General features: G+C 73.2%; 53 protein-coding genes and 1 pseudogene (1 of these 54 running past the window's edge). 27 read left to right on the top strand and 27 right to left on the bottom strand.

Annotation, left to right across the window (positions count from 1 at the left end):
* Positions 1 to 2619 carry the 5' portion of an ATP-dependent helicase gene (locus UK12_RS01620; RefSeq protein WP_197084459.1) on the bottom strand. It extends 867 nt beyond the left edge of the window, so only the first 2619 of its 3486 coding nucleotides appear in the window; it begins with the start codon at positions 2617 to 2619; its stop codon lies beyond the left edge, outside the window.
* Positions 2620 to 2883: 264 nt separating this feature from the next.
* Positions 2884 to 3210, bottom strand: coding sequence for an MGMT family protein (locus UK12_RS01615; RefSeq protein WP_045298622.1), 327 nt, complete (start codon positions 3208 to 3210; stop codon positions 2884 to 2886).
* 143 nt (positions 3211 to 3353) lie between these two features.
* On the opposite strand from UK12_RS01615, the gene UK12_RS01610 reads away from it, so the two are divergent.
* Positions 3354 to 5990: a lysylphosphatidylglycerol synthase transmembrane domain-containing protein gene (locus UK12_RS01610; protein WP_082119222.1), complete on the top strand. Its 2637-nt coding sequence runs from the start codon at positions 3354 to 3356 to the stop codon at positions 5988 to 5990.
* 113 nt (positions 5991 to 6103) lie between these two features.
* Here the strand turns inward: UK12_RS01610 and moeZ are convergent, their stop codons facing one another.
* The 5 genes from moeZ to UK12_RS01585 form a co-directional block, all read right to left on the bottom strand.
* A complete protein-coding gene (moeZ, locus tag UK12_RS01605) occupies positions 6104 to 7282 on the bottom strand; it encodes an adenylyltransferase/sulfurtransferase MoeZ (protein ID WP_045298621.1) in 1179 nt (392 codons plus the stop codon).
* A gap of 219 nt (positions 7283 to 7501) precedes the next feature.
* Positions 7502 to 8464: an NAD-dependent epimerase/dehydratase family protein gene (locus UK12_RS01600; protein WP_045298619.1), complete on the bottom strand. Its 963-nt coding sequence runs from the start codon at positions 8462 to 8464 to the stop codon at positions 7502 to 7504.
* 142 nt (positions 8465 to 8606) lie between these two features.
* A complete protein-coding gene (locus UK12_RS01595; RefSeq protein ID WP_156178484.1) occupies positions 8607 to 9791 on the bottom strand; it encodes a hypothetical protein in 1185 nt (394 codons plus the stop codon).
* Positions 9791 to 11545 carry a DUF3492 domain-containing protein gene (locus UK12_RS01590; RefSeq protein WP_052681344.1) on the bottom strand — a complete coding sequence of 585 codons (1755 nt, stop codon included), beginning with the start codon at positions 11543 to 11545 and terminating at the stop codon, positions 9791 to 9793. Before UK12_RS01590 ends, UK12_RS01595 begins: the two co-directional genes overlap by 1 nt.
* 348 nt (positions 11546 to 11893) lie before the next feature.
* The gene (locus UK12_RS01585) at positions 11894 to 12835 is read right to left on the bottom strand and encodes an alpha/beta hydrolase (protein ID WP_082119221.1); all 942 of its coding nucleotides are present in this window, start codon (positions 12833 to 12835) and stop codon (positions 11894 to 11896) included.
* Positions 12836 to 13089: 254 nt separating this feature from the next.
* On the opposite strand from UK12_RS01585, the gene UK12_RS01580 reads away from it, so the two are divergent.
* From UK12_RS01580 to UK12_RS01570, 3 genes are all read left to right on the top strand, one after another.
* Positions 13090 to 13746: a TetR/AcrR family transcriptional regulator gene (locus UK12_RS01580; protein WP_045298616.1), complete on the top strand. Its 657-nt coding sequence runs from the start codon at positions 13090 to 13092 to the stop codon at positions 13744 to 13746.
* Positions 13747 to 13852: 106 nt separating this feature from the next.
* Positions 13853 to 14113 carry a DUF3107 domain-containing protein gene (locus UK12_RS01575; protein ID WP_082119220.1) on the top strand — a complete coding sequence of 87 codons (261 nt, stop codon included), beginning with the start codon at positions 13853 to 13855 and terminating at the stop codon, positions 14111 to 14113.
* A 171-nt stretch (positions 14114 to 14284) separates the two neighbouring features.
* Positions 14285 to 14560 (top strand): hypothetical protein, encoded by a 276-nt coding sequence (locus UK12_RS01570; protein WP_045298614.1) that lies wholly within the window; start codon positions 14285 to 14287, stop codon positions 14558 to 14560.
* 65 nt (positions 14561 to 14625) lie between these two features.
* Here UK12_RS01570 and UK12_RS01565 read toward each other — a convergent pair whose 3' ends face one another.
* Entirely contained in the window at positions 14626 to 15354 is a 729-nt protein-coding gene (locus UK12_RS01565; RefSeq protein ID WP_045298612.1) for a ferritin-like fold-containing protein, read from the bottom strand.
* A 760-nt stretch (positions 15355 to 16114) separates the two neighbouring features.
* Here UK12_RS01565 and UK12_RS01560 point away from each other — a divergent pair.
* The 5 genes from UK12_RS01560 (at position 16115) to UK12_RS01545 (ending at position 21246) form a co-directional block, all read left to right on the top strand.
* Positions 16115 to 17788 (top strand): DEAD/DEAH box helicase, encoded by a 1674-nt coding sequence (locus tag UK12_RS01560; RefSeq protein ID WP_045298610.1) that lies wholly within the window; start codon positions 16115 to 16117, stop codon positions 17786 to 17788.
* A 221-nt stretch (positions 17789 to 18009) separates the two neighbouring features.
* Entirely contained in the window at positions 18010 to 18879 is an 870-nt protein-coding gene (locus tag UK12_RS01555; protein ID WP_045298608.1) for an alpha/beta fold hydrolase, read from the top strand.
* Between the two features lie 334 nt (positions 18880 to 19213).
* Complete coding sequence (locus UK12_RS40820) at positions 19214 to 19360, top strand: hypothetical protein (protein WP_197084458.1); 147 nt, start codon at positions 19214 to 19216, stop codon at positions 19358 to 19360.
* A gap of 279 nt (positions 19361 to 19639) precedes the next feature.
* Positions 19640 to 20278 carry a DUF6758 family protein gene (locus tag UK12_RS01550; RefSeq protein ID WP_045298607.1) on the top strand — a complete coding sequence of 213 codons (639 nt, stop codon included), beginning with the start codon at positions 19640 to 19642 and terminating at the stop codon, positions 20276 to 20278.
* 119 nt (positions 20279 to 20397) lie between these two features.
* Positions 20398 to 21246 carry a PHP domain-containing protein gene (locus UK12_RS01545; protein WP_045298605.1) on the top strand — a complete coding sequence of 283 codons (849 nt, stop codon included), beginning with the start codon at positions 20398 to 20400 and terminating at the stop codon, positions 21244 to 21246.
* 41 nt (positions 21247 to 21287) lie between these two features.
* On the opposite strand, the gene UK12_RS01540 is transcribed toward UK12_RS01545, so the two are convergent.
* Positions 21288 to 21938 (bottom strand): suppressor of fused domain protein, encoded by a 651-nt coding sequence (locus UK12_RS01540; protein WP_082119218.1) that lies wholly within the window; start codon positions 21936 to 21938, stop codon positions 21288 to 21290.
* Positions 21939 to 22344: 406 nt separating this feature from the next.
* Here UK12_RS01540 and corA point away from each other — a divergent pair, with 406 nt between their 5' ends.
* A complete protein-coding gene (corA, locus tag UK12_RS01535) occupies positions 22345 to 23469 on the top strand; it encodes a magnesium/cobalt transporter CorA (protein WP_045298603.1) in 1125 nt (374 codons plus the stop codon).
* Positions 23470 to 23504: 35 nt separating this feature from the next.
* Here the strand turns inward: corA and UK12_RS01530 are convergent, their stop codons facing one another.
* On the bottom strand, positions 23505 to 24446 hold the full coding sequence (locus tag UK12_RS01530) for a DMT family transporter (protein WP_156178483.1): 942 nt from the start codon (positions 24444 to 24446) through the stop codon (positions 23505 to 23507).
* Between the two features lie 123 nt (positions 24447 to 24569).
* Here UK12_RS01530 and UK12_RS01525 point away from each other — a divergent pair, with 123 nt between their 5' ends.
* From UK12_RS01525 to UK12_RS01510, 4 genes are all read left to right on the top strand, one after another.
* Positions 24570 to 25106, top strand: coding sequence for a hypothetical protein (locus UK12_RS01525; RefSeq protein ID WP_045298601.1), 537 nt, complete (start codon positions 24570 to 24572; stop codon positions 25104 to 25106).
* 245 nt (positions 25107 to 25351) lie between these two features.
* Positions 25352 to 26650, top strand: coding sequence for a magnesium transporter MgtE N-terminal domain-containing protein (locus UK12_RS01520; RefSeq protein WP_045298599.1), 1299 nt, complete (start codon positions 25352 to 25354; stop codon positions 26648 to 26650).
* 76 nt (positions 26651 to 26726) lie between these two features.
* Complete coding sequence (locus UK12_RS01515; protein WP_052681385.1) at positions 26727 to 27275, top strand: DUF1003 domain-containing protein; 549 nt, start codon at positions 26727 to 26729, stop codon at positions 27273 to 27275.
* 56 nt (positions 27276 to 27331) lie between these two features.
* On the top strand, positions 27332 to 28492 hold the full coding sequence (locus UK12_RS01510; protein ID WP_045298595.1) for an Mrp/NBP35 family ATP-binding protein: 1161 nt from the start codon (positions 27332 to 27334) through the stop codon (positions 28490 to 28492).
* Between the two features lie 91 nt (positions 28493 to 28583).
* Here the strand turns inward: UK12_RS01510 and UK12_RS01505 are convergent, their stop codons facing one another.
* From UK12_RS01505 to sigE, 4 genes are all read right to left on the bottom strand, one after another.
* On the bottom strand, positions 28584 to 29258 hold the full coding sequence (locus UK12_RS01505) for a hypothetical protein (RefSeq protein ID WP_045298594.1): 675 nt from the start codon (positions 29256 to 29258) through the stop codon (positions 28584 to 28586).
* A gap of 192 nt (positions 29259 to 29450) precedes the next feature.
* Entirely contained in the window at positions 29451 to 29870 is a 420-nt protein-coding gene (locus UK12_RS01500; protein ID WP_045298860.1) for a sec-independent translocase, read from the bottom strand.
* Between the two features lie 188 nt (positions 29871 to 30058).
* Complete coding sequence (locus UK12_RS01495) at positions 30059 to 31030, bottom strand: zf-HC2 domain-containing protein (RefSeq protein ID WP_052681343.1); 972 nt, start codon at positions 31028 to 31030, stop codon at positions 30059 to 30061.
* On the bottom strand, positions 31027 to 31743 hold the full coding sequence (gene sigE / locus UK12_RS01490) for an RNA polymerase sigma factor SigE (protein WP_052681377.1): 717 nt from the start codon (positions 31741 to 31743) through the stop codon (positions 31027 to 31029). Before sigE ends, UK12_RS01495 begins: the two co-directional genes overlap by 4 nt.
* 361 nt (positions 31744 to 32104) lie before the next feature.
* Between sigE and UK12_RS01485 the strand changes: the two genes are divergently transcribed.
* Positions 32105 to 32677, top strand: a complete 573-nt coding sequence (locus tag UK12_RS01485; RefSeq protein WP_269431982.1) for an O-methyltransferase — start codon at positions 32105 to 32107, stop codon at positions 32675 to 32677.
* 117 nt (positions 32678 to 32794) lie between these two features.
* Here UK12_RS01485 and UK12_RS37415 read toward each other — a convergent pair whose 3' ends face one another.
* Positions 32795 to 32962, bottom strand: coding sequence for a DUF3117 domain-containing protein (locus UK12_RS37415; protein WP_014137929.1), 168 nt, complete (start codon positions 32960 to 32962; stop codon positions 32795 to 32797).
* 292 nt (positions 32963 to 33254) lie between these two features.
* On the opposite strand from UK12_RS37415, the gene UK12_RS01480 reads away from it, so the two are divergent.
* Positions 33255 to 34055 (top strand): enoyl-CoA hydratase-related protein, encoded by an 801-nt coding sequence (locus UK12_RS01480; protein WP_045298590.1) that lies wholly within the window; start codon positions 33255 to 33257, stop codon positions 34053 to 34055.
* Positions 34056 to 34083: 28 nt separating this feature from the next.
* Here UK12_RS01480 and UK12_RS01475 read toward each other — a convergent pair whose 3' ends face one another.
* Both UK12_RS01475 and UK12_RS37215 read right to left on the bottom strand, forming a co-directional pair.
* The gene (locus UK12_RS01475; RefSeq protein ID WP_045298588.1) at positions 34084 to 34659 is read right to left on the bottom strand and encodes a DNA-3-methyladenine glycosylase I; all 576 of its coding nucleotides are present in this window, start codon (positions 34657 to 34659) and stop codon (positions 34084 to 34086) included.
* Entirely contained in the window at positions 34656 to 35156 is a 501-nt protein-coding gene (locus UK12_RS37215) for a DivIVA domain-containing protein (protein WP_063838194.1), read from the bottom strand. Before UK12_RS37215 ends, UK12_RS01475 begins: the two co-directional genes overlap by 4 nt.
* 158 nt (positions 35157 to 35314) lie before the next feature.
* On the opposite strand from UK12_RS37215, the gene folP reads away from it, so the two are divergent.
* Complete coding sequence (gene folP / locus UK12_RS01465; protein WP_045298855.1) at positions 35315 to 36127, top strand: dihydropteroate synthase; 813 nt, start codon at positions 35315 to 35317, stop codon at positions 36125 to 36127.
* Between the two features lie 45 nt (positions 36128 to 36172).
* Here folP and UK12_RS01460 read toward each other — a convergent pair whose 3' ends face one another.
* Positions 36173 to 36982, bottom strand: coding sequence for a TIGR00730 family Rossman fold protein (locus UK12_RS01460; RefSeq protein ID WP_045298587.1), 810 nt, complete (start codon positions 36980 to 36982; stop codon positions 36173 to 36175).
* A 91-nt stretch (positions 36983 to 37073) separates the two neighbouring features.
* Positions 37074 to 38144: a succinyl-diaminopimelate desuccinylase gene (dapE, locus tag UK12_RS01455; RefSeq protein WP_045298585.1), complete on the bottom strand. Its 1071-nt coding sequence runs from the start codon at positions 38142 to 38144 to the stop codon at positions 37074 to 37076.
* 199 nt (positions 38145 to 38343) lie between these two features.
* Here dapE and UK12_RS44275 point away from each other — a divergent pair, with 199 nt between their 5' ends.
* Entirely contained in the window at positions 38344 to 39318 is a 975-nt protein-coding gene (locus UK12_RS44275; RefSeq protein WP_082119215.1) for a hypothetical protein, read from the top strand.
* Between the two features lie 310 nt (positions 39319 to 39628).
* Entirely contained in the window at positions 39629 to 40372 is a 744-nt protein-coding gene (locus UK12_RS40815; protein WP_063838193.1) for a hypothetical protein, read from the top strand.
* 96 nt (positions 40373 to 40468) lie between these two features.
* Here UK12_RS40815 and dapC read toward each other — a convergent pair whose 3' ends face one another.
* Together dapC and fdxA are read right to left on the bottom strand one after the other, a co-directional pair.
* Positions 40469 to 41545: a succinyldiaminopimelate transaminase gene (dapC, locus tag UK12_RS01440; protein ID WP_197084480.1), complete on the bottom strand. Its 1077-nt coding sequence runs from the start codon at positions 41543 to 41545 to the stop codon at positions 40469 to 40471.
* An 80-nt stretch (positions 41546 to 41625) separates the two neighbouring features.
* On the bottom strand, positions 41626 to 41949 hold the full coding sequence (fdxA, locus tag UK12_RS01435; protein WP_045298581.1) for a ferredoxin: 324 nt from the start codon (positions 41947 to 41949) through the stop codon (positions 41626 to 41628).
* 211 nt (positions 41950 to 42160) lie between these two features.
* Here fdxA and UK12_RS01430 point away from each other — a divergent pair, with 211 nt between their 5' ends.
* Together UK12_RS01430 and UK12_RS01425 are read left to right on the top strand one after the other, a co-directional pair.
* Positions 42161 to 43096, top strand: a complete 936-nt coding sequence (locus UK12_RS01430) for a GNAT family N-acetyltransferase (RefSeq protein WP_197084457.1) — start codon at positions 42161 to 42163, stop codon at positions 43094 to 43096.
* A gap of 47 nt (positions 43097 to 43143) precedes the next feature.
* Positions 43144 to 44004 (top strand): transglutaminase-like domain-containing protein, encoded by an 861-nt coding sequence (locus tag UK12_RS01425; RefSeq protein ID WP_045298578.1) that lies wholly within the window; start codon positions 43144 to 43146, stop codon positions 44002 to 44004.
* Positions 44005 to 44155: 151 nt separating this feature from the next.
* On the opposite strand, the gene UK12_RS01420 is transcribed toward UK12_RS01425, so the two are convergent.
* From UK12_RS01420 to UK12_RS01400, 5 genes are all read right to left on the bottom strand, one after another.
* Positions 44156 to 44761, bottom strand: coding sequence for a response regulator transcription factor (locus tag UK12_RS01420; RefSeq protein ID WP_045298576.1), 606 nt, complete (start codon positions 44759 to 44761; stop codon positions 44156 to 44158).
* A complete protein-coding gene (locus UK12_RS01415; RefSeq protein WP_082119231.1) occupies positions 44758 to 46011 on the bottom strand; it encodes a sensor histidine kinase in 1254 nt (417 codons plus the stop codon). The genes UK12_RS01420 and UK12_RS01415 overlap by 4 nt, the downstream gene beginning before the upstream one ends.
* 8 nt (positions 46012 to 46019) lie before the next feature.
* Positions 46020 to 46742 carry an ABC transporter permease gene (locus UK12_RS01410; protein WP_045298574.1) on the bottom strand — a complete coding sequence of 241 codons (723 nt, stop codon included), beginning with the start codon at positions 46740 to 46742 and terminating at the stop codon, positions 46020 to 46022.
* Entirely contained in the window at positions 46739 to 47719 is a 981-nt protein-coding gene (locus UK12_RS01405) for an ABC transporter ATP-binding protein (RefSeq protein ID WP_045298572.1), read from the bottom strand. Before UK12_RS01405 ends, UK12_RS01410 begins: the two co-directional genes overlap by 4 nt.
* A gap of 204 nt (positions 47720 to 47923) precedes the next feature.
* Entirely contained in the window at positions 47924 to 50053 is a 2130-nt protein-coding gene (locus UK12_RS01400) for a S9 family peptidase (protein ID WP_045298570.1), read from the bottom strand.
* A gap of 314 nt (positions 50054 to 50367) precedes the next feature.
* Here UK12_RS01400 and UK12_RS01395 point away from each other — a divergent pair, with 314 nt between their 5' ends.
* The 3 genes from UK12_RS01395 (at position 50368) to UK12_RS01385 (ending at position 52104) form a co-directional block, all read left to right on the top strand.
* Positions 50368 to 50562 (top strand): hypothetical protein, encoded by a 195-nt coding sequence (locus UK12_RS01395; protein ID WP_045298568.1) that lies wholly within the window; start codon positions 50368 to 50370, stop codon positions 50560 to 50562.
* A gap of 142 nt (positions 50563 to 50704) precedes the next feature.
* The gene (gene mshB / locus UK12_RS01390; RefSeq protein ID WP_197084478.1) at positions 50705 to 51628 is read left to right on the top strand and encodes an N-acetyl-1-D-myo-inositol-2-amino-2-deoxy-alpha-D-glucopyranoside deacetylase; all 924 of its coding nucleotides are present in this window, start codon (positions 50705 to 50707) and stop codon (positions 51626 to 51628) included.
* Entirely contained in the window at positions 51625 to 52104 is a 480-nt protein-coding gene (locus UK12_RS01385; protein ID WP_197084456.1) for a DUF6113 family protein, read from the top strand. Before mshB ends, UK12_RS01385 begins: the two co-directional genes overlap by 4 nt.
* Positions 52105 to 52603: 499 nt before the next feature.
* On the opposite strand, the gene UK12_RS01380 is transcribed toward UK12_RS01385, so the two are convergent.
* Complete coding sequence (locus UK12_RS01380; RefSeq protein ID WP_156178481.1) at positions 52604 to 52888, bottom strand: hypothetical protein; 285 nt, start codon at positions 52886 to 52888, stop codon at positions 52604 to 52606.
* Here UK12_RS01380 and UK12_RS36260 point away from each other — a divergent pair.
* The 3 genes and pseudogenes from UK12_RS36260 to UK12_RS01365 all read left to right on the top strand — a co-directional run.
* Complete coding sequence (locus UK12_RS36260) at positions 52875 to 55127, top strand: peptidoglycan binding domain-containing protein (RefSeq protein ID WP_156178480.1); 2253 nt, start codon at positions 52875 to 52877, stop codon at positions 55125 to 55127. The two genes, UK12_RS01380 and UK12_RS36260, sit on opposite strands and share 14 nt — an antisense overlap.
* 559 nt (positions 55128 to 55686) lie before the next feature.
* Complete coding sequence (locus tag UK12_RS01370; RefSeq protein ID WP_045298563.1) at positions 55687 to 56664, top strand: ABC transporter permease; 978 nt, start codon at positions 55687 to 55689, stop codon at positions 56662 to 56664.
* 49 nt (positions 56665 to 56713) lie between these two features.
* Positions 56714 to 56936, top strand: a pseudogene (locus UK12_RS01365) (hypothetical protein); the annotation flags it as partial.

The following is a 56936-nucleotide window of genomic DNA, read 5'->3' as shown; positions in this document are numbered from 1 at the left end:
GGCGGGCACCAGCGGCATCCCGTCCTCGTCCGCGGCGGCGGCCAGCACGGCCAGCCGCTCGGCGGCGGCCCGGCGCAGCCCGGGCTCCTGGGCCGGGTCGACGGTGACCGCCCGCAGCTCGGCGACCAGCGCGGGCACCGACAGCGGACGGCGCGGGCGGTGGGTGACGTCCTCGACGGTGACCTGCGGGGTACGGCTGCGCACCCGCCCGGTCCTGGGGTCGATCTCCTCGCGGTACAGCTCGCGCAGGAAGCGGGAGGGCTCGTCGCCGTCCTCGGCGGGCGCCTTGACCGCGGTGACGATCAGCCGCTGCTTCGCCCGGGTCGCGGCGACGTAGAAGAGCCGGCGCTCCTCGCCGAGCAGGGCGGCCGGGGAGAGCGGTTCGGCGAGGCCGTCCCGGCCGATCCGGTCGGCCTCCAGCAGGGAGCCTCGGCGGCGCAGGTCGGGCCAGAGACCGTCCTGGACCCCGGCGACCACGACCAGGCGCCACTCCAGGCCCTTGGAGCGGTGCGCGGTCATCAGCCGGACGGCGTCGGGGCGCACGGTCCGGACCGTGAGGGTGTCGGCGGCGATGTCCTGGGCCTCCAGCTCGGCCAGGAAGTCCAGCGCGCCCCGGTGCCCGGTGACCTGCTCCTCGGCGCGGGCGGCGCTCTCGAACAGGGCGCAGAGGGCGTCCAGGTCCCGATCGGCGTTGCGGCCCGCCGCGCCGCCCCGCAGTGCGGCGCGCTCCAGCCGCTCGCGCCAGCGGCGGGCGCCGTCCCACAGCTCCCAGAGCGCCTCCTCGGCGCTGCCGCCTCCGGCCAGCAGCTCGCGCACCTTGCGCAGCAGCATCCCCAGGTCGCGGGCCCGCCGCGCGTAGGCGGGATCCATCGCGACCAGCCGCTCCGGCTCGGCGAGCGCCTCCCGGATCAGCTCCTCGGCGGACCGTACGGCTGCGGACCGCACTGCTGTGGACCGCCCGGCACCGGGGAGCGCCGCCCCTTCGGCCTCGTCCGCCACGGCCGTCTCACCGGCACCCGGTTCGTCCGGGTCCGAGTGCTGGGCCGGAGCGTCAGGGGCGCCCGGGCCCGGACCGGCGGCCCGCAGCGCCTGCCGCTCCTCCTCCCGCAGCGCGCGCCCGAGGCGGCGCAGGTCGGAGCCGTCCAGGCCGCCGAGCGGGCCGGTGAGCAGGGTGTGGGCGGTCTCGGCGGTGCACTCCTCCGCCGGGCGGGCGCAGACCCGCAGGGCCAGCAGCAGCGGTGCCACGGCCGGTTCGTCGCGCAGCGGCAGGTCGTCGCCGTCGATCTCCAGCGGCACCCCGGCCGCGCCGAGCGCCCGCCGCACGCCGGGTATGGAGCGTGCCCCGGCGCGGACCAGTACCGCCATCTCGCCCCACGGGACGCCGTCCTCCAGATGGGCGCGGCGGAGCAGGTCGGCGATGCTGTCCAGTTCCGTCCCGGGGGTCGGGTAGGTGTAGACCTCGACCCGGCCGCCCTCCTGGGAGGGCAGCAGTGCGCGGTGCTGGGCGAGCTTGCCGGCGGGCAGGCGGCCCATCGGCATCCGCCGGGCCAGCTCGCGGGTGGCGGCGAGCAGCACCGCGCCCGAGCGGCGGGAGACCCGCAGGACCCGGACCTCCGCGGGTCGGCCGTCGGCCCGTGGGAAGGACTCCGGGAAGTCGAGGATGCCGTTGATGTCGGCGCCCCGGAAGGCGTAGATCGACTGGTCCGGGTCACCGACCGCGACCAGGTCGCGCCCGTCGCCCGCCAGCTGCCGCAGCAGCCGGACCTGCGAGGGGTCGGTGTCCTGGTACTCGTCCACGAAGACGACCTCGTACTGCTCGCGCAGTGCCGCCCGTACCTCGGGCCGCTCGGCGAGCAGGACCGCGCGGTGCACCAGCTCGGCGTAGTCGAGGACGCCGCGCAGGTCGAGGACGTCCAGGTAGTCGGCGAGGAAGTGCGCGGCGGCGGCCCAGTCAGGGCGCTGGACACCGTCCGCGAAGCGGCTCAACTCGTCCTCGCCAAGGCCGAGTTCGCGGCTGCGGGCGAGCACCGCTCGGACCTCGTCGGCGAAGCCTCGGGTGGTGAGGCAGGCCCGCAGGTCGAGCGGCCAGCGGATCCGGCCGACCCCGAGCCTGGCGTCCTCGGCGTCACCGGCGAGCAGTTCGCGGACCATCACGTCCTGCTCGGGTCCGGAGAGCAGCCGCAGCGGCTCGGCGTACGCCTCCGGGTTCTGGTGGGAGCGGAGCAGGGCGTAGCAGAAGGAGTGGAACGTGGTTGCCTGCGGCGACCGAAGCCCAGTTGCCTGCGGCGACCGAAGCCCAGTCGCCTGCGGCGACCGAAGCCCGGCCCCGGCCGCCTGCGGTACGGGGCCGCCGCTGCCGAGCCTGGCGGTCATCCGGTCGCGCAGCTCCATCGCGGCCTTGCGGCTGAAGGTGAGGACCAGGATCCTCTCAGGGTCGGTGCCGCGCTCGATCCGCCGGGCCACCGCCTCGACCAGGGTGGTGGTCTTGCCCGTTCCGGGGCCGGCCAGCACCAGCAGCGGACCGCCCGCGTGCTCGGCCACCGCCTGCTGGTACTCGTCCAGCACGGGCGGGGCGGGCAGGGCCAACGGGCTGCGCACCAAGCGGAAGGGGGAGGTCACGGACATCCTGGGCAGTTCGGGGATCGGGCGGGCCGCGCCGGACCCGTACCCACCGAGCCTACGGTCCCGCAGCCGACCGCCGTGCAACGGCCCGAAGGCCCGCACCCGCCGAGCGCCCGCGCACCGCACCGCACCCGGGGGACATGGGAAAGCCCCGGAGCGCACCTTGGCAGCCGGTCGCTCATGCGGCTCCGCACGCCCCCTGGGGCTTCCCCGCCCGGAGGGGCACACCTGCGAAGTGGGGCGCCCCTGCGGAGAGGTCCGCTACTGCCCGTCCCAGCGGGCGCGCCGCAGGTCGACCCGGGGTTCGTCGCCGACGCTGCGCAGCGGGGTGCCCTCCTCGCGGTAGTGGCCCAGCGCGCGGTGCTCGTGGCCGGGGAGCGGCCGCCCGTCGGCGCGGATCACCCGCCACCAGGGCACCGCCCCGCCGTACAGCGCCATCACCCGGCCGACCTGGCGCGGACCGCCCTGGCCGAGGTACTCGGCGACGTCGCCGTAGGTCATCACCCGGCCGGCCGGGATGCGCTCGGTGAGATCGAGGACCGACTCGGCGAAGGGCGGCAGGGCGCCGGTGTTCGTACTCTCCGTCATCAGGGTGATTCTTCCCCATCCGGTGTATCAAGGGACTGCGCGCGGGGGATTCGCCGCGCCCGATACCGCCCCTGTCCAGCAGTACCCCTTCGGGCATGCCACCATCTTCGGGGCGGTGAGTGGTGATACGAGGACAAGACCAGATGACCGGGACGGCAGGCGTGGATGTGGACGAGGGCTCGGAGGAGCCCACCACCGACCGCTCCGCAGATTCGGGGAAGGTCCCGTCGCGTCGGCCTGCACCGCACCGACGAGTGTCGTTGATCAAGGGGGAGAAGAACGTGCGGGAGGGCGGGCCGGAAGGCGGCGGCGTGCTCGCCGTGGACGAGCCGCTGCTCGCGGCCCGCGCGCACCGGCCGTCCGACCTGATCCGGTTCCTGGCCGGGCTCGCCGGCATCGTGGCGCTCTTCCTGGTGGCGCGGTTCGCCATCTCGACCACCACGGGCCTGGAGAACGACATCTCCGTCAACGCCCACCGGGTCCCGAGCGTCATGAGTACGATCGCCGCCCTGGTCTCCAGCGTGGCGGTGCTGGCCGTACCGCTCGCCTTCGCGGTGGAACGGCTGATCAAACGCGACGGCCTGCGGGTCGCCGACGGCGTGCTCGCCTCGGTGCTGGCGTACGGGGCCTCCCTCGGCGTGGACTGGTGGGTCGCGGCCGGTGCCCCGACCGCGATCCGGGACGCCCTCACCCAGCTGCCGCCGGGCGGCGGCCAGACCCTGACCGACCCGGTGCACGGCTATCTGGCCCCGGTGATCGCCTATATGACGGCGGTCGGCATGTCGAGCCGCCCGCGCTGGCGGGTGGCGCTCTGGGTGGTGGTGATCCTCAGCGGCCTGACCGAGCTGGTCAGCGGCTACACCACGCTGCTCTCGCTGATCCTGACCGTGCTGATCGGCTGGTCGGTGGCGTACGGCACGCTGTACGCGATCGGCTCGCCGAACATCCGCCCGACCGGCCAGCACCTGCTGATCGGCCTGCGGAAGGTGGGCTTCGCCCCGGCGGGCGCGGTCCGCGCACCGGACGCCCCCGGCGGCACCCGCCGCTACTACGTCGAGCAGCAGGACGGCCCGGAGCTGGACGTCCACATCATCGACCGGGAGCAGCAGGCCTCCGGCTTCTTCTACCGCGCATGGCGGCGGCTGCGGCTGCGCTCGGTGGCCGTCCGGCGCAGCCCGCAGTCGCTGCGCCAGGCACTGGAGCAGGAGGCCCTGATCGCGTACGCGGCGGCCGCCTCCGGGGCCGTCGCGCCGCAGCTGGTGGCCACCTCCGAGCTCGGTCCGGACGCCGCGATCCTGGTGTACGAGAAGGTGTCGGGACCGACCCTGGACGAGCTGGCGGACGAGGAGATCACCGACCAGGTGATGGGCTCGCTCTGGCAGTCGGTCGGCGCGCTGCACGAGCGGCGGATCGCCCACCGCAGGCTCACCGGCGAGTCGATGCTGGTGATGGACGAGAAGACCGGCTGCCTGGTCAACCTCTCCGGCGGGGACATCGCCGCCAGCGACCTGACGCTGCGGATCGACGTCGCCCAGCTGGTCACCACCTTCGCGCTGCGGGTCGGCCCGGAGCGCGCGGTGGCCGTCGCCAACCGGGTGCTCGGTGCCGAGCGGGTCGCGGCCGCGCTGCCGCTGCTCCAGCCGGTCGGGATGAGCCGCTCCACCAGGATCGACCTGGCCCAGCTCAACAAGGAGCGCAAGGCCGCCGCCCAGGCGTTGGCCCTGACCCAGGTCGCGGCGGGCGAGCGGACCCAGCAGCAGGCCGAGGAGGACATCGCGGCGGCGAGCGAGGACCTGCTGAGCCGGATCCGCGGCCAGATCCTGCAGATCGCCCCCGAAGCCCCGATGGCCCCGGCGAAGCTGGAGCGGCTCAAGCCGAAGACCCTGATCATGGTCATCGCGCTGACCTTCGCCGCGTACCTGGCGCTGACCACCATCCAGCCCGCGCAGCTGAAGCTCTCCCACATGAACTGGGCCTGGGCGGCGGTGGCCCTGGCCGCCGCCGCCGTCAGTTACGGCGCCGCGGCGATGAGCCTGACCGGCTTCGTACCCGAGCGGCTGCCGTTCCGGCGGACCGTGGCCGCCCAGCTCGCCGGGTCGTTCGTCAAGCTGGTGGCGCCCGCCGCGATCGGCGGCATCGCGCTGAACACCCGCTACCTGCAGAAGGCGGGCATCCGCTCGGGGCAGGCCGTGGCCAGCGTCGGCGCCTCCCAGCTGGCCGGGCTCGGCGGGCACCTGCTGCTGCTGTTCAGCTTCGGCCTGATCACCGGCACCCAGACCAACGGGGACCTCGGCGCCTCCCGGGCGGTGATCATCGGGGTGCTGACGGCCGCCGTGCTGGCGCTGGTGGTCGCGGCGGTGGGTCCGCTGCGGCGGTTCGTGGTGACCCGGGTCCGCTCGCTGTTCTTCGGCGTGGTGCCCCGGATGCTCGACCTGATGCAGACGCCCAGCAAGCTGGTCACCGGCTTCGGCGGCATCCTGCTGCTCACGCTGAGCTTCACCGCCTGCCTGGACGCCTCGATCCAGGCCTTCGGCGGGACGCTGAGCTTCTCGGCGGTGGCCGTGGTCTTCCTGACCGCCAACGCGGCCGGGTCCGCGATCCCGACCCCGGGCGGCATCGGCCCGGTCGAGATCGCGCTGATCGGCGCCCTGACGGTGGCCGGCGTGCCGCCGACCGTCGCCACCCCGGCCGTCTTCCTCTACCGCCTGCTGACCTTCTGGCTGCCCGTCCTGCCCGGCTGGATCTCGTACAACGTCCTCCAGCGCAAGGGCGCGCTCTAGGCCGCTCGCCGGCGGCAGCGCGAAGGGGCGCGGGGAGCCCCGCGGACAACCGTGCACCCGTGTGGAGGGCGGTCGTCCGCGCGGTTCCCCGCGCCCCTGACGGCTTGCGCGGCCTAGTAGGTCGGCTTGTGCGGCTCGATCTGGTTGACCCAGCCGATCACGCCGCCGCCCAGGTGGACGGCGTCGGAGAAGCCCGCCGCCTTCAGCACGGCCAGCACCTCGGCCGAGCGGACGCCGGTCTTGCAGTGCAGCACGATCTTCTTGTCCTGCGGCAGCGTCTCCAGAGCGGTACCCATCAGGAACTCGCCCTTCGGGATCAGCTTGGCGCCCGGGATGCTGACGATCTCGTACTCGTTGATCTCGCGGACGTCGATGATCTCGATGTTCTCGCCGCCGTCGATCCACTCCTTGAGCTGCTTGGGAGTGATCGTCGAGCCGAGCGTGGCCTCCTGGGCCTCCTCCGAGACGACACCGCAGAACGACTCGTAGTCGATCAGCTCGGTGACGGTGGGGTTCTCGCCGCACAGCGCGCAGTTCGGGTCCTTGCGGACCTTGACCTGGCGGTAGGTCATCTCCAGGGCGTCGTAGATCATCAGACGGCCGACCAGCGGGTCGCCGACACCGGCGAGCAGCTTGATCGCCTCGGTGACCTGGATCGAGCCGATGGACGCGCAGAGCACGCCCAGCACGCCGCCCTCGGCGCAGGACGGGACCATGCCCGGCGGCGGGGCCTCCGGGTAGAGGCAGCGGTAGCAGGGGCCGTGGTCGGCCCAGAAGACGCTGGCCTGGCCGTCGAAGCGGTAGATCGAACCCCACACGTACGGCTTGCCGAGCAGCACCGCCGCGTCGTTCACCAGGTAGCGGGTGGCGAAGTTGTCGGTGCCGTCCACGATCAGGTCGTAGCCGGAGAAGATCTCCATGACGTTGTCGTTGTCGAGACGCGTGTCGTGGAGGATCACGTTGACGTACGGGTTGATCTCCTTGACCGAGTCCCGCGCGGACTCGCCCTTGGAGCGGCCGATGTCGGACTGGCCGTGGATGATCTGGCGCTGGAGGTTGGACTCGTCGACGGTGTCGAACTCGACGATGCCGAGCGTGCCGACACCCGCTGCGGCCAGGTACATCAGAGCCGGCGAGCCGAGACCACCGGCGCCGACGCACAGCACCTTGGCGTTCTTCAGCCGCTTCTGCCCCGCCATCCCCACATCCGGAATGATCAGGTGGCGGGAGTACCGGCGGACCTCGTCTACGGTGAGCTCGGCGGCCGGCTCGACCAGGGGTGGCAGCGACACGTGGACTCCGATGGTCGTCAGTTCGGTTACGGCGTTCGGATACGGCTTTCGATATCCAGCTACGCCAACAGTGTCATGCCGGGTACCTATTCCGAGACAGCATGTCCGACTGGCGAGACAGGTGCTGCCGGATGGTGGGACCGGCCGCCGGAGGCCGTCCGGCGCCACCGGCCGTACCCAGCACGGCTGCTAGTACGGGCCGGTCCCGGTCGGCCCCGGTCAGACCCGGCAGGCGGTCTCCAGCCAGATGTCGCCCAGGGACTCCTCCAGCGGCACCAGTGCCCGCCATCCGAGACGGTCCCTGGCGGTCCGGACGTCGGCCTGCCGCCACTGCACCGACTCCAGTACCGGACGGGCCTCCGGGACCCGGTACGCCTCCGCTCCCCGGTGTCCGTGGTCGGCCGTGCTCTGGCTGGGCACCAGCACCTGACGGGCGTCCTCGCTGATGGAGCCCTCGAACCCGGCCGTCCGGACCAGCAGTTGGGCCGCGTCCCGAGCCCGGACGGCGTGGCCGCTGCCGATGTTGATCACCCCGGTGGCGGCCGAGACCGCCGCCGCCTGGATCGCCCTGGCGACGTCCCTGACATCGACGAAATCTCGGAATCCGGACAGGTCCGGCATCCGCACCTGCCGCTCGTCCTGCTCCAGCGCCCGGCGCAGCCCCTCGGCGAGCCGCCCGAACAGCGAGGCCGTCGGCGAACCCGGGCCGACCACGTCGAAGACCCGCAGCACCGCCGCATCCAGGCCGGAGGAGGTCACCAGCTCCGTCCCCGCCAGCTTCGACACCCCGTACGGGCCGACCGGCCTCGGCTCGGCGCTCTCCGGGATCGGCGCGCCCGAGGGCACCGGACCGTACTCGGCCGCCGAACCGACGTGCACCAGCCTGGCCGGCTCCCGGCTGCGCCGGATCGCCTCGCACACGGTGGCCACCGCGAGGGTGTTCGACCTGATCAGGGTCCGCGACGAACCGTAGGTCGCACCGGCGCAGTTGATCACGACCTGCGGGGCCACCGCGTCCAGGAACCTGGCCAGCGCTCCGGGGCTGCCCGCCGTCAGATCGAAGCGGATGTCGGCCGAGTCACGGCGGCCGAGCACGGTCACCTGGAGTTCGTCGTCGGTCATCAGACGGTCCGCGACGCGACGGCCGATGAAACCGTCGGCTCCCAGCAGCAGCACCCTCATCGGGGGTGTCCTTCCACGACGCCGTCCCTTGCGGGCACGGCAGGTTACGGGTGTTCGAATGGGCGAGTTCGGGTGGATCGGCACAACTTGGCACGGTTTGATACGAGTTGATGCGGGCCGGAGCGGATACGGGTGGATGGGTTCAGGCCGGCGGCCCATCCGGCAGGTAGGCAGCAGGACGGCCGAGAACGGTCCAGGCGTACGGCAGCAGCAGCGCGGCCGCCGTGCCGCAGCAGAGCAGTTGAGCGGTCTCCGGCGCCCGGACCGCCGTGAACACGGCGGAGCCCAGTCCGGCCGTCGGCACGGCGACGGCCGCCGTCCGCGACCGGCCGGTGCGCAGCAGGGCGGCGGCGGGCACCAGCAGCAGTCCCAGCGCCGCCTGGGCCGCCCACTGCAGCCCCGACGCCCGGTGCGCCGCACCGGCCAACAGCCCGGCACCCGCCTCGGATCCGAGGTCGAGTGCGGTCAGCACGGCGAGCGCGGCGAAGGAGAACAGCGCCAGCAGCGCCAGGTGCAGGCCGAGCGCGACCGGCAGCACGGGCCGCATCCGGGCGCGGAAGGCGGACAGCGTCCCCGCCGAGCCGAGACCCAGGCCGGCGGCGTGCCGCAGCCAGTCGGCCGACCACTCCACCGACCCCATGCCCAGCGCGGCCGCCAGGCCGAGCGCGGCCCCGACCGGTCCTGCGGTCAGCACCGGAACGCCCAGCAGGACCCCGGCCCCGAGGCCGTACCAGAGCCGGGCGGCCACCGAACTCCCGCCGCTCCCACCGCTCGCGACGCGTGCGTCGGGTGCGCCGGCTCCGGGGCGGGAGTCCGACCACCGCCGCAGCGCAGCGCCGACCGGACGGGCTCCCAGGGCCGCCAGTGCCAGCGCCAGCAGGGGCAGGCCCACCACCGGAGCCGCCGCCCGCAGCGCGACGGGGACGGCGGACGGCAGCCCGTACCGGACGGCACTGCCCAGCGCCCGCCCCGTACGGCTCCGCCAGGACGAGCCCGGTGGCGCGGGTACGGCGACGACGGGTCGGCGCGGCACCCTGGCGTACAGCTCGTCGGCGAGCTCGAAGACGTCCGCCTGCCGGTACCGCCGTGCCTCGATCCGGCCGAGCCCGGCCTCCTCCAGGCCGACCGCGATGTCCAGCGGGTCGACCGCCTGCTCGCAGAGCGCCCGGTAGCGCTCCATCAACTCCCGTACCGGGTCTCCCGACGGCACCGGGACGGACGGGTACTCCCACTCCTGGCCGCCGGGCGGCGCGGGCACCTCGGCCCGCGCCCGCGCCCATGCTGGTGCCTGTGCCGTCGGCGGTAACGACTCCTCGGGACGGCTCATCAGACCGCCTCCGCCAGCGCTCCCGGCTCCGCCGGACCCGCCGGTGTGCGGCCGCCACCCGCCCGGGTCTCCCCGAACAGCCGACCCGCGCCGGCAGCCCGCTCCCCGCCGTCCGCGCGGCCCCCGCCGAGCCCCGGCGGTCCGCCGTCCCCGGCCCGCTCCGTACCCTCCACCGGCCCGACGGCCTCGGGCGAGTCGTCCGGTACGTCCTCCGCCGCGCCCACGGCCTCCGTACCGCCCGCGACCCAGTACTCGGCGGGCCGGGCGAAGGGCTGGGCCCGGTGCGGCCGGCCCCGGGTGCCGGAGGCGGCGGCCGGGAACGCGGGCCGACCGGACACCAGCTCCAGGTAGATCTCCCGGAAGGCCGTCGTCACCGGCTCGACCGCGAACCGCTCCTGCGCCCGCCGCCGCCCGGCCCGGCCCAGCCTGACCCGCCGCTCGGAGTCGCCGAGCAGCGCGAGGCAGGCCCCGGCCAGCGCCTGCGGACTGCGCGGGGGCACCAGCAGCCCGGCCGGCCCGACCACCTCTCTGGCCACCCCGACCTCGGTGGTGACCACCGCCCGCCCGCTCAGCATCGCGTCCACCAGCATTCGGGGGCTGCTCTGCGTGCGTGCCGACAGGACCAGCACACCGCCCGTCTCCCAGGCCGGCCCGCCCCGACCGTCCTCGAAGGAGACCGCGTCGTCGAGCCCGAGCCGGTCGGCGACCACCCGGCAGTGCGCCGCCCGGCCGGGCCCGCCCTCCTCGCCGTACATCCGCAGCCGGGCCGTGGGCAGGTCAGCCCGGACCCGGGCGAAGGCGTGCAGCATCAGTTCGGGGTCGTGCCCCGGCTCCAGGGCACCCGCCCACAGGAGCGTCGGCAGCTCGGGTTCGGGCCCGGCGGGCGCCCGGTCGACCGCCGCCGCGCCCTCGTACACCACCCGGATCCGCTCGGGCGCGGCGCCGCAGCGCTGCTGCCACTGCCGGCCGTACTCGCTGTCCGGGGTGAGGACGGCGGCCTGCCGGTACGTTTCCTCAGCCAGCAGACGGGAGAAGCCGAGCAGCAGCGCCCGGACCGGCCACCGGTACTGCGCGTACCGGTCGCTGCGGTACTGCTCCCGCAGCTGCGGGCCGTGCTCGGTGACCACGAACGGCACACCGTGCAGCGCTCCGGCCACCAGCGCGGGCAGCGCGGCCGGGCCGCCGCCGACGACATGGCAGAGGTCGGCCCCGCCGAGTTCGCCCGCCCCCGTGCCGTACCAGGGCGCGGAGAGCGGTCGCAGGCACTGTTCCAGCAGGTCGCCGGCGACCAGCAGATCGCCGACCTGCGGCTGTCCGGCCGCGGTGTCCGCGCCGGGCGACCGCCAGACCGCCTCCAGGGTGCGCTGGGCGGCTCCGGAGGCGAGGAACGCGGGCAGTGCGCCGTCCTCGCGGGCCAGTTCGGCGAGCCGGTACAGGCCGGGCCCGAACGAGCGGCGCTCGGCGGGCAGGACCAGGGCCCGCACCAAGTCCCGGTACGCACGGACGTACTGGCGCCGCCGGTGCAGCGCGGGGCCGTGCCCCGGCGGGCGGCGGCCCCCCATCGGAAACTCGTGCACCGCCGCCGGGCGGCCGGGTCTGGTCCCGACCGCGCACCCCGGCGGGGCCAGCAGGTAGAGCCGGAACTCGTGCTCGGCCAGTCCGTCCATCAGCCGGTCGCACCAGCCGTCCCCGGAACGCCGCGTGTCCGGCCCGGCGCTCTCGGTAGCGCCCTCGGTGAGCAGAGCAACGCGCATGACAACCTCCAGAGCTGGGCGATCGGGGCAGGGCGGTCCGGTACGGCTACCAACGGCGGACCGGACCGGGGCCCGGTCGAGCCCGGCGCGCCGTGAGACCCGGAACTCGGCGGCCCGACACTCGGCGGAACCGCGACGCCCGGGGAAGGGCAGCACCCGCTACGGGCCCGGCGAGATCGCCCGGCGGCCCGGGCAGCCGCCCCGCGGGGCACCGACGGCTGCTACTCCCCCCACACCTGTTCGGTCCGACACCACGAAGGTAGAACGAAACCCGGCCCCTCCTCGGTCACCCGCCCGGTTGCCACCTGAACGAGTGAACGCGCGTGACCTCCACCGGTGCGCCACGTTTCAGCACCCCCGGAACGCGCCGGGGGAGCGCGGTCGGACCTCCGCGAGCAGCTCCCGGACGGCCCGCGCCACCTGCGCGGGGTGCTCCATCATCGCGACGTGCCCGGACTCCGGCAGCACCAGCAGCCGCGCGTCCGCGAAGGCGGCGCAGGCCCGCCGCGCCGACCGGTACGAGACCAGCTTGTCCTTCAGCCCGTACACCAGCAGCACGGGCACCTTCACCTGTGCGGCCTGCCGCCACAGCGCCTGGTCGCCGCGCTCGGTGTAGGCGGAGACGATCCCACGCGCCGAGCCGACCATCGCCCGCATCGCGTGCGGGACGCCGAGCCGCCGCCGGTACTCGCGCACCGCCCGCTCCCGGCGCTCGGCCGGGACGGCGGCCAGGTCGCCGTAGACCAGGTCCAGGAAGCCCTCGGTGGCCTCCTCGGGGCTGCGGCGGCCGACCGGACCGCGCCGGAGCAGCGCGGGCACACCCGGGACGGCGAGCAGGCCGGTCGGCCAGGCGGAGGGCTGCGGCGGCAGCTCGGGCAGGGCGGGCGAGATCAGGGTGAGGGTGCGCACCAGGTCGGGGCGGAGGGCGGCGAGCCGGACGGCCACCGCGCCCCCGAGCGAGTTGCCGAACAGGTGCACAGGACCGCGCCCGGCGGCCTCCAGGTAGCCGATCACCGCCCGGACGTGGCCGGAGACGGACAGGTTGCCGTCCAGCGGTGGTGCCGAGTGGCCGAAGCCCGGCAGGTCCAGGGCCTCACCGCAGACCCGGTCGGCGAGGGCCGCCATCAGTTCGGTCCAGTTGTCGCCGGAGCCGCCGAGGCCGTGGACGAAGAGCGCGGGCGGCAGCCCGGCGCTGTCGGGTACGGGGCCGCTCACCGCGAGGACCGCCCCGGGCACGGCGACGGTGCGGACCGGCGCGATCTCGGACCCGACCTGCTGCTCAGCGCTCATGGAGGACGATGGTAGGGGGACCGATTCCGCGGCCCCCGGCCCCCCGCCTCGCCGAACTGTTCGATCTCGCCCCCTGGACAGTGCGGCCCCGCGCCGTATTGTGGGCTCCCGACAAGGCGTTCCTGCGCTTTTCTCGTCTGCACCAGGCGCAGATCCCATTACTCAAAAGTAGAATCAGTGACCTTGCCAGCTATACCCGGCAGGCCGTCCATCCCGTGGGCGCACTGCCGCAGACCGTCAAGTGAGGAGCGCCCGTGACGGCCATCCAGGAGGCGCAGGAGCGCCCACGCGGTGCCCGCCTGCCGCGAAGCGCCCGACGCGAACAACTGCTCGGTGCCGCACAGGAGGTGTTCGTCGCCCAGGGCTACCACGCCGCGGCCATGGACGACATCGCCGACCGCGCCGGCGTCAGCAAGCCGGTGCTGTACCAGCACTTTCCGGGGAAGCTGGAGCTCTACCTCGCGCTGCTCGACAAGCACTGCGAGGCCCTGGTGGACGCCACCCGCAACGCGCTCTCCGCGACCACCGACAACAAGCAGCGGGTGGCCGCGACCATGGAGGCGTACTTCAACTACGTCTCCAGCGAGTCCGGCGCGTTCCGGCTGGTCTTCGAGTCCGACCTGACGAACGAGCCGGCCGTGCGCGAGCGGGTCGAGCGGGCCTCGGACGCCAGCGCGACGCTGGTCAGCAAGGTCATCGCGGAGGACACCGACCTGCCGGAGGCGGAGTCCAAGCTGCTCGCCGCCGGGGTCTGCGGCCTGGCCCAGATCACCGCCCGCTACTGGCTCTCGCAGGGGCTGGAGATCCCCCGCGACGAGGCCGTCCGCCTGGTCGCCAGCCTGGCCTGGCGCGGTCTGAAGGGCTTCCCGATGCACCCGGCCGAGCCGGGTCAGGGCCCTGCCGCGGACTGAGCATCACCGGAGCGATCACCGGACCTTCTCCTTGCGCCGGTGCCCGTGCTCTAAGGTGAAGCCGTACGGCGCGATCACCGCGAACACGCGTTCGAGGAGCCCGCGCATGGATGGCTGCAACCCCGGAGGGAAGGAAGCCGTGGAGGTCAAGATCGGCGTGCAGAACGCACCCCGCGAGATCGTTCTCGAGATCTCGCAGTCGGCCGATGAGGTCGAGAACGCGGTCGCCAAGGCACTGGAGGGCACCTCGAAGCTCCTCTCGCTGACCGACGAGCACGGCCGCCGCATCATCGTCCCGGCCGAGCGCCTGGCCTACGTCGAGATCGGCGAGCCGGCCGCGCGCAAGGTGGGCTTCGGCACCGTCTGAGGCGCCATCAGCGTCATGGGCTCTACGGCGTTGCCCCGCTCCTCCTCGGGAGGGACGGGGCAACGCCGTTTTCGTCGGGCACGCGTACCACCGGCGGCAGCCGGGTATGGCCGAACCGGAACCCGTGCGGACCGTTCGGCCGCACACCCGATCGGCCCCGGGAGGCAGCCCGTGCTCGTCGAGTCGTTCGCCTTCGTGCTCATCGGACTGGCCGTCGGGGCCGGCGCGGTGGTCCTGCTGCCCGAGTACTTCCCGGCAGCACGCATCCTGACCGTCGGCACCGCGGTGGTGGCGGCCCTGCTCGCCGGGTGGATCTCCCGCTACACACTCGCCGCCCAGCTGACCGGCGTCTCGCTGGCGATCTCGGCGGTCGGCTCCGCGCTGCTGGTCTCGGTCCTCGCCCGTCCCGAGCACGCCGCCCGGCACGGCCGGCACCGGCACGCCTGAGGGCCGGGGAGCGGCGGCCTCCGCGGCAGCCGCCCGCGCCGTTCACCGGTGCGTCCCCGGCAGGGTCAGGAGGCCAGGCCCAGGGCGGCCATCCGCCGGGTGTGCGCCTCGGTGATCCGGTTGAACATCTTGCCGACCTCGACCAGGTCGAAGCCCTGCACCTGGGCGCCGCCGACCAGCAGGTTGGAGAGCGCGTCCCGCTCGGCGACCACGCGCTGCGCCTGGCTGAGCGCCTCGCCCATCAGCCGCCGGCCCCAGAGCGCCAGGCGTCCGCCGACCCGGCTCTCCGCCTCGATCGCCTGCCGCACCCGGTCCACGGCGAACTGCGCGTACCCGGTGTCCGCCATCACCCGGAGCACCAGGTCACGGGTGTCGTCGTCGAGCCGGACCGCCACCTCACGGTAGAAGTCGGTGGCGATCGAGTCGCCGACGTACGCCTTGACCAGGCCCTCCAGCCAGTCCGAGGGCGCCGTCATCCGGTGGAAGGACTCCAGCGGCTCGACGAAGGGGCCCATCACCTCGGTCGGGTCCGCGCCGACCTCCACCAGCCGGTCGTGCAGCAGCTGGTAGTGCTGGAACTCGGCGGAGGCCATCCTGGCCAGGTCGGCCTTGTCGGCCAGGCCGGGGGCGAACTTGGCGTCCTCGGCGAGCCGCTCGAAGGCGCTCAGCTCGCCGTACGCGAGCGCGCCGAGCAGGTCGAGCACGGCCGCCCGGTAGCCCGGGTCCGCCGCGCAGGTCGTCCAGTCCCCGATCGAGCCGATCGGGCGCTCGCCGCCGGATTCCTGAGTCTCCATCAGTCCTCGCTTTTCGATGCCCCGTTGTACAGTTGGGACTCTGCCACAGCGCGGCGGTCCGGGCTGGACCGCCATGAGCCTGCGTCCGCAGGCGAGCGGGAAGCACCCGGCCCTCCCGGGGGCGGAGTCACGGCTCGCCACCCTAGACCGGCCGGGCCCCGAGGTCGGACACCGTCGGCCTCCGAGGCTCCCGCGTTAGCCGCGTCACGTGTTCGAGTCGTCGCCGGACTGTATGGTTGGTGGCGAGGCTTGGTGTATTCGCGCGGCCGGCCACCCCACGGCGGGCCGCGCATACGTGCTCCGTACGGACACCGGGCGCTCACGTACGCGGATGCCCGGTCGGAGAGCCGATCGGCTCCGACCTTGGCTTGGACTTCAAGCCTTGGCACCGCATCAGTGGCCGAGCGAGGGCCGTTGCGGACCGCGCCGAACGGCGAAGGTCCCGCGCCTGGCCCCTCACGGGAACCCTCCCCCGCGCCGCCGGACGACGCGCCCGCCCTACGGGCCGCTCAAGTCGGCAGGCCGCAGGGGCAGGCGCGGTTGTGCGTCCCGCAGCTGTGGCAGGGCCTGGCAGGCCCGCGAGCAGCCGTGTGACTGCCCGCCCCGCCTCTCGCTCTCGGCCCCACCACATGGAAGAGGCAGCACCCTGTCCACCACCGTTGAACCCGACAAGACCACGTTCCGGGACCTGGGGATCCTCCCGGAGACCGCCGAGGCCCTGGAGGCCGTCGGCATCGTCCACCCCTTCCCCATCCAGGAGATGACCCTGCCGGTCGCGCTGACCGGCCACGACGTCATCGGCCAGGCCAAGACCGGCACCGGCAAGACCCTCGGTTTCGGCCTCCCGCTGATCGAGCGCGCCATCGTCCGCGCCGACGTGGACGCCGGCCGCGCCACCGAGGAGCAGCTCTCCGAGAGCCCGCAGGCGCTGATCATCGTTCCGACCCGCGAGCTCTGCACCCAGGTCACCAACGACCTGCAGACGGCCGGCAAGGTCCGCAACGTCCGCGTCCTCGCGGTCTACGGCGGCCGGGCCTACGAGCCGCAGGTGGAGGCGCTCAGGAAGGGCGTCGACATCGTGGTCGGCACCCCGGGCCGCCTGCTCGACCTGGCTGGCCAGCGCAAGCTGGACCTGTCGAAGGTCCGCTCGCTGGTCCTCGACGAGGCAGACGAGATGCTCGACCTGGGCTTCCTGCCGGACGTCGAGAAGATCATCACCATGCTGCCCGCCAAGCGGCAGACCCTGCTCTTCTCGGCCACCATGCCGGGCCAGGTGATCAGCCTCGCCCGCCGCTACATGAGCCAGCCGACCCACATCCGGGCCGCCGCACCGGACGACACCGGCACCACCGTGGCCAACATCGAGCAGCACATCTTCCGTGCCCACTCGCTCGACAAGGTCGAGATGGTCTCGCGCATCCTGCAGGCCGACGGCCGCGGCCTGGCGATGATCTTCTGCCGCACCAAGCGGACCGCCGCCGACGTCTCCGAGCAGCTGACCAAGCGCGGCTTCGCGGCCGGCGCGGTCCACGGCGACCTCGGCCAGGGCGCGCGCGAGCAGGCCCTGCGGGCCTTCCGCAACGGCAAGGTCGACGTCCTGGTCTGCACCGACGTCGCGGCCCGCGGCATCGACGTCGAGGGCGTCACCCACGTCATCAACTACCAGTGCCCCGAGGACGAGAAGACCTACCTGCACCGGATCGGCCGCACCGGCCGCGCCGGGGCTTCGGGCACCGCCGTCACGCTGGTCGACTGGGACGACATCCCGCGCTGGCAGCTGATCAACAAGGCGCTGGACCTGCCGTTCAACGAGCCGGAGGAGACCTACTCCACCTCCGCCCACCTGTACGAGCTGCTGAAGATCACCCCCGGGACGACCGGTGTGCTGCCGCGCGCCGAGCGGACCAGGGCCGGTCTCGGCGCCGAAGAGGTCGAGGACCTCGGCGAGACCGGCGGACGCGGTTCGCGCTCCGGCCGTGCACGGGGCGGACGCGCTGGCGCTGCCGCCGCGCCCGCCGCCGAGGCCATCGCCGAGACCGCCGAGACCGAGCGCCCGGCGCGTACGCCTCGGCAGCGCCGCCGTACCCGTGGCGGCGTAGGCGCGGAGGTTGCCGTCGAGACCTCGGCCGACACCGGTGCCGCGGCTGCGGCCGCCGCTCCGGCCGTGGTCGCCACGGTCGTCTCGGACGCTGCTGCGGGCGAGGGCTCGGTCGAGGCCGAGGCTCCGCGCCGGCGCCGTCGCCGTCCGCGCAGCACCGCGAACGGTGAGGCCGGCACCGAGACCGTGACGGCTCCCGCCGAGACTGCCGCCGCGAGCGCTGCGGCGCCGAAGGGCGAGGGCGGCGAGGCGGAGGCCGGTGAGGCGCGTCGCAGCCGGACCCGTACCCGCACCCGCCGCTCCACCGCAGCCCCCGAGGCCACTCCGGAGAGCTGAGCCACCCCGAACGGGCGGGCCGATCGTCGTCGATCGGCCCGCCCGTCGGCATTCCCCCGCCAGAACGTCGCACGGCTGCCGGACGACCGAGAACCCGCTCGCGCGGTCCCACGCACCCCTGTCGGACCTCCCACCGCGCCGTGGGTGCTTTCCCGCGCCCGTCCGGGGCCCCTGGGTGGCTAAGCTCGGGGAAGAGTTCTGGCTACCGAGGAGTAGAGCCGATGAGCACGCCGCCGTTTCTGACACTTCCCGGCTGTGCGCGGGCGCTGCGGGTGGAGACCGCTCGGGGCGGGTTCGCCGCGCTGGAGGCGGTGCCCGAGGGTGGGGTGGTGCGCGGGACGGCGCTGCTGGTGCCGGGGTTCACCGGCAGCAAGGAGGACTTCATCGCGCTGCTGGAGCCGCTCGCCGCAGCCGGCTACCGGGTCCTCGCGGTGGACCAGCACGGACAGTACGAGAGCGGTGGCCCGGCCGATCCGGCCGCCTACGCGATCGGCGAGCTGGCCCGCGACGTCCTCGCACTCTCCGCGGAGCTCGCCGACGGCGGGCCGCTGCACCTGCTCGGGCACTCCTTCGGCGGCCAGGTGGTCCGCCAGGCCGTACTCGCCGCGGCGGCCGAAGGCCCGGCGCTGCCGTGGCACTCGCTCACGCTGCTCTCCACCGGCCCCGGCGCCATCACGCCGGGCGAGGCGGACCGGACCAAGCTGCTGGTCGACGCCCTGGCAACGATGGACCTGGAGTCGATCTGGCAGGTCATGCGCCAGCTGGACGAGAGCAAGGGCGTGCCGGCCCCGCGTGCCGAGATCGCGGACTTCCTGCACCGTCGCTGGCTGGCGAACGTCCCGCAGGCGCTGATCGCCGTGGGCAGCCATCTGGTCACCGCCCCGGACCGGGTCGCGGAGCTGGCCGCCGTCGCTCTGCCCAAGCTGGTGCTCTCGGGGGAACAGGACTACGCCTGGCCGGTCGAGGAGCAGTCCCGGATGGCGGAGCAGCTGGCCGCCCGCCGGATGGTGGTGCCCGGCGCCGGACACTCCCCCAACGCCGAGCAGCCGGGCAGGACGGCCGCCGCACTCACCGAGTTCTGGGCGGGCTGAACCCCGCAGCCGCACCGCCCGCGCCCGCTCCCGTCGTCCGCCCGAACACTCCGCACGCCCCGACCTGACATCGTCCGCCCGAGCTCGCTGGGGCTGGGAAACCCGCGCGACAATTTTCGTTAGCTCGGGTAATATTTGATTCTGTCCGGGAATCATCGCGCCCTGCCGACCCGTTGACCTCGATGGCGACAGTTCGCCGAAACCAGGACTTTACGGACGGGCAACCGTCCGGAAGCAGTGCCACGACACCGTGGACCACATGCCGGAAACGGCACACGCACGACGACCGAGCCGAATCGCCCCCAAGCCAGCGGGGCAGGGAAGGGAGAGGCCCATGCGTTTCGAGATCCTCCGACTGGACGACGCCCAGGGCGCCGTCACCGACCGCCTGATCGCCGACGCGGACACCGTCCGCGAGTTTGTCGAGGCAGCCGCCCGCACCGGGGAGCGCCTCTACATCCGTCCGTGCAAGGCGGCCTGACCTACGCCGGACCGAGCGAGGCCCAAGCCGAGGCCGCGTCCGACGTTCCTAGACCGAACTGACGCCCCGTCACCCTCCGACCCGAGACCGGGTCGTTGGCGGGGCGTCAGTGCGTTCCGATCCCGTCCGTTCCCCGGGCGGACGTTTGCCGCCGCCCGCCACCGGACATCCACCCCGGGGGCAGCTGCCTGCACGGTCACCCCGGGGGAGCAACGTGGCGCACTCCGTACGGGTGATCGTCCTTGACGCGGCGCTCCGGAGGGAGGAGCGTTGTCCGCTATGAGGGGCGAGCCAAGCTGCCCGAGGTGCGCCGGTCGGGTCCGCGCCCCCGGCCTCTTCTCCGACACCTGGCAGTGCGACCAGCACGGCGCCGTACATCCGATGCAGCCGGTGCTGCCCCCGAGTGTGGAAGCGCTGAGCGTGGCGGTGGCCCGCTCGCAGGTCCCGGTCTGGCTGCCCTGGCCGCTCCCGGTCGGCTGGCTGTTCACCGGCATCGCCCACGCCGGGGACGACGTCTCGGGCGCCCGGGCCACCGCGGTGGCCTGCTCGGGGCCGGCGCCGCTGGGCGGTTTCGGCGAGCTGGTCCTGGTGGCCGAGGAGCTGGGAGTCGGCCTCGGCGCCAGGTACGCGGGCCTGCCGGGGCCGGACCCGGGCGACTCGGTGTCGCTCTACAAGCCCGCCGACGCCAAGCTGCTCGCCGCCGGCCGCCCGACCCCGATGTTCCACGTACCGGACGCCCCCGCCGACCGGGCCGTCTTCGTCGGCGAGGCGCGCGGGCTGTGGCTCTGGGCGATCGTCTGGCCCGAGACGTCGGCGCTGATGATGTACGACGAGCTGGTGCTCACCGATCTGCGGGACGCGGGCGCGGAGCTCGAACTGCTGCCCTGCGGGGCACTCTCCCCGCGCCTGCTCGGCTGAGCGGGCGGACGGGAAGGCATCCGGGCACGGCCAGGCCGTCCGGAACGCCGTCGGCCGTCAACGGCTGCTGACTATCCTGGGGCGCACCTGCCCGCCCGCTTCCTGGAGTGCCGAAGACCGTGCTCATCGACCTGCACGCCCACAGCAACGCCTCCGACGGCACCGACTCCCCCGCCGAGCTGATCGCCGCAGCAGTGGCCGCCGGGCTCGACGTGGTCGCGCTGACCGACCACGACACGGTGGCCGGGCACGCCGAGGCGGCGGCCGCCGTCCGGGGCACCGGGCTGACCCTGGTCCCGGGCGCCGAACTGTCCTGCCAGGTGGACGGCATCAGCATGCATCTGCTCGCGTACCTCTTCGACCCGGCCGAGCCGGAGTTCGCCGCCGAGCGCGAGCTGGTCCGCACCGACCGGTTCCGGCGCGGGCGGGCGATCGTGGAGCGCTGCCGGGAGCTGGGCGCGCCGATCAGCTGGGAGCAGGTGGAGCGGATCGCGGGCACGGGGTCGGTGGGCCGTCCGCACATCGCCAGCGCGCTGGTCGAGGCGGGCGTCGTGGCGACCGTGTCGGACGCCTTCACCCAGGAGTGGCTGGCCAACGGCGGCCGGGCGGACGTCCGCAAGCACGAGACGGACCCGGTGACGGCCGTCCGGCTGGTCAGGGCGGCCGGCGGGGTGCCGGTGTTCGCGCACCCCGGGGCGGTCAAGCGCGGCCGCACGGTCTCCGACCAGGTGATCGCCGATCTGGCGGCGGCCGGGCTGGCCGCGCTGGAGGTGGACCACCTGGACCACGACGAGGAGACCCGCGAGCACCTGCGCGGCCTGGCCGCCGAGCTCGGCCTGCTGACCACCGGCTCCAGCGACTACCACGGCGGTCGCAAGACCGTCCGCCTCGGCGAGTACACCACCGACCCCGGCGTGTACGAGGCGCTGGTGGCCCAGGCGACCGGGGCCCGCCCGATCACCGGCTGACGCCCCTCCGGCCCTACGCGCCCCCGCCGGCTGACGGCGGCTCAGTCGAGCGGTACGCCCCGGCGCTGGGGATCGCGCAGGTCGGTGCCGTGCCGCAGCCAGTGCTCCTGGAGTGCTTCGGCGCCCTGGACGCGCTTGAACGCGGCCTCGTTGGGCGTCATCGGCAGCAGCGGCAGGAAGCGCACGGGCTCGGCCGGGTCGGCGAGTTCGAGGTCCGGGACCAGGCCACCGGACTCGGCGGCGAGGACGGAGGTGAAGGGGGCGCCCTCCCAGAGCGGGGAGCCGAGGTCCAGCGAGCCGCCCGGGGCCAGCACCAGGCCCTCGACCTGCGGCGTGGCGGCGAAGGTGGCCAGCGTGCGGAGCACGTCGTCGCGCCCCCCGCGGACGGTGAGCACCAACTCGACCCGGGGCCCGCGCACCGGATCGGCGACCACCGAGGTCGGGTCGGCCATCGGCGCAGCTGACATACCGAGCGTGACGTACCTCACCAGTCCGTCCGCGTCGGGGCCGAAACGCAGGACCTCGATCCGGTCCGCACCGAGGAAGGTGACGGCCGCCCGGCCACTGGATTCGCCGAAAGTTGCCAGTAGACGGGCCTCGACGGCCGCCAGTACCGCCTCGCGGGAGAGCTCGTCGGAGCCGTTGCCCGAAGGGTCGGTGGGGTCGCCGAAGAGCGGGAAGTCGTGCGCCATGGCCAGACCTTAACCCTCGGCCGCGGGGCCTGGCGCCGACCCCCCGGCGTTGGCCGGCCGTCAACTGTTAGTGTGGGCAGCTGGCCACTGGGGATCCTCTCTCCGGGGCAGCGGCATGAAGGAGGTGGTTGCGGTGGATACCAGCCGACCATGCAGTACCGGCAGCTCTGCCCGGCCGCCGCGTCGCCTTCACCGTACGTGCCGTTGATCCTTTCCCGATCCGGCAGTTGAGGCGCCGTCACCTTCGGCCCGGCGAGCACCTTCCCCGGAGCCCGCGCAGTCCTCACCGTGCCCCAGCAAGGCAGCTGGACCGGTCGCAGGCCCGGAATCACCTGGTGTTTCTTCCGCCGTCCCACCCAGCGCCCCACCGCCTGCCGTGCGACGGTTCCTGCCCGAGGAGCCTGCCATGTCGATGATCAACAACCTGCGCGCCGCCGTCCGCCCGCACCGACGCCGCGTCGACGCCGACGCCGACGGGTTCGACGCTCTGCACGTCGGGGACGTCGTCTCGGCCGTGGTGGACTGCGCGGTCTACCGGGACGGCAAGCGGCACGGCGGGAGCTGCAGCCCGCGCGAGGCCGTGCAGCGGGTCAGGCAGGCCCGGGAGACGGATGCAGGATCGTTCAGCTGGATCGGGCTGCACGAGCCCACCGAGGCCGAGTTCGAGGGCATCGCGCAGCGCTTCGGGCTGCACCCGCTGGCCGTCGAGGACGCGGTGCACGCCCACCAGCGGCCCAAGGTCGAGCGCTACGACGACGTGCTGTTCGCCGTCTTCAAGACCATCCGCTACGTCGAGCACGACCAGCTGACGCCGACCAGCGAGGTGGTCGAGACCGGTGAGCTGATGGTCTTCGTCGGCCCGGACTTCGTGATCACCGTCCGGCACGGCGGGCACAGCTCGCTGACCGACCTGCGCCACCGGCTGGAGGCCGACCAGGACGGCGCGGGCCTGCTCGGGCGGGGGCCGTCCGCCGTGCTGCACGCGATCGCCGACCAGGTGGTGGACAACTACCTGCTGGTCGCCGACCGGTTGCAGAACGACGTCGACGAGATCGAGTACGAGGTCTTCGCCAACAAGGGCGGCCGGGGCGGCGACGTCGGCCGGGTGTACCAGCTCAAGCGCGAGGTGCTGGAGTTCAAGCGCGCGGTGACGCCGCTGCTGCGGCCGATGCAGCAGCTCTCCGAGCCGGTGCAGCGGCTGGTGGACCCGAACATCCAGAAGTACTTCCGGGACGTCGCCGACCACCTGGCCCGGGTCACCGAGCAGGTGCACGGCTTCGACGAGCTGCTCAACTCGCTGCTCCAGGCCAACCTGGCGCAGGTCTCGGTGGCGCAGAACGAGGACATGCGCAAGATCACCGCCTGGGCGGCGATCTTCGCCGTGCCCACCATGATCACCGGCGTCTACGGGATGAACTTCGACTACATGCCCGAGCTGAAGAGCCCGTACGGATACCCGGTGGTGCTCGGCGGCATCGTGCTCATCTGCATCGGCATGTACCGGGGCTTCCGCCGCAACGGCTGGCTGTAGCGCCCGTCCCGGGCGCGGCTGTCTAAGGTCACGGCTCACCCGGGGGTGCCGCGGCCGCCGCGGACCACCAGGACCAGGCCGAGCAGGATCAGGGCCACGGCCGGGTACGCGGCCACCGGCGGCCACTGCCCCAGCCACAGGGCCGCGATCAGGGCCGCACCCGGGGTCTCCAGCAGGATCGCCGTCGAGGTGACCGACGGGCCCAGGGAGCGGACCACCCGGTTGCTCAGCGAGTGGCCGAGCAGCTGTGCGGCCACCATCAGCAGGGCGATCTGCCACCACACCCCGGCCGGCCAGCCGGCCAGCGGGACACCGGCCGCCAGGCAGACGCCGAGCAGGACGACCGAGGTGGTCGCGTAGCAGACCAGCGTGTACGCCGTGGTGCTGACGGTCCGCCGGACCTCGGCGCCCAGCAGGACGTACCCCGCGGCGGCCAGCCCGGCGCCGAGCGCCAGCGCGTCGCCGAGCAGGGCCCGCGGCGAGAGCGACAGGTCCACGCCGGTCAGCACCAGCACCCCGGCGAACGCCACCGCCATGCCGAGCCAGACCAGCCTCGGCGCCCGGCGGCCGGCCAGCCGCAGCAGCAGGATCGTCCAGAGCGGGGTGGTGGTGACCAGCGCGGTCGACGAGGCCACCGAGGTCATCCGCAGGCTGGGCATCCAGAGCGCGAAGTGCGCCGCGAGCAGCACACCCGCCGCCATCGCCAGCAGCAGCGGCCGCCGGCCGATCCCGCGCAGCTCGGCGCGGTGCCGCAGCAGCGCGTACGGGCCGAGCACGCCGACCGACATGGCGTTGCGCCAGAGGGCGATCGCCAGCGCGGGGGCGGCGGTGGCGCTGATCAGCGGGGCGGAGAGCGAGATCCCGCCGATGGAGACCGCGAGCAGGACCAGGTCCAGCTTCGGCAGCGGGTGCGGAGCAGCGGCGCCGGGGCTCGGGGCGGCGGTGGACACGGCGGTGTCGGGCCTGGCGGCGGGCACAGCTCTCCTCGGCGAACGAAGGCGGACGAATCGGTCCCACGGTAAGGCCTCTACCCGGCTGACGTAACTGTCGTTCTGGCCGGTGAGACACCCCACGGACACCCAGGTCGTACGCTGTGCGGCATGGAGCCTACGACCACCGCCGACGCCTTCCTCGACCGTGCGCTGCTGGAGGAGGCCGCGAAGAAGTCCGGCCTGCTCTGGGTACAGGCCGAGGGGCAGCAGCACAGCCGGGCGCTCTGGCACGCCTGGTACGACGGTGCGGTGGTGGTGGTCGGCGACGGCGCCGAACAGCCGCTGCACGGCCTCACCGACGGGTCCACCGCCGCCGTGACGGTGCGCAGCAAGGACAAGTGGGGGCGGCTGGTCGGCTGGACCGCCCGGGTCGGCGAGCTGGCGCCGGGGGGCGAGGCCTGGACGGGCGCGGTCGAGGAGCTCAAGGGCAAGCGACTGAACGCGCCCGACACCGACGCGATCGGCGAGCGCTGGGCCCGCGAATGCCGGGTGCTCCGGCTGGAGCCGTCCGGGCCGCTCACCGAGCAGCCGGGATCGATGCCGGAGGGCTCGCAGGCCGCGGCCCCGATGCCGTCGCCCGCGACCACCCGCAAGCCGATCCCCGCCGGGCTGCCGAAGCTGCTGCTCAAGCGCCGCAAGGGCTGAGCCGCTCGGGCGCACCGGGACGGCCCGGGCGGCCCGGTGCGGGGAGGTGCCGGCCGATCGGGTAGCTCGTACACGACACAGGTACCGGGTTCCGCTCGCGGTTCGCCGTGCCCCCGAACGGCCCCGCGGGCGGCCGCCAGGGGCCCATGCCGGTCGGCGGGCCACCGGGTGGCGGCACCGGTAGCCTATGCGCGGAGCAGCGCGCCACGTGCGCCGCTCCGCGCAGCCGAAGAGAGAGGGAGTCCATGGCAGGGCCAGGCAGCCGGGTCTTCATCTCGCACCTTTCCGGGATCGCGGTCTTCGACCCGAACGGTGACCAGGTCGGCCGGGTCCGCGACGTGGTGGTGTCGCTGCGGATCGGCGGCCGTCCGCCCCGGGTGCTGGGGCTGGTGGTCGAGGTGATCGGCCGGCGCCGGATCTTCCTGCCGATGACCAGGGTGACCAGCCTGGAGTCCGGCCAGGTGCTGACCACCGGAGTGATCAACATGCGGCGGTTCGAGCAGCGCCCGTCCGAGACCCTGGTCCTCGCCGAACTGCTGGACCGTACGGTGACCCGGACCAAGACCCATGAGCCGGTCACCGTGCTCGACGTCGCGATGGTGCAGACCCGGGTGCGCGAGTGGGAGATCAGCAAGGTCTTCGTGCAGACCGGCAAGATGACCCGGCTGCGCAAGGCCAAGGGCGAGACGCTCACCCTGGACTGGTCGGCGGTGACCGGCTTCTCGCTCACCGAGGAGGGGCAGGGCGCGGCCAACCTGCTGGCCACCTTCGAGCAGCTGCGTCCGGCCGACCTGGCCAACGTGATGCACCACCTCTCCGCCAAGCGCCGCGCCGAGGTGGCCGCCGCGCTGGACGACGACCGGCTGGCCGACGTCCTGGAGGAGCTGCCCGAGGACGACCAGGTCGAGATCATCGGCAAGCTCAAGGAGGAGCGCGCCGCCGACGTCCTGGAGGCGATGGACCCGGACGACGCGGCCGACCTGCTCTCCGACCTCCCCGAGGAGGACGCCGAGCGGCTGCTGCGCCTGATGGAGCCGGAGGACGCCGCCTCGGTGCGCCGGCTGCTCTCCTACGAGGAGGACACCGCCGGCGGTCTGATGACCACCGAGCCGATCGTGCTGGAGCCGGACGCCACGGTGGCCGAGGCACTGGCCCGGGTCCGGATCTCGGACAACAAGCCCGCGCTGGCCGCCCAGGTGTACGTCTGCCGCCCGCCGACCGAGACCCCGACCGGCAAGTACCTGGGGACGGTGCACTTCCAGCGGCTGCTGCGCGAGCCCCCGTACATCCTGGTCGGCTCGATCGTGGACGACGACCTCGACCCGCTGCCGCCGGACACCCCGCTGCCGCTGATCACCAGTTACCTCGCCGCCTACAACCTGGTGGCCGCTCCGGTGGTCGACGAGGCCGACCACCTGCTGGGTGCGGTCACCGTCGACGACGTGCTGGACCACCTGCTGCCGGACGACTGGCGCGAGGCGGCCCTGCACGGCGGCGAGGCTGTGGACCACGAGCACGAGAGCGAGGCCGCCGGTGGACGCTGACCGCAAGGGCAGGCGGGACGAGGGCCCCAGCCAGCGCCTCCAGGGCGAGTTGCGGGAACTGCGCCAGCTGCGCGAACTGCGCGCCAGGGAGGGCAGCCAGCGCTCCTCCAGGCCCGAGAGCACGGGCGGCGGCGCCGCCCGTACCCGGCTCGACCAGCCGCGCACCGGCCGTCCCGGTCTGATCACGCTGCCCAGCTACGACCCGGAGGCCTTCGGCAAGCTCTCCGAGCGGATCGCGCGGTTCCTGGGCACCGGGCGGTTCATCGTCTGGATGACGGTGGTGATCATCGCCTGGGTCGTCTGGAACACCATGCTGCCGCCGAACGTCCGCTTCGACGAGTACCCGTTCATCTTCCTGACCCTGGTGCTCTCGCTCCAGGCCTCGTACGCGGCGCCGCTGATCCTGCTGGCGCAGAACCGCCAGGACGACCGCGACCGGGTCAACATGGAGCAGGACCGGGCCCGCAGCGACCGGAACATCGCCGACACCGAGTACCTGACCCGTGAGGTCGCCGCGCTCCGGCAGGGTCTCGGCGAGGTCGCCACCCGCGACTTCATCCGCTCCGAACTCCAGTCGCTGCTCAAGGAACTGGACGGTCAGCGGGAGTCCTCCGAGGTGCTGTGATCGGCAGCACGCTACTGGGGCGTCAACTACTTCGACGTTCGCCGTACCATCAAGGCATGGCCAACGAGACAGAGGTTGCCCCCGGCGTGACGGAGGAGTCCGTACGCAAGGCCCTGGCGACCGTCCACGACCCGGAGATCAACCGCCCGATCACCGAGATCGGCATGGTGAAATCGGTCGAGATCGCCGAGGGCGGCGCCGTCCGGGTCGCGGTCTACCTGACCGTCTCCGGCTGCCCGATGCGCGAGACCATCGTCAACCGGGTGACCGACGCGGTCACCAGGGTGCCGGGTGTGTCCGGTGTCGAGGTCGAGCTCGACGTGATGAGCGACGAGCAGCGCAAGGAGCTCTCCCACCTGCTGCGCGGCGGTGCCCCCGAGCGGGAGATCCCGTTCGCCAAGCCGGGCACGCTGACCCGGGTGTACGCGGTCGCCTCCGGCAAGGGCGGCGTCGGCAAGTCCTCGGTCACCGTCAACCTGGCCGCCGCGATGGCCGCCGACGGGCTCAAGGTCGCCGTGGTGGACGCCGACATCTACGGCCACAGCGTGCCCCGGATGCTGGGCGTCGAGGGCCGCCCGACCCAGGTCCAGGACATGATCATGCCGCCGTCGGCGAACGGCGTGAAGGTCATCTCGATCGGCATGTTCACCCCGGGCAACGCCCCGGTGGTCTGGCGCGGCCCGATGCTGCACCGCGCGCTCCAGCAGTTCCTCGCCGACGTGTACTGGGGCGACCTGGACGTGCTGCTGCTCGACCTGCCGCCCGGCACCGGCGACATCGCCATCTCGGTCGCCCAGCTGGTCCCGAACGCCGAGATCCTGATCGTCACCACCCCGCAGATGGCCGCCGCCGAGGTGGCCGAGCGGGCCGGGACGATCGCGCTGCAGACCCACCAGAAGATCGTCGGCGTGATCGAGAACATGTCGGGCATGCCCTGCCCGCACTGCGACGAGATGATCGACGTCTTCGGCACGGGCGGCGGTCAGACCGTCGCCGACGCGCTCACCCGCTCGGTCGGCGCGACCGTCCCGGTGCTCGGCTCGATCCCGATCGACGTCCGGCTGCGCGAGGGCGGCGACGACGGCCGCCCGGTCGTGCTCGCCGCGCCCGACTCCCCCGCCGGTGCCGCGCTGCGTGCCGTCGCGGGCAAGCTGGGCGGCCGCCAGCGCGGCCTCTCCGGCCTCTCGCTGGGGCTCACGCCCAGGAACAAGTTCTGAGCCCGCCCGCACCTCGCACACGCCAAGGGGCGCCCGCCGTTCGGTGGGCGCCCCTTCGGTATTGAAGCGTGCGGCGGTTCTCCGTACTCCGTCAGCTCCGGGTGTACGCCGTCAGGTCGGGGGCGGTGGAGAAGCCCACCCCGTAGGCGCTCACCCCGCGTCCGTACGCGCCGAGCAGGACGCCCGGGGCCTCCCCGGCCAGCACCCAGCCGTACTCGGACTCGCGGTAGCGGAAGGAGTGTGGCAGACCGTTCACCGGCAGGGTGAGCGAGCTCCAGCCGGAGCCCTCCAGGTCGTCCGCCAGGTCCCAGGCCAGCGCGGTCTGCTGGTCCAGCCAGTCCTGGCGCAGCGCCCGGTCCAACTGGCCCGGCCAGCTGTTGGCGAGCAGGCCCGAGCCGGCCAGCCAGGCGGCGGAGGCGGCGGAGGTGGCCTCCAGCATGCCGGTGTTGTCGGCACTGCGGCGGACGTCCCGGCGGGCCACCGTGACCACCACGGCGAACCGCCGGAGGTCCTTCGGCTCGTACGCCCGGACCGGCTCCTCGCCGTGGCCGAGCGTGCCGTAGTCGATGGCACCGCGCTGACCTGCCCGTACACCGCCGCTGCCGGCCTGCATCAGCCAGCGGCGGCCGGTCCAGCCGTCGTCCAGTCCGTACCAGGGGAAGTCCGCCGCCAGGTACGGCGCCAGCGGGTCGGCCGGGACCGCCGGGCCGGCCTGTGCACCGACCACGGCCTCGGCCGTTCCCACCGCTTGACTCGTCGCATCCATCCCCGGGCCTCCTCGCTGCACCGTTCCGTGCCGTAGCGCGCTCCAGTGTGGCCTACGGCGGCCCCTCCGCCCGGCAACTCGGTACCAAAAGGGCCGTGAGCCACGGCACAGCGGAGGCACTCGACACCATAACCGGGGACACGGCGAAGCCCCGCCCAGCTGCGCTGTCGGGCGGGGCGAACTGGTGACCCGTCAGGTCGCGTCGATGTCGAACGGGGGACGCTCGCCCTCCGACAGCGGGACGGCGGCCGGGGCGGCGGTCTTGGTGAGATCCGGCTTTGCGCTGGTCATGGCGGGTGCCGGCTCGTCGTTCAGCACGGACTTGATGTCCAGGCCGTCCCGGATCTCCTTCAGACCCAGCGGGTCCTCGTTCCCGCCGAGCAGCTGCTTGCGGACGAAGGTCTTCGGGTGCAGGTCCTCGAACTCGAAGTCCTTGAACTCCGGGCCCAGCTCGTTGCGGATGTCCTCCTTGGCGCCGTCCGCGAAGGTCCGCACCTTGCGGATGAAGCCGGTGACGTCCTGGATCAGCTTGGGAAGCTTGTCCGGCCCGAAGATCACGATGCCCATGACGATCAGCGTCAGGACCTCAGGTAGGCCTATGTCTGTGAACACGTAAGCTCCCAGCTCCTGGTGGTCGAACCCGATGAGCTCTGCGGACAACGGTCTGTACAGCGTAATGGCCACCGGCCCGGTCCGTGTCCCACCGCAGGATGAAGCGGTGGCAAAGACCGGCCGATGGCCGACCCGCGGGAAGTCCGCCGGGCCTCGGACCGCACCGGCGCGGTCCGGGGCCCGGAAGGCTAACGGAGCTCGTGCTGGCGAGGTGGCGGAGCGACCTGCGTCTGGACTCCGTACGGGGCCTGCGGGACCGACCCGGCGCCGAAGGGGGCCCGGGCCGGGAAGACCGGGAAGTCCACCGGCTGCTGGACCGTCATCGGCACCAGCTGGCCGCCCGTGCCCCGGGCCGGGGTGACGGTGTTGCCGTGCTGCCCGCCGTCGCCGCCGGAGGACAGGCCGCCCACCCCGCCGAGGGTGACCGCGGCCACCGAGAACGCCCCGGCGGCCGCCGCGAAGACGAACCTGCGCCCGCGCACCGGACGGGCCGCCACCGGCTCCGCCAGGGCCGCCAGCGGCGTGGGGGCGGGCAGTCGCGCGGGCCCGTCCAGGACAGCCGGGGAACGGCGCAGGAAGCCCGAGCGGCCGGCCCGCGGGTCCACCCCGGGCAGCGGGGTGTCGGCGCCCAGCGCCCCACCGCCGAACGAGGCACCGGCCCCGCGCCCGAACGAACCGCCGGTCAGCCGGCTGCCGCCTATCGTCCCGGTCGCGACCTCACCGGCACCGGGGCCGGGGCCGGTTCCGGGACCCGGCTCGTCGTCCGGCAGCGCGGCGACCGCCAGCAGACGGGACATCAGCATCGTGGAGGGCGCCGGGGTGCCGGTGCGGGTCAGCAGCTGCTTGACCGCGCGGCCCTCGTCCACCTCGGCCAGGCACTCGGGGCAGGTCGCCAGATGAGCCTGGACCCGCTCGCGGGCGTCATGGCCGAGCTCGCCGTCCAGGAAGGCGGTCAGCCGGTCGCCCAGGTGGTGCTCCTCGGCCGCCGGCTCGCCGGTACGGACCGCGACCGCCCGCAGCTCGGGGCCGTCCGGGGTACGGCGCTCCGGCTCGCCGCGGCGGCCTCGCTGGGCCCAGCCGGCCCCGCGTCGCAGCCTGCCCGCGGCGTCCGGCCCCGCTCCCGAGGAGCGTCCGGAGCCCGAAAGGTTGGCGCCACTCACAAGCGCCCCCGTTCACTCCCGCCGGACGGGCCCGATTCGACACCGACCGCGACCGGCTCCGCCGTACCGCCGCGCCGGACCCGCCCGGGGGCGGAACCGGGGGCACGGTGCTTCAGCGCGGCCCGCAGGTGCGAACGGCCGCGGTGGATCCGGCTGCGCACGGTGCCCAGCTTCACCCCGAGGGTGGCCGCGATCTCCTCGTACGAGAGGCCCTCGATGTCGCAGAGGACCACGGCGGCGCGGAACTCGGGCGCCAGGGTGTCCAGCGCCTGCTGGACGTCGGCGTCGAAGTGGGTGTCGCTGAAGTGCTGGGCCGGGCTCGGCTCACGGCTGGCCAGGCGCTCGGCCGCGTCCTCGCCGAGCGCGTCGAAGCGGATCCGCTGGCGGCGGCGCACCATGTCCAGGAACAGGTTGGTGGTGATCCGGTGCAGCCAGCCCTCGAAGGTGCCGGGGCTGTAGGTCGAGAGCGAGCGGAAGACCCGGACGAAGACCTCCTGGGTCAGGTCCTCGGCGTCGTGCTGATTGCCCGTCAGGCGGTAGGCCAGCCGGTAGACCCGGGCGCTGTGCGCCTCGACGATCTCCTCCCAGCTGGGCGGCGTCCAGGTCTGCGCGTCGGGGCCCTCGGCGAAGGTCGCGAGCGCGGCGGGGGCCTCGGCCATCGCGGAGTCGGCTGCCGTCGACTTGTCCAGGGGGGAGTGCGCAGACTGGTTCATCACGGGCTTCGGCGTACGGGCCGACGTGGTGCCGCGGAGGTGCCGCCGCACAGGGACGTCGCCCTCGGCCACACCTCCTCGGTCGGCTCTTCTGCCCAGCAGGGCCACCACCATATCCACCTCACCCGTCAGATCTGGATAAAAGTGCTCGATCGGGTCGCCACCCGGGCCGACCGCCCGTTCCTCAGGGATCAACGGCCGGTCATCGAACGCGGTTCCCGGGCGGCCAGTAATCTGTGGCAGGAAATATCGACATCCGGCCGCCACCAGGCCGACAGCCGGCGCTCTGAAAGAGGCAGCCATCAGCGAGTTCGGGCCCGCTCACGCGGCTCTGGCCGATACCTACATCGGCGAGGACGCGGTGCTCACCTACGCCCGGGCCCAGTCCGCCAGGACCGGCATCCGCGCGATCGGACCGAGCGGCGGCGCCTGTCTGCGGCTGCTCGCGGCCGCGCTGGACGCCAAGGCGGTCGCCGAGATCGGCACCGGCACCGGCGTCTCCGGCCTCTACCTGCTGCGCGGCATGCGCAGCGACGGCGTGCTCACCACGGTGGACGCCGAACCGGTCCGCCAGCAGCTCGCCCGGGAGGCCTACCATGCGGCGGGCTTCGCCTCCAACCGCTCGCGCTTCATACCCGGACGGGCCCTGGAGGTGCTGCCCCGGCTCGCCGACGGCCAGTACGACCTGGTGTTCTGCGACGGCGACCCGGCCGAGTCGCAGGAGTACCTGGCGGAGTCGCTGCGCCTGCTCAGACCCGGCGGCATGGTCTGCTTCGAAGGCGTGTTCCAGGAGGGCCGGCTGGCCGAACCCGACCACGGCGACCCGCAGACCGACGCGGTGCGCGAACTGGTCCGCGACATCCGGGAGAGCGACCGGCTGCTGCCCGCCCTGCTCCCGGTGAGCGACGGCCTGCTGTGCGCCGTCAAACGCTGACGCCCGCCCGGAGCCCGTCCCAAGTCCCCCCGTACAGCGCAGAACCCGGGTCCGGTGTGTCCGGGACCCGGGCTCTGTGCGCATCATCTCCGGGAGATGAGGGGAGCACCCGCCGCGTCAGCCGCAGGCCTTCTTCAGGGCCTCGCCCAGGGCATCGGCCTCATCGGGCGTGAGCTCCACCACGAGGCGTCCGCCGCCTTCGAGCGGAACTCGCATGATGATGCCTCGCCCCTCTTTGGTGACCTCGAGCGGGCCGTCACCCGTCCGCGGCTTCATGGCCGCCATGCTCGTTCCCCTTCCTGCAACCGCTCAGCTACGCACCGGCAGTCCGTCCACCGCCGGTATCGAACGCATTGATCGGAAGCCATTATCCCGCATACGGCGACCCGATGACCAACATCACTCCCTCCGCAGGCCCGACCGCACCCGTCCGAACCGTGCGCCGACCGCCGGAAGCCTCATCAGGGCAGTACTCCACCCGGCGCGAAAAGGTGCCGCACCTCACACTCCCCGGCGGGCCGCCCGCTCGGGCATGCTGACACCGTCCCACCACCTGAGACCCGGGGAGCCCTCGCCGATGTCCGACTCCGTGCTGTACGAGCTCGACGGCGGCCTCGCCGTCATCACCATCAACCGCCCGGACGCGATGAACGCCCTGGACGTGCCCACCAAGGCGGCGCTGCGCGACACCGTGACCGCCGCGGCCGAGGACAGCGCGGTACGGGCGGTCCTGCTCACCGGTGCCGGCGGGAAGGCGTTCTGCGTCGGCCAGGACCTCAAGGAGCACCTGGGCCTGCTCAAGCGCCAGGAGGAGACCGGCGAGGGTGCCCTGCGGACCGTCGCCGAGCACTACAACCCGCTGGTCCGGGCCCTGGCCGGGATGCGCAAGCCGACCGTCGCGGCGGTCGGCGGAGTGGCTGCGGGCGCGGGCGCGTCGCTGGCCTTCGCCTGCGACTTCCGGATCGTCGCCGACAGCGCCGGGTTCAACACCTCCTTCGCCGGGGTCGCGCTCACCGCGGACTCGGGCGCCTCCTGGACGCTGCCCCGGCTGGTCGGGCACGCCAGGGCCACCGAGCTGCTGATGCTGCCGCGGACGGTGAAGGCCGAGGAGGCACTCCGGCTCGGCCTGGCCACCCAGGTCGTACCGGCCGCGGAACTCGCCGACACCGCGCGGGAGTTCGCCAAGCGGCTGGCCGAGGGTCCGACGGTCGCGTACGGCGCGATCAAGGAGTCGCTGGCGTACGGCGCTTCGCACTCGTTGAGCGAACTGCTCGACAAGGAGGATGAGTTGCAGACCCTGGCCGGGGCCAGCGCGGACCACCGGATCGCGGTGGACGCCTTCCTCGCCAAGGAGAAGCCGGTCTACCTCGGCCGCTGAGCGCTTTCGCCGGGCGCCCGCCGAGGGGCTACCAGGTGCGGGCGTGGCAGTCGGCCAGGTGGTCGTTGACCAGGCCGCACGCCTGCATCAGGGCGTAGGCGGTGGTCGGGCCCACGAAGCGGAAGCCGTTCTTCTTGAGCTCCTTGGCCAGCGCCGTGGACTCGGGCGTGACGGCCGGCACCTCGCCCAGCGTGCGGGGAGCCGGCCGGTCCGGGTCACCGGCGTGGCGCCAGACCAGCGCGTCCAGACCGCCCGCCCCGAGCGCCAGTGCGGCATGGGCGTTGGCCAGGGTCGCCTCGATCTTGGCCCGGTTGCGGATGATGCCCTGGTCCTGGAGCAGCCGCTCGACGTCGGCGGGGCCGAAGGCGGCCACCTCGGCGGCCCGGAACCCGGCGAAGGCCGCCCGGAAGCCCTCCCGGCGGCGCAGGATGGTGATCCAGGACAGCCCGGACTGGAACGCCTCCAGCGAGATCCGCTCGAACAGGGCGTCGTCGCCGTGCACCGGGCGGCCCCACTCGGTGTCGTGGTACTCGACGTAGTCCTCGGTGGACAGGCCCCAGCCGCAGCGCAGCAGGCCGTCGGGGCCGGGTACGGCGCCGGTCACTTCTCGCCCTTCCCGTTGGCGACGACGTCCGGTGCGGCGTCCTGCACGTCGGCGTCCGCCGCGTCGGCGTCCTTCGCGACCACGTCCGTCACATCGGCCTCCTTCGCAGCGACGTCCTTCGCAGCGGCACCCGAGGCGCCGACCGCCCTGGCGAAGTCCTCCAGACCGGGCAGCGGTTCCTCGCCCTCCGGGGTCGCGGCCGTCACCGCGGACGCCACGGCCGCGGCGGCCTCCAGTTCGGCGATCCGGGAGTCCCGGTAGGCGAGTTCGGCGCCGAGGCGGTCGAGCACGTCGTCCACCTCGTCCATCCGGTAGCCGCGCAGGGCCATCGGGAGCCGGATCTCGTCCACGTCGTGGCGGCTGAGCGGACGGTCCTGCGGCAGCCGGGCGGCGATCCGGTCGTGCACCGCCTCCGGCAGGCTGCCGCCACCGCCGAGCGCCACCAGGGCAGCGCCGCCGACCACCACGGCCATCGCCGCCACGATCACCCAGAACACGAGCTGTCCTCCAGTCTCCGAGCCGGCCTTGGAAACAGGTGGGATCATGGTCCCGGAGTAGGCCGGGGCCCATCATTGCACCCGGGCGAGCTGTGGAGGAGACACCGGTGGTACTGCGCCTTGGCCCCGTTGAGTTCGGCGAGGACGAGCTGGTGATCATGGCGATCGTCAACCGCACCCCGGACTCCTTCTTCGACCGCGGCGCCACCTTCACCGACGAGGCCGCCTTCGCCGCCGCCGACCGGGCGATGGCCGAGGGCGCGGCGATCCTGGACATCGGCGGGGTCAAGGCGGGCCCCGGCGAGGAGGTCACGGTCGAGGAGGAACTGCGCCGCACCGTCCCGTTCGTGGCGGAGCTGCGCAAGCGTCACCCCGAGGCGGTGATCAGTGTCGACACCTGGCGGCACGAGGTCGGCGAGGCGGTCTGCGAGGTCGGCGCCGACCTGCTCAACGACGCGTGGGGCGGGGCCGATCCGAAGCTGGCCGAGGTCGCCGCCCGGTACGGCGTGGGCCTGGTCTGCACCCACGCCGGCGGCGTCGAGCCGCGGACCCGGCCGCACCGGACCGGGTACGAGGACGTGATGGCGGACATCCTGCGGGTCACCGTCGGGCTGGCCGAGCGGGCCCTGGAACTGGGCGTGCGCAAGGACGGGCTGATCATCGACCCCGGCCACGACTTCGGCAAGAACACCCGGCACTCGCTGGAGGCCACCCGCCGTCTGCCGGAGATGACCGCGACCGGCTTCCCGGTGCTGGTCTCGCTCTCCAACAAGGACTTCGTCGGCGAGACCCTGGACCTGCCGGTCGATCAGCGGCTGCTGGGCACCCTGGCTACCACCGCGGTCTCGGCCTGGCTGGGCGCCCAGGTCTACCGGGTCCACCAGGTCGCCCAGACCCGGCAGGTGCTGGACATGGTCGCCTCGATCCGGGGCACCCGTCCCCCGGCGGTCGCCCGCCGCGGCCTGGCGTAGGGCACCGCCCGAGGTGCGGGGTCCTGCCCGCACCCCGGGCGACGGTCAGATGTCGCCGTTGGGGCGGCGGCTCTCGGCGAGGATCGCCAGCACCTCGTCCACGTCGTCGGTGACGTGGAACAGCTCCAGATCGTGCGGGGAGGCCTTCTTCTCGGCGACCAGGGTGTTCTTCAGCCAGTCGACCAGACCGCCCCAGTAGGCGCTGCCGAAGAGGATCACCGGGAACCGGGTCACCTTCTTGGTCTGCACCAGCGTCAGGGCCTCGAAGAGTTCGTCCAGCGTGCCGAGTCCGCCGGGCAGCACCACGAACCCCTGGGCGTACTTGACGAACATCGTCTTGCGGACGAAGAAGTACCGGAAGTTCAGCCCGAGGTCGACGAACTCGTTGAGCCCCTGCTCGAAGGGCAGCTCGATGCCGAGGCCGACGCTCAGGCCGCCCGCGTCGGAGGCACCCCGGTTGGCGGCCTCCATCGCACCGGGCCCGCCGCCGGTGATCACCGCGTACCCGGCCTGCGCCAGCGCACGGCCGATCTCCACGCCCGCCGCGTACTCGGGAGAGTCGACGGAGGTGCGGGCCGAGCCGAACACGCTGATCGCGGCCGGGAGTTCGGCCAGCGCGCCGAAGCCCTCGACGAACTCGGAGGTGATCCGCCAGACCCGCCACGGGTCGGTGTGCAGCCAGTCGGTCGGCCCGGTGGTGTCCAGCAGCCGCTGGTCCGTCGTACCGGTACCGACCTGGTCGCGGCGCAGCAGCACCGGGCCCTTCTGCTTCTCCGGCCAGGCTTTCTTCCGCTCGGGTGTGTCGGCCAGCTCGGGGCCGTGGCCGTAGTGCTTTTCCTCGCCAGTGCCTGTCATGGCGAAACCCTACGCCCGCCGCTCCGCCTTTTCGGAGAACGGCGGGAGAACGCAGGGTGCCTTCGAGGCCTACGGGACGGCGGCGGCGGACTCAGGCGAGCCAGGCCCGCAGCCGGGCCTCGCACTCGGCGATCGCGCTGAGCGAGCAGTGCTCGTCGCGCTTGTGGGCCAGGTTCGGGTCGCCGGGGCCGTAGTTGACCGCGGGTACGCCGAGTGCGCTGAACCGGGCCACGTCGGTCCAGCCGAACTTGGCCCGGGCCTGGCCGCCGGTCGCCGCCAGGAACGCCTGCGCGGCGGGCTGGGAGAGGCCGGGCAGCGCACCCGGGGCGTGGTCGGTGACGGCGACCTCGAACCCGGCGAAGACCTCGCGGACGTGCGCCTCGGCGTCCTCCCGGCTGCGGTTGGGCGCGTAGCGGAAGTTGACGGTCACCACGCACTCGTCGGGGATGACGTTGCCGGCCACGCCGCCGTCGATGCGCACCGCGTTGAGGCCCTCGCGGTACTCCAGGCCGTCGATCTCCACCCGCTGCGCCTGGTACCCGGCGAGCCGGCCGAGCACCTCGGCGGCGTGGTGGATGGCGTTGTCGCCGAGCCAGCTGCGGGCGGAGTGCGCCCGGGTGCCGGTGAGCCTGACCTGGGCGCGCAGGGTGCCCTGGCAGCCGCCCTCGACCATGCCGCCGCTGGGCTCCATCAGCACCGCGAAGTCGGCCTTCAGCCACTCGGGGTGCTCCTTGGCCAGGTGGCCGAGGCCGTTGCGGGAGGCCTCGATCTCCTCGCAGTCGTAGAAGACGTAGGTGAGGTCGTGGTTCGGCTCGGTGAGCGAGGCGGCCAGGCGCAGCGCGACGGCGACGCCGGACTTCATGTCCGAGGTGCCGCAGCCGTAGAGCAGGTCGCCCTCGACGTACGACGGCAGGTTGTCGGCGATCGGGACGGTGTCCAAGTGGCCTGCCAGCAGCACCCGTTCGGCGCGGCCCAGGCTGGTGTGGGCGACGACGTTGTTGCCGTACCGGTCGACGGTGAGGTGGGGGTGGGCCCGCAGTGCGCTCTCGACCGCGTCGGCGAGCGCCTGTTCGTCGCCGCTGACGGAGGGGAAGTCGACGAGCCGGGCGGTCAGTGCGCCGCCGTCGAGGGTCAGGTCCAGAGGCGTGTGTGGGCTGCTCATGGACGCCTAGCGTAGCCGTGCGCGCCCGGCCGGACGGTGGCCGGGCGCAGTGCCGGCCGGGCTGCCGGGTGCCCCGGGGCCGCGCCCGAGGGTCCCTCCGGCAGGGCCCGCGCAACCGGCGTCCCCGTACAGCCGTCCGAGTGGGTACGGTGTGCGAGCGCAGAGACGACGGTACGGGCGCGGGGCGAGAGGGGAAGCGGTGACCGACATGGCGGCGGACGGGCAGGACGGCGAGGCGGGCGGCCGCCGACGACGGCCGGTACGTCGGGTGCTGATCGGTCTGTTGGCGCTGGCCGTGCTGGCGGGCGTGGTGGTCTACCTCAACCGGGACCGGCTGATCGCGCCGCCGGAGGGCTGCACCATCACCACCCAGGCCGGGAAGGGCACGCTCGACCTCTCGCAGGCGGCCAACGCCGCCACCATCGCCTCGGTGGCGATCTCCCGCGGCCTGCCCGAACGGGCCGTCACCATCGCGCTGGCGACCGCGATGCAGGAGTCCAAGCTGCACAACATCTCCGGTGGCGACCGGGATTCGGTCGGTCTGTTCCAGCAGCGGCCGTCCCAGGGCTGGGGCACGGTGGACCAGATCATGGACCCGGTGTACGCCACCAACAAGTTCCTCGACGGCCTGGTGAAGATCCCCGGCTACGCCCGGATGCCGCTCACCGACGCGGCCCAGCAGGTGCAGCGCAGCGGCTACCCGCAGGCGTACGCCAAGCACGAGAACAACGCCACGCTGGTCTCCTCGGTGCTGACCGGCCGCGAGCCGGCCTCGCTCTCCTGCGTGGTGGACGACCTGACCGTCCCCTCGCCGTCCCCCTCGGCCACCGCCTCGGGACAGCCGCTGGACGTCGGCGCGCGGGTCCGCCGGGAGTTCGGCAAGACCGTCGCCTCGGCACCCGCCGCCAAGGCCGAGAAGGACCCGCGCACGGTGATAGCGCTCACCCCGCAGCCGGCCGCGAGCACCGACTCCGGGCCGGACGCGGTGCGGCAGAGCGGCTGGGCGGTGGCGCAGTGGTCGGTGGCCCAGGCGCAGCAGCTGGGCATCGGCGCGGTGGCGTACGACGGCAAGGTCTGGCGGGTGGACCGGCCCTCGGACGGCTGGAAGGCGAGTGCCGCCGCCCCTTCGACGGACCGGGTGCTGGTCACCCTGGGCGCCCCGGCCAAGAGCTGACGCCCGGTTGACGCACAGATGGCCGGGTTACCGCCGGACGGGTGATTCCGGTCAAGCCCGGTGGACGTCCGAGGCCCGGCGCACCGGGTTCGGGCGGGCCGCGGAAAGCGGCCGGAGAGCCCTTGCCGGGCAAGGGACGTGACGTTTCCGCAGGCTTCCACCGGATGGCCGATCCGTCCGGATTGCCCCAAAGCTGATCGTCCGATCTTTGGAAATGTTTGACCCGTACGGCCCGAAACCTTCTCGCTCCTCCAGCGGTATTCACGTCGTCCGTTCGCCGGACGGTACGAACTCACCTCTTAGGAGCACCATGTCTCTCCCCCTCACGCGCCGGATCGCCCAGGCCGCACTGCTCGTCGCGGCCGGTGCGGCACCTCTGCTCGGGGCCGGGTCCGCCTCCGCCGCCGACCTGGTGCCCTCGTCGACCGACCTGGGGACCGGGCTGACCCAGCTGGACACCCCGAGCTCGGCCACCACGGTGCAGGGAGCGACCCACGAGTTCGGCGAGGCCCTGGGCACCACCGGCGCGGCCGCCGTGAAGGCGGGCGTCCCGGCCACCGCCGACGCCGCCGGCAAGACGGTCGCCACCGCCCTGCCGGACACCGACCAGTCCCTCGGCAAGCTCGCCGGACCGGCCAGCAAGACCGCCGCCATCACCGGCGCGCTCGCCACCGTGGCCGCCAAGGCCACCCCGGCGCTGACCGAGCGGCTCGCCCCGGAGGCCACCAAGGCCCTGCCCGCGCTGCCCGGCACCCGCAGCGCCTCCGCCACCGCCGGACTGGAGAACCTCACCCACTCCGTGCCCGGTGGCACCACGGTGGCCAGCGCACTGCCCACCGGCGGCGTGCCGAACACCGACGCCGTGACCGACGCCGTCCCCGGCGGCGTCACCAAGTCGCTGCCGCTGGCCGACACGCTCGGCCAGCTGACCGGCCACCACGGCGGCGACCACCGCCTCGGCGGCGGCATGCCCAGCCTCGGCAACAACCCGCTGGACTCCCTCGGCCTGCCCACCAGCCAGGTCACCCACCTGCTCGGCGGCCTCGGCGGCTGACCCGGCCGCGAACACGTCAGGGGCGCGGGGAACCGCGCGCGACCCGGTACCTCCGTGGAGGGCCGGATCGCGCGGTTCCCCGCGCCCCTGCGTGTCTCAGCGGGTGAGCCGCTCCACGGCCGCCCGCACCCGCTCGTCGGTGGCCGTGAAGGCCACCCGGACGAACCGGTCGCCGGCCGGGCCGTAGAAGTCGCCCGGTGCCACCAGGATGCCCAGCTCGGCCAGTTCGGCCACGGTCTCCCAGCAGGGGCGGCCCTGGGTGGCCCACAGGTACAGGCTCGCCTCGGAGTGCTCGATCCGGAAGCCGTACGCCTCCAGGGCGGTCCGCAGCGCGGTGCGGCGGGCGGCGTAGCGGGCCTTCTGCTCGGCCACGTGGACGTCGTCCCCGAGGGCCGCGACGGTGGCCGCCTGCACGGGCGCGGGCACTATCATCCCGCCGTGCTTGCGGATCTCCAGCAACTCCCGGACCACCACCGGGTCGCCGGCCACGAACGAGGCCCGGTACCCGGCCAGGTTGGAGCGCTTGGAGAGCGAGTGCACCACCAGCAGACCCTCGTGGTCGCCCCCGCACACCTCCTGGTTCAGCACCGAGGCCGGGTCGGCCTCCCAGCCGAGCTCCAGATAGCACTCGTCGCTGACCAGCAGCACCCGGTGCTCGCGCGCCCACTCCACCGCGCGGCGGAGCTCGGCGACCGAGAGCACCCGGCCGGTCGGGTTGGAGGGCGAGTTCAGCCAGAGCAGCCGGACCCGCGCGGGGTCGAGCTCGGCCACGTCGTCGTACTCGACTGGCTCGGCGCCGCACAGCCGGGCGCCGACCTCGTAGGTCGGGTAGGCGAGGCGCGGGTACGCGACCTGGTCGCCGGGGCCGAGGCCGAGCTGGGTCGGCAGCCAGGCGACCAGCTCCTTGGAGCCGATGGTCGGCAGGACCGCCTCGGGCCCGATCTCGGCGCCGACCCGGCGGTGCAGCCAGTCGGCGATCGCCTGGCGCAGCTCCAGCGGGCCCCAGACGGTCGGGTAGCCGGGGGTGTCGGTGTGGGCGGCCAGCGCCTTCTGGATCACCTCGGGCACCGGGTCCACCGGGGTGCCGACGGAGAAGTCGCAGATCCCGCCCGGGTGTTCCAGGGCCGTGCGCTTGTACGGCTCCAGCTTGTCCCAGGGGAAGACGGGAAGCAGGTCGGAGACGCGGCGCGCCGCCCCCGGGTGACCCGGGAGCGGCGCGTGCGGAGTGTCAGTCGTGCTCACAGCTCAGCTGCTCACTCTTCGCCCTGCGGCGGGAGGGCCGCGATGAACGGGTGGTCCTTCTCGATCAGGCCGAGCTTCGAGGCGCCACCGGGCGAACCGAGGTCGTCGAAGAACTCGACGTTCGCCTTGTAGTAGTCCTTCCACTCCTCCGGAGTGTCGTCCTCGTAGAAGATCGCCTCGACCGGGCAGACCGGCTCACAAGCACCGCAGTCGACGCACTCATCCGGGTGGATGTACAGAGAGCGCGAGCCCTCGTAAATGCAGTCGACCGGGCACTCCTCGATGCACGCCTTGTCCTTGACGTCGACACAAGGCTGCGCGATGACGTAGGTCACGCTTTCGTTCCTCCTCGGAAGGGCTGGCGCCCCAAACTGTTTGCTCTTGCTCGCGTGCGCGGGTGAGCGCGGCGTCGTCGATGCCCACCCCTAGTATCGCGGGTCAGAGCCCGCAAATGCACAGGAGGTGCCTCAGATGACAGGTCAAGATCCGGCCGGGTCCCGCCCCGAGGTTCGGATAGACCGCTCTGACGTGGGACGACGGGTCTCCGTGCGGCGCCTTTCGGAGTTCGTGGACGGCCGTCCGGTGTTCCGCGATGTGATCGGCGTGCTCGTATCCTGGGACGACCGCGGGCTGACCGTCGTCCCACGGAATGGCCAACCGGTCTCGTTCCCTGAGAAACTGCTGGTCGCGGGCAAGGCCGTACCGCTCTTCCCGGCCCGCCTGTCGTCCCGGGCACCCGAGACCGGTCCCGTCGAACTCCAGCGGATCGCCGCACGGGGCTGGCCCGCGGTGGAGCAGGAGGCGCTCGGCGAGTGGACGCTGCGGGCCTCGGCCGGATTCACCCGACGGGCCAACTCGGTCCAGGCGCTGGGTGACCCCGGACGTCCGCTGCCCGAGGCCCTGGCCGCCGTCCGGGACTGGTACCGGGAGCGCGGCCTCCCCGCGTACGTCGAGGTGGTCGACCCGGGTTCGCCCGAGGACCTCACCGCCGAACTCGACCGGCTCGGCGCCCGCTACGCCCCCACCCTGGTCCGCACCGCACCGCTGGCTCCGCTCACCCGGCTGGGCACCGGCCACGACCGGGTGCGGCTCTCCAGGACCGCCGGGCCCGAGTGGCTCGCGCAGTACCGCCGGGTCGGCGAGGACGCCGAGCTGGAGCGGGCCGCCGCCCTGGTGCTGCACGGCGGGCCCTCGGTCTGGTTCGCCACCGCCCCCGGGCCTGACGCCCCGTTGGCGATCGGCCGCTGCGTGATCGACGGGCCGTGGGCCTGCTTCGGCGCGATCGAGGTCGCCCCGTACGCGCGCCGCACCGGGCTGGCCACCGATGTGATGGCGGTGCTCGCCGCACGGGCCGCCGAGGAGGGCGCGAGCGGCGCGTACCTCCAGGTGGAGGCTGAGAACACCGGCGCGATCGCCCTCTACGACCGGCTCGGCTTCCGGACGAGTCACACTTACCACTACGCCCAGCTTCCCCAGCGGTAGGACCGACCCCTGCGGCAGTACCGCTCCCGGACCGACGAAGGCTTCTGTTGACCGAGCAGAGCAGATCACGCTTCCGTGCCGAGGCCAGGGCAGAGCATCCCGATCCGGTGCTGCTCTGCCTGCTGGCCGCCGCCGAGCCCATCCTGGCGGACCCGGACGAACCCGCCACCCTGGACGAGCTACTGACCGCCTGTCACGTAGCGCTCGACCGGCACGCGGCGGCCGTCCGGCGCGCGGTGGCCGAGCGGGCCCCGGCCACCCCGGAGGAGACCGCCGCGCTGCTCGCCGCCGTACTCGGCGGACGGGAGCGCTTCCACGGCCGCCCCTCGGACTACCGGCGGCTGGAGTCCTCGCTGCTGCCGGACGTGCTGCGGCGGCGGCGCGGGCTGCCGATCATGCTCTCGCTGGTCTGGTGCGCGGTCGCCGCCCGCGCCGGGCTGACCGTCCGCGGGGTGGCCCTGCCCGGCCACTTCATCGTCGCGGTGGGCGGCCCGGCGGGGGGCGACGAGTACGTGCTCGCCGACCCCTTCCACGGCGGGCGGCTGCTCGACCTGGACGACGTCGAACAGCTGGTCGCCGCCACCGGCCACGCGTTCTCGCCGGAACTCCTCACGCCCGCACAGCCGTTGGACACCGTACTGCGGGTCCTCGGCAACATCCGCAGCTGGGCCTCCGACCGCCCCGAGCACGCCCGCACCCAGCTCTGGGCCACCGAACTCGCCCTGCTGCTGCCCCGCCACCCGGCCAGCCTGCGCCTGGAACGGGCCGAACTCCTGGTCCGTACCGGGCACTTCCTGGCCGGTGCGGCCGAGATGGACGCCTACGCCGAGATCCTGGACGCCTTCGACCCCGAATCCGCCGGCCGCGTCCGCCACGAGGCCCGCGCCGCCCGCCACCGCCTCAACTGACCGGTTTCCAGGGGCCATTCGTCTTCAGGGGCGCGGGGAACTGCGCGAGACGGAAGGTACGACGCCCCACTGACCTCCGGCACACGGCCGAGGTGACGATCTGTTTTCAGGGGCTCACCCGTTGCCCCTGGTGGCTCACCTGGAAGGGGTGCTAGAGCCAGCCCTTGTCCTTGGCCACCCGGACCGCCTCGGCGCGGTTGCGGGCGGAGGTCTTCTGGATCGCCATCGACAGGTAGTTCCGTACGGTGCCCTCCGAGAGGTGCAGCCGCTTGGCGATGTCCGCGTTGACCGCGCCGTCGGCCGCCGCCGCGAGGACGTCCCGCTCGCGGGCGGTCAGCGGGTTGGCGCCCTCGGCCAGCGCGGCGGCCGCCAGCGCGGGGTCGATCACCCGCTCACCGCGCAGCACCCGCCGGATCGCCTCGGCCAGTTCGGACGCGGGCGCGTCCTTCACCAGGAAGGCGTCCGCCCCCGCCTCCATGGCGCGCCGCAGGTAGCCGGGCCGCCCGAAGGTGGTCGCGATCACGACCTTCGTCCCGGGCCGGCGCCGCCGCAGCTCGGCCGCCGCGTCGATCCCGGTCATCCCGGGCATCTCGATGTCCAGCACGGCCACCTCGACGTCGTGCGCCTCGGCCGCGGCCACGACCTCGTCCCCGCGCGCGACCTGCGCGACCACGTCGATGTCCCCTTCGAGGCCGAGCAGCGCGGCAAGCGCCTCCCGGACCATCCCCTGGTCTTCGGCCAGTAGCACTCTGATCACTCGTGCACACTATCGGCCGCGGGGCTGGTGACCGTGCGGACCGGTACAAGTGCCCGCAGCTGGAAGCCCTTTCCGCGCGGACCCGGGCCCGTCTCCAGCCGGCCGCCGACCTGGGCCAGGCGTTCCTGGAGGCCGGAGAGGCCGTTGCCCGGGGCCGACTTGCCGGGACCGCGCCCGTTGTCGGTGATCTCCAGGACGGCGTACCGGTCGCCCTCGCCCTCCCAGGTCTCGTCCATGGTGACGGTGCAGCTGGTGGCCTCGGTGCCGTGCCTGATGATGTTGGTGACGGCCTCGCGCAGGGCCCAGGCGAGGGCCCCGGCCTCCTCGTTGCCGAGGCCGGGGTGCTCCCCGGCGACCGAGGGGGCGGCCTCCAGGGTGACCTGGGCGGTGGTCAGCGCGGTACGGGCGGCGGCCAGTTCGACCGGCAGGGTGGGCCTGCGGTAGCCGCCGACGGCCTCCCGGACGTCGATCAGCGACTGACGGGCGACCTTCTCGATGTCGGCGACCTGCGCCCGGGCCGCCTCCGGCTTGTCGGAGTCCATGAAGCGCCCGGCCAGTTCGCTCTTCAGCGTGATCAGCGAGAGCGAGTGGCCGAGCAGGTCGTGCAGGTCGCGGGCGAGGCGCAGCCGCTCCTCGGCGGCGGCCAGGTGGGCCACGGTGGCCCGGGCCTCGCGCAGCTCCCGCATGGTCGAGATCAGCCGCTGCAGGCCGGTCATCGCCAGACCGCCGAGGAAGCACGGCAGGATGATCGAGGCCAGGGTGTCGGCGTCCGCGCGCACCAGCAGGGCGACGGCCAGCGCCAGTGCGGTGGCCCCGGCCACCCCGGGGAGCCCCAGCCTCGGTGGCAGTACGGTGGCCACGCAGACCGAGCAGTAGGTGAAGAGCGTGAGCCAGGGCTGGCCGAGCCCGAACGAGGTGCCCACGGCCAGCAGCACCATGGTCCCGACGATCAGGTAGCTGCCGCGCCCGGACTCCGACCGGGTCGAACGCAGCGCGACCAGGCCGACGTACGCGGTCAGGAACGCCACCAGGGCGAGCGCCCCGGCCACGACGGCGGCCGTGCCGTGCCTGCCGCTCGCCAGGTCCTTGACCGGGTAGACCAGGTAGATCATCCACAGCGACATCCAGGCCAGCTTGACCACCAGCTGGCGCCGGTTCTCCACCCGGGCGCCGGGGATGTTGCCGTACGAGTCCCGCTGCCCCTCCTCCGCGGATTCGACGGGGCGGGAGGGCGGCGAGATCTTGGACATGGCGGACATCATGCCTGCTTGGTGTCCTTGCGGTACAGGTAGGCCGCGGCGGCGACGAAGACCACCAGGAAGCCGGCCAGCCCGCCCACGGCGGTGGTGTCGAGCGAGTGTCCCGGCTGGGTGAAACCGGCCAGCCGGTTGTACAGGTACACCGGGTCGAACCGGGCGAAGTTCTCCAGCGAGCCGCTCACCGGGAACCAGGTGCCGCCGAAGACCGCCATCAGCATGTAGGTGATCATGACGATCGGCTGCACCGAGTCCGGCGCCGCCGCGTAGCCGAGCGCCACGCCCAGCGCGGCGAAGACGAAGCTGCCGAGCCAGAGCGCCAGGCCGAGCCCGAGCCACCGCGCCGCCGACAGCCGCACCCCCTCGGCCGCACCGATCCCGAAGACCACCGCGATCGCGGGCAGCGTGGTCACCGCGCAGGACGCGATCTTGGCGGCGGTGTAGGCCCGCCCCGGCAGCGCGGTCAGCCGCAGCTGCCGCACCCAGCCGCTCTTGCGCTCCAGCGAGATCCGCTGGGCACTGTTGCTGAGCACCGCGCCGACCGCGCCGAAGGTGGCCATCGAGACCATGAAGTACGACTTCGCCGGGGTGCCGCCCGCCACGCTGCCGCCGCCGTAGGCGTTGATGAAGAAGACGTACAGCAGGCCCGGGTAGAGCAGGCTGAACAGCAGGTACCGCTTGTTGCGCAGGGTGCGCATGATCTCCAGCTGGATCAGGGTGCTCATCGCGCGCCCTCCTGGTCGGCGAAGTCGTCGGCGGCGTCCTGCTCGCCGGTGATGGTCAGGAAGGCCTGCTCCAGGCCCAGGCTGGTGACTTCGAGGCCGTGCGGGTGGAACCCGGCCCGGTAGAGGGCGGCGACTCCTGCGTCGGCGTCCGTGCTGCGGATCCGTACCGTCCGCACTCCGTCCGAGCGGCCGGTGACGTCCAGGCTCACGGTGCCCGGCAGGGTGCGCAGCGCCGTCTCCTCGACGTACGGGTCGGCGGGGTGCAGTTCGAAGGTGATCCGGCGGGCGCCGGCCTTGGCCTTGATCTCCGCGGAGGTGCCGTCGGCGATCAGCCGGCCCCGGTGCAGCACGAGCACCCGGTCGGCGATCGAGTCGGCCTCCTCCAGGTAGTGGGTGGCGAACAGGACGGTGCGTCCGGCGTCGGCCTGGGCCCGCATGGTCGCCCAGAACTGCCGGCGGACCGAGACGTCCATGCCGGTGGTCGGCTCGTCCAGCACGATCAGGTCGTTGGCACCGGCGATGGCCAGGGCGAAGCGCACCCGCTGCTCCTGACCGCCGGAGAGCCTGTCCACCCTGCGGTCGGCGAACTCGGTGATGCCCGCGTCCGCCATCACCGCGGCCGGCCGGTGGCCGCGCGGGTGGACGTCACAGGCGAACTTCACCAGCTCGCGCACCTTGACGTCGCCCATCAGGCCGCCGCTCTGCAGCATCGCGCCGACCCGGCCGGTCTCGACCGCGGCCCGGGGCGTGCCGCCGAACAGCGAGACGCTGCCCTGGTCGGGGTCGCGCAGGCCGAGCAGCAGGTCGAGGCTGCTGGACTTGCCGGCCCCGTTCGGGCCGAGCAGCGCGACCGTCTCGCCGGGGCGCAGCACCAGGTCCAGGCCGTTCACCGCCCTGACCGGGCCGTAGCTCTTGCTGACGTTGCGGAAGGCGGCGACCTCCTCGTCCGCCCTGGGCCCTGCCGTGACCGTACTCATCCGCCCCACACACCCTTCTCGATCGCCTGACCCGTTCAGACTCCCGTGATCGGGGGGTGCCCCGGCAGTGTGCGCCGTCGTGTCCTCGCCATGACGGATGTCATGCCCCGGCGGCCCCGGCAGAGCGGACGGGGCGCGAGCGGCCCGGCCGCGGTCACCTGCCGTCTCGCGGACGTGGTCGACCGGGCCGGGCCCCGCGCCCGGTCACCCCCGGACGGCCAGCGCGTTCCTGAGGAAGTCGACCTGGAGCAGCAGCAGGTTCTCCGCGACCTGCTCCTGCGGCGTCATGTGGGTGACGCCGGAGAGCGGCAGCACGCTGTGCGGGCGCCCGGCGGCGAGCAGCGCCGAGGAGAGCCGCAGGGTGTGCGCGGCCACCACGTTGTCGTCGGCCAGGCCGTGCACGATCATCAGCGGCCGCTCCAGTTTCGCGGCGTCCTCGATCAGCGAGTTGGCCGCGTACACCTCGGGCCGCTCGGCGGGGTGGCCGAGGTAGCGCTCGGTGTAGTGGGTGTCGTAGAGCTCCCAGTCCGTCACCGGCGCACCGGCGATGCCCACGTGGAACACGTCCGGGCGGCGCAGCACGGCCAGCGCGGACAGGTAGCCGCCGTACGACCAGCCGCGGATGCCGACCCGGCCGAGGTCGAGCGGGAACTGCCCGGCGAGCGCCCGGAGGGCGTCGACCTGGTCGTCGAGGGTGGCCCCGGCGAAGTCGAAGGCGATCGACTTCTCCCACGCGGGGCTGCTGCCCGGGGTGCCGCGCCCGTCCGCGACGACCACCGCGAAGCCCTGGTCGGCGAACCACTGCGAGGTGAGGTGCGGGTTGTGCGACCGGACCACCCGCTGGCCGTGCGGACCGCCGTACGGGTCCATCAGCACCGGCAGCAGCCCGTCCCGTTCGCGGTCGTACCCGGTGGGGAGGAGCACCGCGCACGGGATCCGCCGCTCACCCGCGAGGGTGAACTGCGGCCTGGCGGTGAGCAGCGGGGTCTCCGCGTGCGAGGCGACGGTGGCGAGCACCTTGCCCTCGCGCAGGACCTCGACCCTGGCCCCGGCCCAGCCCGGGTCGGCGCAGGACAGCACGGTCACCCCGCCCGCCCGGACGGCCGCCACCACTCCCGCCTCGCCCAGCGCGACGGGCCGCGCGCCGTCCTCCAGGCCGATCGTGAAGGCAGCGATCGCGCCCGGCTCCAGCGGCGCGTCGCCCGCCCCGGCCGAGGCGGCGAAGAGCACGCCGTCGGCTCCGACCGAGACCACCGAGCGCAGCTGCAGCTCGTCGCCGGTGACCGTACGGTCGCCGATCACCAGGGCGCGGGCGCCGCTCTCGTCGGAGATCCGCACCAGCCGCCCGTCCGGGGTCCAGGCGGGGACGCCGGAGAAGAGCTCCAGCCAGACCTCGTCCCGCTCCTCGACCAGCAGCGCGGTCTCGCCGGTGGCGGTGTCGACCGTACGGATCTGCTGGCTGCGCTGGTCGCGGGCCTGGACCAGCAGCAGCGGTGCGCCGCCCGCCGACCAGTGCACCCGGGCCAGGTAGGGGAAGGCCTCGCGGTCCCAGCGCACCTCGGTGCGTGCGCCGTCCAGGCCGAGCAGCCAGAGGCCGACCTCGGCGTTGGGGGTGCCCGCCGCCGGGTAGGCGATCTCGGCGGGGGTGCTGGCGGGGTTGGCCGGGTCGGCGATCCACCAGCGCCGGACGGGCGCGTCGTCGGCGCGGGCGGCCAGCAGGCGGTCGCTGTCCGGGGACCACCAGTAGCCGCGGTCGCGGTCCATCTCCTCCTGGGCGATGAACTCCGCCTGCCCCCAGGTGACTCCGTCCTGTTCCGGCTCGGCGAGCGCGCGGTCCTCGCTGCCGTCGGTGCGGCTGATCCGCAGCTGGCCGGAGGTGGTGGCGTAGGCGACGTAGCTGCCGTCGGGCGACGGCCGCGGGTCCAGCAGGGGCCCGGCGGCGGGGAGTTCACGGGTGGCGCCGGTGGCGGGGTCGGCGGTGAACAGGCGGCCCGACAGGGCGAAGGCGGCCAGTGCGCCGGTGCCGTCCAGGGCGTAGCCGACGATCCCGGCCGCGCCCTCACGGCTGCGCTCGCGGCGGGCCTTCTCCTCGGCGGAGAGGTTCTCCTCGCCGCCGCCGAGCAGGGCGGCCGGGTCGGCGGCGATCCGCTCCTCGCCGGTGGCGGTGTCGAGCGTCCAGAGCAGATTGGCCCGGTCCCGGCCGGACCTCGACCGCAGGAAGACGACCCGGGAGCCGTCGGGTGCGACGGTGAAGGACCGGGGCGCGCCGACGGTGTAGCGCAGGGTCCGCGCATGCTGCCGGGGGAAGGTGTCCGCAGGTGTGTCGGTGGTCATGGCACCAGACCCTACGGCCTGGCCGACACGGTGATCACTCGTTCGGAGCAGCGCCCCGAAGTGACTCCGCGCGGCCCCGACACGCCTTCCCACCGGGCCATGCGCCCCACTGACGCCTCCGTGCCCCGACCATGCGGACTCACGGAAAGTAATGCAATCCTCACCGATCGGGTATTCCTTGTCTCGTCGATTCGGAATCGTCGCCTCCAGGTGTGCCCGCACCCCGCGTCCGGTCCGGGCCGAGAGCTTGTCCCGCACGTCCCGACCGCCGCCCTCGCCGAGGGTGGCGCACCCGAGAAAGGGTGTGAGCCGTCATGGCTTTGTCCATCTCCGCAGCCATGCTGATGCTGGTCATCGTGGTGGTCCTGATCCGCCGGTCAGGGCTCAAGCTGGCACACGCGATCATCTGTTCGCTGCTCGGCTTCTACCTCGCGTCCAGCTCCATCGCCCCGTCGATCCAGGCGGTGACCAGCAACCTGGCAGGGATGCTCAATGGCCTGAAGCTCTAGCGGCCCGGCGGACGGTGGATCAGGGAGCGGCCCGGTGGCCGGCCCGCCCGGAACCCTTCGGCCGCCGGGCACTGCCGTCCCGGCACCGGTCGATAGGCTGCTGTCCATGACCTCTGCCACCGACCGGCCCACCCGGCGCCTGCTGCTGGTGCACGCCCACCCCGACGACGAGTCGATCGGCAACGGCGCCACGATGGCGCGGTACGCCGCCGAGGGAGCCTCCGTCACCCTGGTGACCTGCACCCTCGGCGAGGGCGGCGAGGTGATCCCGCCCGAACTGGCCCATCTGACGGCCGATCGGGAGGACACCCTGGGCCGGTACCGGATCGGCGAGCTGACCGCCGCGATGCGTGTGGTCGGGGTCACCGACTTCCGCTTCCTCGGCGGCCCCGGACGCTACCGGGACTCCGGGATGATGGGCGTGCCCGAGAACGACGTCCCCGGCTGCTTCTGGCAGGCCGACGTGGACGAGGCCGCCGGCCACCTGGTCGCGGTGATCCGCGAGGTCCGGCCCCAGGTGCTGGTGGCGTACGACGAGAACGGCGGCTACGGCCACCCCGACCACATCAAGGCGCACCTGGTCGCGATGCGCGCGTACGAGCTGGCGGCCGACCCAGCGTACGGGGCCGAGCTGGGCGCTCCCTGGCGGATCGCCAAGGTCTACTGGACCCGGATGCCGCGCTCGGTGATCGACCGGGGCCTGGCCGAGGCCGCCGCCCGCAGGCCGTTCCCCGGGGTGGCCCGGGTCTCGGACATCCCCGGGGTGGTGGACGACGAGGTGATCACCACCGTGGTCGACGGCACCGCCCACACCGCGGTGAAGACGGCCGCGCTGCGGGCCCACCTCACCCAGATCAGCGTGAGCGGCGAGTTCTTCGCGCTCAGCAACCACCTCGCGCAGCCGATCGTGGCGACCGAGTACTACCAGCTGGTCCGCGGCGAACCGGGCGGCGAGCTCCCCGAGACCGATCTGTTCGCGGGTCTCGACCCGGTGGAACCGGACATGTCCGGTCGGCAGGCGGCAGGTTCGGACAGCGCCCCGGCGAACGCGGAGTCCCTCCGATGAGCACTCCCCCGAAGAGCAGCCCCGCGAAGAGCCCGGCCGTGCGGCGGCGCAGCCTCCCCGTCCGGGTGCTCGGCACCCAGGCCGAGCGGCTGGCCGAGCCTCAGCCCCCGCGCGCCTGGCGGATCGTGGCGTACGTGTTCCTCTTCGTACTCGGCCTGCTGGTCTCGCTCTGCGGGTGCTTCGTGCAGGCTCTCTGGCCGCCGTTCGGGATGCTGCTGGCGGTGGCCGCCAGCCTCGGCCTCTTCTACGGCGGACTGCGGCTCACCGGCACCAAGCTGGGCGCGGGAGTTCCGCTGGGGGGCTGGTTCCTGATGCTGCTGGTGCTGATGAGCCCTCGGCCCGAAGGCGACTTCGTGCTGTCCGCGGACCTCACCTCGTACGCCTACCTCTTCCTCGGCGCCGTCGGCGGCGTGATCTGCGCCACCCTGCCGACCCGCGGCGGGTTCGGTTTCGGAGCCGCAGGGCCGAGGCGCTGAACCCCCCGCGACGAGCAGTCAGAGTGCTCCGCACGTAGGCTCATATCGGAGGAACCCGGACGTATCAGGTTCATTCCGAACCAGTTCGCCGTGCACTTCTTCCCAGTAAGGTGGTGCAACGGCAGAACCGCCCCGGTCGATGCGGTGCACGGGACGAGCAGGTAGCTTCACCCAATCGCAAGGTCGGCGGCCTGCCGCAGCCAACACGAAAACAAGACTGGTGTCGGAGGGGTTGTCCGGTCCGTCGCGCGGCAGCACTGGCCGCCCGAGCGGGCTGACGCCCCACAACCCGCGGTCGCCGTTCCACAGTGCGGCTGCGAACCCGGAGCAGAGCAGCATTGAGCAGCCGCGAATCTGACAGCGCGTACCCGCCGCGCCGACAGGGGGGCTCCCGCCCCCAGCCTGGGGGCCGGGACGTTCCCCCAGGTCGGCGACCGGGGGACGGCCCGGACGCGTACCCGTCGGGTACCCCGCCCTACGGCACGGGCCTCCCGAACGGCTACGGCGCCGACCCGTTCGGGCCCGGGGCTGCCCCTGGCCCGAGGGGCGAAGGCCCGTCTGCGACCGAGCCGGGGGCGGCCGAGGACGACACGCCGAAGACCGAGACCACGCTGACCACCAGGATCCGGATCAACATCCCCGGATCCCGGCCGATCCCGCCGGTGGTGATGCGCAGCACCGTGAAGAACGAGGAGACCGCTCCGGCCGAACCGGCCGGTCCGGCCGGAGCGAGCTTGCCCCGGCACCGCTCCGCCACCCCCTCCTCCCCCGTGCTCGGGGTCATCGACCCCACCGCCCGGACCTCGACACCGCCGAACCTGCCGCCGGAGTGGCAGAACGGCCGTCCGCAGCCGGGCGCCGAGACCCAGGGCGGCTCCCCCGAGTCGACCGGCGAGTGGTTCCGGCCGCGCCAGCGGGGCCGTCAGCAGGATGCCGGACCGGCGCAGCCGGGCCCGGGTGCCGAAGCTGCGGGAGCCGGTGCCGAGGCCGCCGCGCGGGCGGGCCAGGAGCAGCTGCCCGCCCAGGAGCACACGATGCCGGGTCAGGGCGCCCCGGGCCAGGATCTGCCCGGTAGCTCCGCCTCCCCGTTCGCGGCCGGCCGGCCGCCTCAGCAGGCCGATGCCGGGTTCGGGCCGGACGCCGGGCAGGGCATCGGCCGGGGCCCCGGCCAGGGCACTCCCTTCGGCATGGGCGGGCCGGTCCCCAACGACCCGTACGCCGCCGCCCCCTACCGTGAGGCCGCGGCTGACCCGTTCGCGCCCAACCCCGCGCGGAACGACCCGTTCGCGGGCAACCCCGCCCAGGGGGCCCCGTTCGCGGGCAGCCCGGCACCGGGTGGGCGCTTCGCCGGCGGCCAGGCCCCGGCGGACCCGTTCGCGCCGAGTCCGGCGCAGGGCGACCCGTTCGCGCCCAACCCGGGCCAGGGCGGACGCTTCGTCGGCGGACCGGCTCAGGCCGACCCGTTCGCGCCCGACTCCGGCCAGGCGGACCCGTTCCGGACCGAGGCCGCAGCGCCGCGCCGTCAGGCCGCTCCCAGGGGCGCCGATTCGGCCACCGGTCCGGCCGCGTCCACCGGTGAGCCGCAGGACACCCAGATCGGCGGCTTCGACCCGATCGGCGAGGGCCCGCAGTCGGCCGCCATATCCGGGCTGCCCGCCGCCAACCCGTTCGGCGCGACCCCTGCGGGGGCGCCCGGCACCGATCCCTTCGCTCCCAACCGCCCGGGCCCCGGCCCGCAGGGCCCCTCGGCCTCCGACCGGGCCCGCCCCTTCGCCGACGGCCGGCCCACCCAGGGCCGCTTCGCCGAAACCCCGGGCTTCGAACCGGCCTCGCCGTTCCCCGGCACACCGGGCGCAGCCGCCGCCCCGGGCCCGTCGCCCTTCTCCGGTCAGCCGCAGGGCGCCGGGCAGGCGCCGTCCGCCCCGGGCTTCGGGTCCGTCCCGCCGGACGCCGAGAAGCCCACGGGCCCCCAGAGCCCGGCCGCCCCGAAGGGCGACAGCGACGACAAGGACAAGGACGACAAGGGCGCCCAGTCCAAACCCGCGTCCGAGTCCGCCCCGGCCGCCAAACCCCGTCGCGGCCGCGGACGCAAGCTGGCCACCTACGCGGTCGGCGGGGTGCTCTTCGCCGGGGCCGCCGCCTACGGAACCGGCCTGATGCTCAATCAGTCCGATATCCCCAAGGGCACCACGGTGCTCGGCACGGAGATCGGCGGCGACTCCCGCGACCAGGCGGTGAGCACGCTGGACGGTTCGGTCGGCAAGGCCGGACAGGCGCCGCTGAAGCTCAAGCTGGGTGACCAGACGGTCGATCTCGACCCGTCCACCGCCGGTCTGAGCTTCGACACCACGGCCACCGTGGACGGGCTGACCAAGCACAGCTACAACCCGGTCCAGGTGATCGGCTCGCTCAAGGGCGGCAGCACGGCCGTCGAGCCCGAGGTGAAGGTGGACCGGGCGAAGCTGAAGGCCGCGCTCGACTCCCTCGGCGGCAAGTCCAGCCAGGGCCTCCAGGAGGGCTTCGTCCGCTTCACCGCCGACGGTCAGACCGAGGTGGTCCCCGGCAAGGCGGGGCAGGCCGTGGACGCCAACGCCGCGATGGACCTGATCGAGCAGGCGTACCGGGACCGGGCCGCCGGCAAGCCGGACGCGGTGGTGACCGTACCGGTGGCCGCGGCCCAGCCGAAGGTCACCGCGGACGCCCTGCAGGCCGCCGCCGACGGCCTCGGCAAGTCGGTGCTGAACGGCACGGTGTCGGTCTACGCGGGCGTCAAGAAGTTCGACTTCGGCAAGGTGACGGCCAGTCAGGCGCTCATCCTGGCGCCGGACGACTCCGGCAAGATGGCCCTGAAGTGGGACCTCGACAAGCTGAACGACGCGCTGAAGAAGGTCTCATTCGACAAGGTCAAGATCAAGAAGAACGGCGCCCTGGTACAGGTCACGCCGCAGGACGTCGCGGAGGGCATCGCCTCCGTCGTCGACAAGAGCGCCGCCAAGGACCGGGTGTACCGCTTCCAGGTCTGACCCGCTCCGCCGCATCCCGAGGCCGGGACCTGTTCGCAGGTCCCGGCCTCGGGCGTACTCGGACCCGCGCCGTTCACATTCCGCCGATACCCCCTGCGACGGCCGCAATTGCTCGAACACGGGACATATACGCGCGATAACGGACAGTCCCGTTTCCCGGGCCCAGCTGGCGAGTCCTCGCCATTGGCGGTTCATAACCGGACATAGTGCAGCAAACATCGCACGGCTGCGAAACCCTGTGTTCCGAGGGCATTCAGACCTGAAATATGGCCCGCAGCCTGCGTCTTGAGCCCATGAACCGATGGTCAAAACGGCCCTCGACCTCATGCAATGGGTGCGGCGTTACCAATATTTGATCCCACGCCGGTCGACAAGCGTTCACGAGGTCAGCAAGATGTGGCAGCAAGCCGTTCCACAGCGGCCGGCGCATTTCTGACCAACAGTCCGACATCCGAGACGCCCCTCAGCACCAAGTGCGGGACCCGCCATCCTTACGGATCGCGCAGACGGGGCCTTGTGCAGTCGGCGAACGCGGGACCGCACGAGGGAGAGAACCACCTTGGGTCGCTATTTGCTGCGCAAGCTGGCCAATAATCTGATTTTGGTCGTCCTTGCAGCCTCCCTCTCATATTTCGTAGCAGGCCTGAGCCTGCACCCGCAGGCGAACTACGAAGGTCGCAACCCTCCGCTGTCGAAGGCCACTATCTACAAGACCCTCGATGACGTGAACATGAACCCGAACACGCCGATCGTCACCAGGTTCGGTACCTGGGCGAACGGCGTCGTCCACGGCGACCTGGGCAAGACCATCGACGGTTCGCCGGTCAACGACGAGGTCGGACGCCGGATCGGGGTCTCCACCCGGCTGCTGGTGCTGGCCACGCTGATCGGCTCGATCGGCGGTGTCGCGCTCGGTGCACTGGGCGCGATCAAGCAGTACAAACTGTTCGACCGGGTCTCCACCCTGGCGTCGTTCTTCATTCTGGCCATGCCGACCTTCGTACTCGGCCTGTTCCTGAAGTTGGCGTCGATCCAGTTCCTGGGCGCGGGCACCATCCATTTCACCGGTGAGACCGACCCCGAGTTCGCCGGGCGCTGGGACTTCGCCGCGCTGGGAAACCGTGCCGAGCACATGCTGCTGCCGGGTCTGACGCTGATCCTGATCCAGGTCGGCCTCTACAGCCGCTACCAGCGCAGCACCATGCTCGACGTGCTGGGCAGCGACTTCCTGCGGACCGCCCGGGCCAAGGGTCTGCGCCGCCGGGCCGCCCTGGTCAAGCACGGCCTGCGGACCGCGATCCTGCCGGTCGTCCCGCTGCTGGTCTACAACATCGTCCTGCTGTTCGTCGGGGCCACCTTCACCGAGAAGACCTTCGGCTGGCACGGCATGGGCGAGCTGCTGGTCAACGCGATCACCCGGAACGACGTGAACGCGACCGCCGCGGTCGCCCTGTTCACCGCCGTCCTGGTGCTCATCGCAGGCATCCTCTCCGACGTGATGTACGCGGCGCTCGACCCGCGTGTCCGGGTGCGCTGACGCGCCCGACCGAGCATCACGTCCCTTACTCAGCAGAGGAGAAGAAGCCATGAGCACGCAGCCCACGACCGATACGGCCGTCGTCGAGATCGCCACCGCGACCGCCGGTGAGCGCCAGCCCAAGCGGCAGAGCCGCGCCCGGCTGACCGTCCGCCGGTTCGCCCGCAACCGCATGGCCCTGGTGGGCCTGGGCATCCTGGTCCTGCTCTTCCTGGCGGCCTACGTCGGCCCGCTGTTCGACAAGTACGACTACACCTTCCACGACTACATGG

Origin of the sequence: Saccharothrix sp. ST-888, assembly GCF_000955975.1 — a bacterium.
Lineage (GTDB): Bacteria > Actinomycetota > Actinomycetes > Streptomycetales > Streptomycetaceae > Kitasatospora.
The sequence above is the reverse complement of the archived record's forward strand: the minus strand, read 5'-3'. Positions and strand labels throughout refer to the sequence as shown.

Bases quoted from the DNA above. Each gene is read 5' to 3' on its own strand.
- UK12_RS01615 (WP_045298622.1), bottom strand. From the start codon at position 3,210: ATGACGGAGAGTACGAACACCGGCGCCCTGCCGCCCTTCGCCGAGTCG.
- UK12_RS01610 (WP_082119222.1), top strand. From the start codon at position 3,354: ATGACCGGGACGGCAGGCGTGGATGTGGACGAGGGCTCGGAGGAGCCC.
- UK12_RS01600 (WP_045298619.1), bottom strand. From the start codon at position 8,464: ATGAGGGTGCTGCTGCTGGGAGCCGACGGTTTCATCGGCCGTCGCGTC.
- UK12_RS01595 (WP_156178484.1), bottom strand. From the start codon at position 9,791: ATGAGCCGTCCCGAGGAGTCGTTACCGCCGACGGCACAGGCACCAGCA.
- UK12_RS01590 (WP_052681344.1), bottom strand. From the start codon at position 11,545: ATGCGCGTTGCTCTGCTCACCGAGGGCGCTACCGAGAGCGCCGGGCCG.
- UK12_RS01585 (WP_082119221.1), bottom strand. From the start codon at position 12,835: ATGAGCGCTGAGCAGCAGGTCGGGTCCGAGATCGCGCCGGTCCGCACC.
- UK12_RS01575 (WP_082119220.1), top strand. From the start codon at position 13,853: ATGGATGGCTGCAACCCCGGAGGGAAGGAAGCCGTGGAGGTCAAGATC.
- UK12_RS01565 (WP_045298612.1), bottom strand. From the start codon at position 15,354: ATGGAGACTCAGGAATCCGGCGGCGAGCGCCCGATCGGCTCGATCGGG.
- UK12_RS01560 (WP_045298610.1), top strand. From the start codon at position 16,115: ATGACCCTGCCGGTCGCGCTGACCGGCCACGACGTCATCGGCCAGGCC.
- UK12_RS01555 (WP_045298608.1), top strand. From the start codon at position 18,010: ATGAGCACGCCGCCGTTTCTGACACTTCCCGGCTGTGCGCGGGCGCTG.
- UK12_RS40820 (WP_197084458.1), top strand. From the start codon at position 19,214: ATGCGTTTCGAGATCCTCCGACTGGACGACGCCCAGGGCGCCGTCACC.
- UK12_RS01550 (WP_045298607.1), top strand. From the start codon at position 19,640: ATGAGGGGCGAGCCAAGCTGCCCGAGGTGCGCCGGTCGGGTCCGCGCC.
- UK12_RS01540 (WP_082119218.1), bottom strand. From the start codon at position 21,938: ATGGCGCACGACTTCCCGCTCTTCGGCGACCCCACCGACCCTTCGGGC.
- corA (WP_045298603.1), top strand. From the start codon at position 22,345: ATGTCGATGATCAACAACCTGCGCGCCGCCGTCCGCCCGCACCGACGC.
- UK12_RS01525 (WP_045298601.1), top strand. From the start codon at position 24,570: ATGGAGCCTACGACCACCGCCGACGCCTTCCTCGACCGTGCGCTGCTG.
- UK12_RS01520 (WP_045298599.1), top strand. From the start codon at position 25,352: ATGGCAGGGCCAGGCAGCCGGGTCTTCATCTCGCACCTTTCCGGGATC.
- UK12_RS01510 (WP_045298595.1), top strand. From the start codon at position 27,332: ATGGCCAACGAGACAGAGGTTGCCCCCGGCGTGACGGAGGAGTCCGTA.
- UK12_RS01505 (WP_045298594.1), bottom strand. From the start codon at position 29,258: ATGGATGCGACGAGTCAAGCGGTGGGAACGGCCGAGGCCGTGGTCGGT.
- sigE (WP_052681377.1), bottom strand. From the start codon at position 31,743: ATGAACCAGTCTGCGCACTCCCCCCTGGACAAGTCGACGGCAGCCGAC.
- UK12_RS37415 (WP_014137929.1), bottom strand. From the start codon at position 32,962: ATGGCGGCCATGAAGCCGCGGACGGGTGACGGCCCGCTCGAGGTCACC.
- UK12_RS01480 (WP_045298590.1), top strand. From the start codon at position 33,255: ATGTCCGACTCCGTGCTGTACGAGCTCGACGGCGGCCTCGCCGTCATC.
- folP (WP_045298855.1), top strand. From the start codon at position 35,315: ATGGCGATCGTCAACCGCACCCCGGACTCCTTCTTCGACCGCGGCGCC.
- UK12_RS01460 (WP_045298587.1), bottom strand. From the start codon at position 36,982: ATGACAGGCACTGGCGAGGAAAAGCACTACGGCCACGGCCCCGAGCTG.
- dapE (WP_045298585.1), bottom strand. From the start codon at position 38,144: ATGAGCAGCCCACACACGCCTCTGGACCTGACCCTCGACGGCGGCGCA.
- UK12_RS40815 (WP_063838193.1), top strand. From the start codon at position 39,629: ATGTCTCTCCCCCTCACGCGCCGGATCGCCCAGGCCGCACTGCTCGTC.
- UK12_RS01415 (WP_082119231.1), bottom strand. From the start codon at position 46,011: ATGTCCAAGATCTCGCCGCCCTCCCGCCCCGTCGAATCCGCGGAGGAG.
- UK12_RS01410 (WP_045298574.1), bottom strand. From the start codon at position 46,742: ATGAGCACCCTGATCCAGCTGGAGATCATGCGCACCCTGCGCAACAAG.
- UK12_RS01405 (WP_045298572.1), bottom strand. From the start codon at position 47,719: ATGAGTACGGTCACGGCAGGGCCCAGGGCGGACGAGGAGGTCGCCGCC.
- UK12_RS01400 (WP_045298570.1), bottom strand. From the start codon at position 50,053: ATGACCACCGACACACCTGCGGACACCTTCCCCCGGCAGCATGCGCGG.
- UK12_RS01395 (WP_045298568.1), top strand. From the start codon at position 50,368: ATGGCTTTGTCCATCTCCGCAGCCATGCTGATGCTGGTCATCGTGGTG.
- UK12_RS01385 (WP_197084456.1), top strand. From the start codon at position 51,625: ATGAGCACTCCCCCGAAGAGCAGCCCCGCGAAGAGCCCGGCCGTGCGG.
- UK12_RS01380 (WP_156178481.1), bottom strand. From the start codon at position 52,888: ATGACCCCGAGCACGGGGGAGGAGGGGGTGGCGGAGCGGTGCCGGGGC.